The 57,671-nt window shown below is 60.5% G+C and carries 49 protein-coding genes and 2 pseudogenes (1 of these 51 running past the window's edge); 15 read left to right on the top strand and 36 right to left on the bottom strand.

The genetic code is table 11. The annotated features are described in order from the left end of the window. The 3 genes from GHK62_RS26035 to GHK62_RS26025 all read right to left on the bottom strand — a co-directional run. A protein-coding gene (locus GHK62_RS26035; protein WP_153441901.1) for an ABC transporter substrate-binding protein crosses the window boundary here: on the bottom strand, positions 1-513 show its start. 594 nt of this gene lie to the left of the window's left edge; the window shows 513 of its 1,107 coding nt (coding positions 1-513); it begins with the start codon at positions 511-513; the stop codon falls past the left edge of the window. Positions 514-637: 124 nt separating this feature from the next. After that, the gene (locus GHK62_RS26030) at positions 638-1,732 is read right to left on the bottom strand and encodes an isocitrate/isopropylmalate dehydrogenase family protein (protein ID WP_153441900.1); all 1,095 of its coding nucleotides are present in this window, start codon (positions 1,730-1,732) and stop codon (positions 638-640) included. An 87-nt stretch (positions 1,733-1,819) separates the two neighbouring features. Next, the gene (locus tag GHK62_RS26025; protein WP_234887058.1) at positions 1,820-2,770 is read right to left on the bottom strand and encodes a GntR family transcriptional regulator; all 951 of its coding nucleotides are present in this window, start codon (positions 2,768-2,770) and stop codon (positions 1,820-1,822) included. Positions 2,771-2,933: 163 nt separating this feature from the next. On the opposite strand from GHK62_RS26025, the gene acnA reads away from it, so the two are divergent. Next, complete coding sequence (gene acnA, locus GHK62_RS26020) at positions 2,934-5,555, top strand: aconitate hydratase AcnA (protein WP_153441899.1); 2,622 nt, start codon at positions 2,934-2,936, stop codon at positions 5,553-5,555. Positions 5,556-5,805: 250 nt separating this feature from the next. Here the strand turns inward: acnA and GHK62_RS26015 are convergent, their stop codons facing one another. From GHK62_RS26015 to GHK62_RS25980, 8 genes are all read right to left on the bottom strand, one after another. After that, positions 5,806-7,011: an NAD(P)/FAD-dependent oxidoreductase gene (locus GHK62_RS26015; RefSeq protein WP_153441898.1), complete on the bottom strand. Its 1,206-nt coding sequence runs from the start codon at positions 7,009-7,011 to the stop codon at positions 5,806-5,808. After that, positions 7,008-7,826 (bottom strand): NAD-dependent epimerase/dehydratase family protein, encoded by an 819-nt coding sequence (locus GHK62_RS26010; RefSeq protein WP_153441897.1) that lies wholly within the window; start codon positions 7,824-7,826, stop codon positions 7,008-7,010. The genes GHK62_RS26015 and GHK62_RS26010 overlap by 4 nt, the downstream gene beginning before the upstream one ends. A gap of 11 nt (positions 7,827-7,837) precedes the next feature. After that, positions 7,838-9,043 (bottom strand): pyridoxal phosphate-dependent aminotransferase, encoded by a 1,206-nt coding sequence (locus GHK62_RS26005; protein WP_327791097.1) that lies wholly within the window; start codon positions 9,041-9,043, stop codon positions 7,838-7,840. Next, complete coding sequence (locus tag GHK62_RS26000) at positions 9,040-10,659, bottom strand: hydantoinase B/oxoprolinase family protein (RefSeq protein WP_153441896.1); 1,620 nt, start codon at positions 10,657-10,659, stop codon at positions 9,040-9,042. Before GHK62_RS26000 ends, GHK62_RS26005 begins: the two co-directional genes overlap by 4 nt. A 3-nt stretch (positions 10,660-10,662) precedes the next feature. After that, on the bottom strand, positions 10,663-12,741 hold the full coding sequence (locus GHK62_RS25995; protein WP_153441895.1) for a hydantoinase/oxoprolinase family protein: 2,079 nt from the start codon (positions 12,739-12,741) through the stop codon (positions 10,663-10,665). Continuing rightward, positions 12,738-14,414 carry a thiamine pyrophosphate-dependent enzyme gene (locus GHK62_RS25990; protein ID WP_153441894.1) on the bottom strand — a complete coding sequence of 559 codons (1,677 nt, stop codon included), beginning with the start codon at positions 14,412-14,414 and terminating at the stop codon, positions 12,738-12,740. Before GHK62_RS25990 ends, GHK62_RS25995 begins: the two co-directional genes overlap by 4 nt. An 86-nt stretch (positions 14,415-14,500) precedes the next feature. Beyond that, positions 14,501-15,247, bottom strand: coding sequence for an SDR family oxidoreductase (locus GHK62_RS25985; protein WP_153441893.1), 747 nt, complete (start codon positions 15,245-15,247; stop codon positions 14,501-14,503). Next, positions 15,240-15,989 (bottom strand): SDR family NAD(P)-dependent oxidoreductase, encoded by a 750-nt coding sequence (locus tag GHK62_RS25980; protein WP_153441892.1) that lies wholly within the window; start codon positions 15,987-15,989, stop codon positions 15,240-15,242. Before GHK62_RS25980 ends, GHK62_RS25985 begins: the two co-directional genes overlap by 8 nt. 161 nt (positions 15,990-16,150) lie before the next feature. Here GHK62_RS25980 and GHK62_RS25975 point away from each other — a divergent pair, with 161 nt between their 5' ends. Both GHK62_RS25975 and GHK62_RS25970 read left to right on the top strand, forming a co-directional pair. After that, positions 16,151-16,882: a FadR/GntR family transcriptional regulator gene (locus tag GHK62_RS25975; RefSeq protein ID WP_184108875.1), complete on the top strand. Its 732-nt coding sequence runs from the start codon at positions 16,151-16,153 to the stop codon at positions 16,880-16,882. A 515-nt stretch (positions 16,883-17,397) separates the two neighbouring features. Next, entirely contained in the window at positions 17,398-18,084 is a 687-nt protein-coding gene (locus GHK62_RS25970) for a GntR family transcriptional regulator (protein WP_327791098.1), read from the top strand. A gap of 3 nt (positions 18,085-18,087) precedes the next feature. Here GHK62_RS25970 and GHK62_RS25965 read toward each other — a convergent pair whose 3' ends face one another. Further along, positions 18,088-18,879: a shikimate dehydrogenase family protein gene (locus GHK62_RS25965; RefSeq protein WP_153441890.1), complete on the bottom strand. Its 792-nt coding sequence runs from the start codon at positions 18,877-18,879 to the stop codon at positions 18,088-18,090. Positions 18,880-19,020: 141 nt separating this feature from the next. Here GHK62_RS25965 and GHK62_RS25960 point away from each other — a divergent pair, with 141 nt between their 5' ends. Next, positions 19,021-19,218: a tautomerase family protein gene (locus GHK62_RS25960; protein ID WP_153441889.1), complete on the top strand. Its 198-nt coding sequence runs from the start codon at positions 19,021-19,023 to the stop codon at positions 19,216-19,218. Positions 19,219-19,239: 21 nt separating this feature from the next. Beyond that, the gene (locus GHK62_RS25955) at positions 19,240-20,541 is read left to right on the top strand and encodes an NAD(P)/FAD-dependent oxidoreductase (RefSeq protein ID WP_184108877.1); all 1,302 of its coding nucleotides are present in this window, start codon (positions 19,240-19,242) and stop codon (positions 20,539-20,541) included. A 28-nt stretch (positions 20,542-20,569) separates the two neighbouring features. Here GHK62_RS25955 and GHK62_RS25950 read toward each other — a convergent pair whose 3' ends face one another. The 6 genes from GHK62_RS25950 to GHK62_RS25925 all read right to left on the bottom strand — a co-directional run bounded on the left by GHK62_RS25950 (position 20,570) and on the right by GHK62_RS25925 (position 27,908). Continuing rightward, on the bottom strand, positions 20,570-21,409 hold the full coding sequence (locus tag GHK62_RS25950; RefSeq protein ID WP_153441888.1) for a sugar phosphate isomerase/epimerase family protein: 840 nt from the start codon (positions 21,407-21,409) through the stop codon (positions 20,570-20,572). Continuing rightward, the gene (locus tag GHK62_RS25945) at positions 21,406-23,139 is read right to left on the bottom strand and encodes a hydantoinase B/oxoprolinase family protein (RefSeq protein WP_153441887.1); all 1,734 of its coding nucleotides are present in this window, start codon (positions 23,137-23,139) and stop codon (positions 21,406-21,408) included. The genes GHK62_RS25950 and GHK62_RS25945 overlap by 4 nt, the downstream gene beginning before the upstream one ends. A 38-nt stretch (positions 23,140-23,177) precedes the next feature. After that, entirely contained in the window at positions 23,178-25,250 is a 2,073-nt protein-coding gene (locus tag GHK62_RS25940; RefSeq protein ID WP_153441886.1) for a hydantoinase/oxoprolinase family protein, read from the bottom strand. Positions 25,251-25,350: 100 nt separating this feature from the next. Further along, the gene (locus GHK62_RS25935) at positions 25,351-26,124 is read right to left on the bottom strand and encodes an ABC transporter permease (protein ID WP_153441885.1); all 774 of its coding nucleotides are present in this window, start codon (positions 26,122-26,124) and stop codon (positions 25,351-25,353) included. After that, a complete protein-coding gene (locus GHK62_RS25930) occupies positions 26,117-26,905 on the bottom strand; it encodes an ABC transporter ATP-binding protein (protein ID WP_153441884.1) in 789 nt (262 codons plus the stop codon). Before GHK62_RS25930 ends, GHK62_RS25935 begins: the two co-directional genes overlap by 8 nt. Before the next feature lie 7 nt (positions 26,906-26,912). Beyond that, positions 26,913-27,908, bottom strand: a complete 996-nt coding sequence (locus GHK62_RS25925; RefSeq protein WP_167528363.1) for an ABC transporter substrate-binding protein — start codon at positions 27,906-27,908, stop codon at positions 26,913-26,915. A gap of 290 nt (positions 27,909-28,198) precedes the next feature. On the opposite strand from GHK62_RS25925, the gene GHK62_RS25920 reads away from it, so the two are divergent. Continuing rightward, positions 28,199-28,849, top strand: coding sequence for a TetR/AcrR family transcriptional regulator (locus GHK62_RS25920; RefSeq protein ID WP_234887057.1), 651 nt, complete (start codon positions 28,199-28,201; stop codon positions 28,847-28,849). A 134-nt stretch (positions 28,850-28,983) separates the two neighbouring features. Here GHK62_RS25920 and GHK62_RS25915 read toward each other — a convergent pair whose 3' ends face one another. The 7 genes from GHK62_RS25915 to GHK62_RS25885 form a co-directional block, all read right to left on the bottom strand. Then, positions 28,984-30,018, bottom strand: a complete 1,035-nt coding sequence (locus GHK62_RS25915; RefSeq protein ID WP_153441882.1) for a proline racemase family protein — start codon at positions 30,016-30,018, stop codon at positions 28,984-28,986. A 67-nt stretch (positions 30,019-30,085) separates the two neighbouring features. Further along, the gene (betC, locus tag GHK62_RS25910; RefSeq protein WP_153441881.1) at positions 30,086-31,645 is read right to left on the bottom strand and encodes a choline-sulfatase; all 1,560 of its coding nucleotides are present in this window, start codon (positions 31,643-31,645) and stop codon (positions 30,086-30,088) included. A gap of 12 nt (positions 31,646-31,657) precedes the next feature. After that, positions 31,658-32,410 (bottom strand): amino acid ABC transporter ATP-binding protein, encoded by a 753-nt coding sequence (locus GHK62_RS25905; RefSeq protein WP_153441880.1) that lies wholly within the window; start codon positions 32,408-32,410, stop codon positions 31,658-31,660. 90 nt (positions 32,411-32,500) lie between these two features. Continuing rightward, positions 32,501-33,598 carry an amino acid ABC transporter permease gene (locus tag GHK62_RS25900; protein ID WP_234887056.1) on the bottom strand — a complete coding sequence of 366 codons (1,098 nt, stop codon included), beginning with the start codon at positions 33,596-33,598 and terminating at the stop codon, positions 32,501-32,503. Beyond that, on the bottom strand, positions 33,595-34,731 hold the full coding sequence (locus GHK62_RS25895; RefSeq protein ID WP_153441879.1) for an ABC transporter permease subunit: 1,137 nt from the start codon (positions 34,729-34,731) through the stop codon (positions 33,595-33,597). The genes GHK62_RS25900 and GHK62_RS25895 overlap by 4 nt, the downstream gene beginning before the upstream one ends. 84 nt (positions 34,732-34,815) lie before the next feature. Further along, positions 34,816-35,850: an amino acid ABC transporter substrate-binding protein gene (locus GHK62_RS25890; RefSeq protein ID WP_153441878.1), complete on the bottom strand. Its 1,035-nt coding sequence runs from the start codon at positions 35,848-35,850 to the stop codon at positions 34,816-34,818. Between the two features lie 501 nt (positions 35,851-36,351). Then, positions 36,352-37,020 (bottom strand): GntR family transcriptional regulator, encoded by a 669-nt coding sequence (locus tag GHK62_RS25885; RefSeq protein ID WP_153441877.1) that lies wholly within the window; start codon positions 37,018-37,020, stop codon positions 36,352-36,354. Positions 37,021-37,276: 256 nt separating this feature from the next. Here GHK62_RS25885 and GHK62_RS25880 point away from each other — a divergent pair, with 256 nt between their 5' ends. The 4 genes from GHK62_RS25880 (at position 37,277) to GHK62_RS25865 (ending at position 42,598) form a co-directional block, all read left to right on the top strand. Next, the gene (locus GHK62_RS25880) at positions 37,277-38,686 is read left to right on the top strand and encodes a glycerate kinase type-2 family protein (RefSeq protein ID WP_153441876.1); all 1,410 of its coding nucleotides are present in this window, start codon (positions 37,277-37,279) and stop codon (positions 38,684-38,686) included. A 1-nt stretch (position 38,687) separates the two neighbouring features. Continuing rightward, entirely contained in the window at positions 38,688-39,962 is a 1,275-nt protein-coding gene (eno, locus tag GHK62_RS25875; RefSeq protein ID WP_153441875.1) for a phosphopyruvate hydratase, read from the top strand. A 53-nt stretch (positions 39,963-40,015) separates the two neighbouring features. Continuing rightward, entirely contained in the window at positions 40,016-41,137 is a 1,122-nt protein-coding gene (locus tag GHK62_RS25870) for a tyramine oxidase subunit B (protein ID WP_153441874.1), read from the top strand. A gap of 168 nt (positions 41,138-41,305) precedes the next feature. After that, the gene (locus GHK62_RS25865) at positions 41,306-42,598 is read left to right on the top strand and encodes a Glu/Leu/Phe/Val family dehydrogenase (RefSeq protein ID WP_153441873.1); all 1,293 of its coding nucleotides are present in this window, start codon (positions 41,306-41,308) and stop codon (positions 42,596-42,598) included. Positions 42,599-42,643: 45 nt separating this feature from the next. Here GHK62_RS25865 and GHK62_RS25860 read toward each other — a convergent pair whose 3' ends face one another. From GHK62_RS25860 to dapA, 9 genes are all read right to left on the bottom strand, one after another. Further along, positions 42,644-42,847: an aminotransferase class III-fold pyridoxal phosphate-dependent enzyme gene (locus GHK62_RS25860; RefSeq protein WP_153441872.1), complete on the bottom strand. Its 204-nt coding sequence runs from the start codon at positions 42,845-42,847 to the stop codon at positions 42,644-42,646. An 83-nt stretch (positions 42,848-42,930) separates the two neighbouring features. Next, positions 42,931-43,218 (bottom strand): aminotransferase class III-fold pyridoxal phosphate-dependent enzyme, encoded by a 288-nt coding sequence (locus tag GHK62_RS25855; protein ID WP_153441871.1) that lies wholly within the window; start codon positions 43,216-43,218, stop codon positions 42,931-42,933. After that, on the bottom strand, positions 43,215-44,336 hold the full coding sequence (locus GHK62_RS25850; RefSeq protein ID WP_153441870.1) for an Ldh family oxidoreductase: 1,122 nt from the start codon (positions 44,334-44,336) through the stop codon (positions 43,215-43,217). The genes GHK62_RS25855 and GHK62_RS25850 overlap by 4 nt, the downstream gene beginning before the upstream one ends. An 11-nt stretch (positions 44,337-44,347) precedes the next feature. Continuing rightward, entirely contained in the window at positions 44,348-45,103 is a 756-nt protein-coding gene (locus tag GHK62_RS25845) for an SDR family NAD(P)-dependent oxidoreductase (protein WP_153441869.1), read from the bottom strand. 11 nt (positions 45,104-45,114) lie between these two features. Then, a complete protein-coding gene (locus tag GHK62_RS25840) occupies positions 45,115-45,867 on the bottom strand; it encodes an SDR family NAD(P)-dependent oxidoreductase (RefSeq protein ID WP_184108879.1) in 753 nt (250 codons plus the stop codon). Beyond that, positions 45,864-47,354 (bottom strand): aldehyde dehydrogenase family protein, encoded by a 1,491-nt coding sequence (locus tag GHK62_RS25835; protein ID WP_167528362.1) that lies wholly within the window; start codon positions 47,352-47,354, stop codon positions 45,864-45,866. Before GHK62_RS25835 ends, GHK62_RS25840 begins: the two co-directional genes overlap by 4 nt. Before the next feature lie 24 nt (positions 47,355-47,378). After that, positions 47,379-48,626: an NAD(P)/FAD-dependent oxidoreductase gene (locus tag GHK62_RS25830; RefSeq protein WP_153441866.1), complete on the bottom strand. Its 1,248-nt coding sequence runs from the start codon at positions 48,624-48,626 to the stop codon at positions 47,379-47,381. 16 nt (positions 48,627-48,642) lie between these two features. Next, the gene (locus tag GHK62_RS25825; RefSeq protein ID WP_153441865.1) at positions 48,643-49,677 is read right to left on the bottom strand and encodes a proline racemase family protein; all 1,035 of its coding nucleotides are present in this window, start codon (positions 49,675-49,677) and stop codon (positions 48,643-48,645) included. A gap of 69 nt (positions 49,678-49,746) precedes the next feature. Then, the gene (dapA, locus tag GHK62_RS25820) at positions 49,747-50,625 is read right to left on the bottom strand and encodes a 4-hydroxy-tetrahydrodipicolinate synthase (RefSeq protein WP_153441864.1); all 879 of its coding nucleotides are present in this window, start codon (positions 50,623-50,625) and stop codon (positions 49,747-49,749) included. Between the two features lie 209 nt (positions 50,626-50,834). On the opposite strand from dapA, the gene GHK62_RS25815 reads away from it, so the two are divergent. Both GHK62_RS25815 and GHK62_RS25810 read left to right on the top strand, forming a co-directional pair. After that, positions 50,835-51,551: a GntR family transcriptional regulator gene (locus tag GHK62_RS25815; protein ID WP_327791099.1), complete on the top strand. Its 717-nt coding sequence runs from the start codon at positions 50,835-50,837 to the stop codon at positions 51,549-51,551. Continuing rightward, a pseudogene (locus tag GHK62_RS25810) lies at positions 51,548-51,926 on the top strand (NAD(P)-binding domain-containing protein). The gene GHK62_RS25815 and the pseudogene GHK62_RS25810 overlap by 4 nt, the downstream one beginning before the upstream one ends. Here the strand turns inward: GHK62_RS25810 and lhpI are convergent. After that, positions 51,916-53,646 carry a cis-3-hydroxy-L-proline dehydratase gene (gene lhpI / locus GHK62_RS25805; RefSeq protein WP_153441862.1) on the bottom strand — a complete coding sequence of 577 codons (1,731 nt, stop codon included), beginning with the start codon at positions 53,644-53,646 and terminating at the stop codon, positions 51,916-51,918. The pseudogene GHK62_RS25810 and the gene lhpI sit on opposite strands and share 11 nt — an antisense overlap. An 87-nt stretch (positions 53,647-53,733) precedes the next feature. Next, the gene (locus tag GHK62_RS25800) at positions 53,734-54,531 is read right to left on the bottom strand and encodes an SDR family NAD(P)-dependent oxidoreductase (RefSeq protein WP_153441861.1); all 798 of its coding nucleotides are present in this window, start codon (positions 54,529-54,531) and stop codon (positions 53,734-53,736) included. 184 nt (positions 54,532-54,715) lie between these two features. Here GHK62_RS25800 and GHK62_RS25795 point away from each other — a divergent pair, with 184 nt between their 5' ends. The 3 genes and pseudogenes from GHK62_RS25795 to GHK62_RS25785 all read left to right on the top strand — a co-directional run. Next, complete coding sequence (locus GHK62_RS25795) at positions 54,716-55,714, top strand: 4-hydroxyproline epimerase (RefSeq protein WP_153441860.1); 999 nt, start codon at positions 54,716-54,718, stop codon at positions 55,712-55,714. Between the two features lie 217 nt (positions 55,715-55,931). Next, positions 55,932-56,069 (top strand): annotated as a pseudogene (locus GHK62_RS33720) (CtpF protein); the annotation flags it as partial. 346 nt (positions 56,070-56,415) lie between these two features. Continuing rightward, positions 56,416-57,671: type II and III secretion system protein family protein (locus GHK62_RS25785; RefSeq protein ID WP_167528361.1), on the top strand; the 1,256-nt coding region annotated here is incomplete at its 3' end.

Below are 57,671 nucleotides of genomic sequence, written 5' to 3'. Positions count from 1 at the left end.
GGCATAGGTCTTCGGCAGCTTGTCTGCCGACAGGACCTTGGTGTTGTAGATCACGCCGATCGGCTCTACGGTCGTGGCATAGAGCGTGTTCTTGTAGTTGGCCCAGCTCGGCAACTTGCCCGCTTCCGGAGATGCATACTCGCTAGCATAGCCGTCCTGGACCAGCGTCATCTGCAGATCCATGGCCGAACTCCAGACGATATCGGCGGTCGTCTGGCCAGCAGCGGCTTCCGAGATCACCTGATTATAGGTGCCGTTCGTGCCAAGGTCGTTGTAGGCGATCTTGATGCCGTATTTCTTGGTGAACCCGTCCTGCAGTTTCTGCGACTGGGCCGCGTCCGTAGACGTATAGATGGAGACGGTACCCTCCTCCTTGGCTTTGGCGACGAGGTCGGCATAGTCTGACGGATAGCCGGCCGGCACTTCCTGGGCAGAGGCTGGGGCTACAATTGCTGTCATGACCGCCGCGGTGACGGCGAATGTTGCCGAGCGGGCGATGTATTTCATGTTCATAATCCTGATCTCCCAATAGCGCCCGTGCACGAAAGCTCCTCCGGGCAAATGCGCGAGGGCCACTCCTTGCCCTCGCTTCCTCCAACTTTGCAATTTGGATTTGTAAAACCAAAAGTGCAAACACTTAGGCGTTGACAGCCTTCCGGTCGCCGCCGCGGTTCTGGACAGCCTTGGCCACGAGCGAGCCAAACGTGTCGGTGTTGGTGTTGCCGCCGAGATCGCGCGTACGAGTCGCGGGATTGGCGAGAACCTCGTCGACGGCTCGCTCGATTTCCGCGCCGGCGACCTCGAATTGTGGCAAGCCGCGCTGCTCGCCGAGCCAGCTCAGCATCATCGCCGCCGAGAGGATGAGCGATGTCGGGTTGGCGATATTCTTATTCTGGATGTCCGGCGCCGAGCCGTGCTGGGCTTGGGCGCAGACAAGGCCGGTTTCGGCATTGGCATTGATCGAGCCGGCAAGACCCAAGCTGCCCGAGAGCTCGCTGGCGAGGTCGGAAAGGATGTCGGAATAGAAATTGGTGGCGACGATCACGTCGAAGCGCGAGGGGTCGCGCACCAGATGCGCCGCCATGGCGTCGATGATGAATTCGTTGAGTGTGACCTCGGGGAATTCGGCTGCGATCTTGCGCACCTGCTTGAGGAACAGGCCGTCCGTCAGGATGAAATTGTTGGCCTTGTGGACGGCCGTCACCTTCCTGTTGCGCTTCATGGCAAGGAGAAAGGCCTGACGGGCAATACGCTCACAAGCCGAAGCCGTGATCTTCCGGACAGACAGCGCGACATCCGGCGTCGGCATGAATTCGCCCGTACCGGCATACATGTTGCGGTCCGGATAAAAGCCTTCCGTTGCCTCGCGCATGATGACGAGGTCCATCTTCTTGGCGTCGTTCAGGAATGGACGGGAGCGTGCCGGGCGGACATTGGCGTAGAGATCGAGCTTGACGCGGAAGCCGGCCGATACGTTGACGCCGCCCTTGTCACGGGGCGGATAGTCCATGTGCGACTGGGGACCGAGAATGATCCCGTCGAAGGTGCGGGCAAGCTCGATCGTCTCATCCTGGAGAGTGGAACCATGTTTTTCCAGGCTCGTGAAGCCGGTGTCCTCGTAGTGGTATTCGAGGCCCAGACCGAAAGCCGCGTCCGTGGCCTTCATGACCTCCATTGTTGCCGCGGTGATTTCGGGACCGATCCCATCACACGGCGTCACGAATATTTTCATCTGACAAATCTCCCATGAGGCAACGACCGACAGGCCGCGCAACGTCACGGGCGGATTATTGGCTTTTTAAATCTGAAAATGCAATAGCTATTTTTCGAGGAGCTCTTTTTCATGCGCCTGGTGCGACCAGGACCAGGTCACGGGCGACTTCTTGGAGAGCGCACCGCCGAGGTGCCGGCGCATTGCGTAAGAAGCCTCGACGACCTCACCGCGCTCGAGAAGATCAAGAATTTCGAGATGTTCCTGGCACTGACGCACAGTGCGGCTGCGGTCGACACGGGACCGATATTCGAGCAGACGCCGCATCCGGTTCACGCGCACGAGCGAGAGGTGGAAAAACGGATTGTTCGACATCTTGATCAGTTCTTCATGGAAGAGTGCGCCGTTGTGGAGAAGCCGTTCCGCTGGCAGCCGTTCAATATCAGTCTCCAGCATGCGCAACTGAATGCGGCGTTGCTCCTCGATGATCTTCCGATCCAGCCGGAACGCGGGTTCCAGCATCGCGGCCGGCTCGATCAGCATACGGAAGCGGTAGATCTGCTCGAAAGCCTCGGGCGTCTTGGCGACCGGCAGGAAGCGCCAGCCGTAACCCTGCTTGCGCTCGGCCCATCCCTCGCGAGACGCGCGCATCAGGACATCGTTGACCTGCGACTTCGTCAGATCGTAGCGTTCCCTCAGCATCTGCTCGGTGACTTCGGCCGGTATCCGATCGGTGAGCCAGTCTTCTGCAAGACGCTGGTAGTCGTTGGACACTTCGAATGGCTCCGCATCCTCGCGAACGCGTTCGGCGATGCTGTCGGTGATCTCCTTGACGAAGAAGCCCCTGTTTTCCTTCTGCTCGAGGAGACCTTGCGTCGCCAGCATGTCCATCGCTTCGCGCACGGGCGAGCGGGAGACGCCAAAGCGGTCTGCAAGCTGCTGCGTCTTCAGGTGGTCGCCGACCGACAACTCTCCCGAAGTGACGAGCAGGGTGATTTCATTCGCAATGGTTTGTGCCAATTGGCTGGAACGCATCTCGATCAACCCCGTATGAAACATCGATGTCGCCGCAGGTTAATCCATGCCGGCCGCAAAGGGAACAAATCGAGCGAAACAATTTGCATATCTGGGCCCTAGAAAAGCCAAAAAATGGTAGAACCTCCATTGACACCACGTATATTTTGGCTTTTTGCATATTAAAAAATCATTCAACGGAGGAGACATGAGCTTTCTTCAGCTAGCGACACCATACGGAGTCGTCAAAGCACTTGATCTCCCCACAATCTTCGGCGGGGATCTCGCGAGACTGCCCTTCGTCCATCGAATCCTTCTGGAAAACGTTGCCAGGGAAGACGCAGACCGCCTGCCGTCCATGATCACAGTCTTGCGGGGCTGGCTTGTCAGCGGCACGAGCGAGGCCGAGATCGCCTTCCATCCCTCGCGTGTCCTCATGCACGACACGACCTGCGTGCCCGCGCTGGTCGACATTGCTGCCATGCGCGACGCCATCGCGGAAGCCGGCGGTGACCCGGCAAGCCTCACGCCGGTCCTGCCGGTCGACGTCTCCGTCGATCACAGTATCGGCGTCGACATGTATGGACAGCCCCAGTCTCGTGCCTTCAACATGCAGCGCGAGATGGAGCGCAACAGCGAGCGCTACCGCCTGATGAAATGGGCGACGACCGCTCTTCCGGGTGTCACCGTGCATCCACCGGGCACCGGGATCATGCACACGCTCAATCTCGAGCAATTGGCGACCGTCATCCGCCTCGAAGACCGGAACGGCGAGACCTGGGCCACGCCGGACACACTTATCGGAACCGACAGCCACACGCCGATGATAAACGGTATCGGCGTTCTTGGCTGGGGTGTGGGCGGGCTGGAGGCGGAAAGCGTATTCTTTGGTTTCCCCGTCACGATACGCCTTCCGGATGTCGTCGGTGTGCGCCTGACCGGACGGCTCTCGCCCGGCGTGCTGTCAACGGACTTGGCGCTAGACGTTACGCACCTCCTGCGGCGCCACGCGGTCTCGGGAGAGTTCGTCGAATTCTTCGGACCGGGTGTGGCAACGCTCTCAGGCGGAGACCGCGCCGTCATCGCCAACATGGCGCCGGAATATGGAGCATCAACCGGCTATTTTCCGATCGACAGTCAGACGATCGAATACCTGCGTGGAACCGGTCGAGCGTGCGAACATTGCTCACTGGTCGAAAGTGCCGCGCGTGCGATGGGCCTCTGGTTTGATCCGGAAGCCGAGCCCCGCTACACCAGGGTCATCGAACTCGATCTCGGCAATGTGTGCGCCCTTATGGCCGGGCCGCAGCGCCCGCAAGACAAGTTGGCGCTCACAGAGGCCGCCTCTGCCCTGGAGGCGGCAGTTGGCAGGCCGCTCGGGGAAGGATCCAAAGGCATTCCGGACGGCGCAATCGCGATCGCGGCGATCACGAGCTGCACCAACACCTCCGACCAGCGCCTCTTGGCCGCCGCCGGTCTTGCCGCCCGCAAGGCAAACCGGCTCGGTCTGCGCCCGCCTTGGTGGGTCAAGACATCATTGGCGCCGGGCTCGCCATCCGCCGAACTCTTCCTGAAACGGAGCGGTCTGTTGGTGGACTTGGAGGCCATCGGCTTCGGTATCGTGGGCCACGGCTGCACCACCTGCATCGGCAATTCGGGGCCACTCCAGCCGGACATGGCCGAGGCAATCGCCAACGGCACGGTTGCCGCCGCCCTCCTCTCGGGCAATCGCAACTTTCCCGGCCGGATTCATCCAAGTCTGCAATTCGGCTTTCTCGCCTCACCGCCGCATGTGGTCGCCCTCTCGATCATCGGCAAATTCTGTTCCCATCCGATGAACCTTGAAATCGCAAAGGCCTCCGACGACTCCGCCGTCCATCTTTGCGATCTCCTCCCATCGGACGAAGAGATCGACGCGATCCTGCGAGACTTCTCGGATAATGAGGATTTTGGTCGGGCCTTCCACGATGCGGCGCAGAACGAGGCATGGCTCGCCCTTGAGGCGCCGTCGTCTCCAACGTTTCCCTGGGATGAGAGCTCGACCTATATCCGGCGTCCGCCTTTCGCCGGCATCAGCTCCACCAATCGGCTCGGAACCTACTCGGCCCATCCGCTGCTCGTGCTTGGCGATGACATGACCACGGATCACATCTCCCCCGCCGGCCAGATCGTCGCCGAGAGCTATGCCGGGCGTCATCTCGTTGCCGCCGGCGATCAGCCCAACGATCTCAATGTCTATGCGGCCCGACGAGGGAACTGGCAGGCCATGGTTCGCGGTCTCTTCGACAATCGGACTGCCGCCAACCTCCTGCTTGGCGGGGAACCAGCCTCAAGGACCGTGCATGCGCCTTCAATGGAGGAAGGTCCGCTATGGGAGGTCGCCCAACGCTACCGGCAGGAAGGCCGGTCCGTCGTCATCGTGGCCGGAGAGCGATATGGGGCCGGTTCATCACGCGATTGGGCAGCCAAAGGCGTCGCATTGCTGAGCGTGCGCGCCGTCATTGCGAGAAGCTTCGAGCGCATCCATCGCACCAATCTGATCGGCATGGGCATTCTACCGATCGCGATCGAAAGCTTGTTGCCCTCACTTTCGGCACAGGACCTCATTGAAATTGATGCCACGCGCATCCATCCGCGCTGCGATGTGAGGCTAGTTCTACAGCGCGCGTCCGGTGCCCAGGAGATATTGACGGCGCGCGCTGCCGTAGAGACCGAGCAGGAGGCCAAGACAATGCTTGCTGGCGGAATGATCCCTCTTATTCTTAACCCGCTACTCGCCGGCACAAGAGACTTAGCTACGAACGGTAGCAGCGAAGGGCACATTGGATGACGACCTCCGTCGACTTCATTGACGCCCGCAACGGTTCGGCAGCCGCCATGAGTTCGGACAATTCGGCGTCGGAACGCCTGCCGGGCCATTTCATCGGCAACTATGGCCCGCATTGAAGAGTTCTCGAGGCCAACGCCGCGAGAAGTGCTTCGGATCGGTGCAAGAGCAGATGAACTGCTTCATGCGGTTGCCACACATTCATCGAACCATGTCAGACACCGTTGCCGTCGACGGCTACGGCCACCAGGTCCTATATGACTGCCCTTTCGATAAAAGGTCGATTGTTGAGGACTCTCTCGTACCCGACTTCCGTCAAATCGAGGGTTCGATACTCGTTATAAATGATAAGTTCGGACACACCTCGGCCGGTGGCCGGTCCCTGCTGCAAACCGTGGCCCGAAAAGCCATTTGCGAAGAGGAAGTTGCGCACTTCAGGATGGCGGCCGACGATCAGATTTTGGTCGAGGGTGTTGTAATCGTAATGACCTGCCCATTGATTGACGACCTTGATCGCTTCGAATTTCGGCGAGCGTTCGGCGAGTGCCGGCCAGATGATCTCTTCGAATTCTTCATAGCGCGGTTCGAAATCGTCCCAGTCCGACGTTGGGTCCTCGACAGGTGGGCAGCCCGTCAGGAAAAAGCGGCCCTCGGGACGGCAGAACACACCGCTCGGGTCGATCATCAGCGGCAGTCGGCCATCGTTGATGTTGGCCGTGCCTTCCGGTGTGTCGGCGCAATCGAAGACAAACAACGTGCGCTTGCGCGGCTCCACCGGGATATCGAGGCCCGCCATACGCGCCGTCAATGCCGCGCGCGGACCTGAGCAGTTCACGATCGTGCCGGCACCGACGGTCGTACCCGACTTCAGGGCAACGGAGGTCACGCGACTTCCTTGGCGCCCAATGCCCACGACCTCGTCGGCAACATAGTCCACACCGAGCGAACGCGCCTTGTTGCGGAAGCCGTACATCAGGCCGGTATTGTTGAACCAGCCCTCGCCGGACCGGCCGTAGGATGCGAGCTCGATATCGGCGACATTGAGATGCGGAAACGCGTTGGCGAGTTCATCGCGGTTGAGAAGCAAAACGTCGGCGCCACAGGATATTTGCGCCTTATGGTTTTCGCGGAGGGTCTGCACTTGCTGCGGCCTGTTGGCAAGAAAGAGATAGCCGCCAGATTGAAAACCCAGATCCGGGCGATCGTCGCCCACCTGCATCATGTCGGCGAAGTTGCGAATGACCTCGGAACCATACTGGCTGATCCTGACATTGATCGGATTGGAGAATTGCGTCCGGATCGAAGACGACGACAGGGAAGTCGACGCCTTCGCATAGGTCGGGTCCTTCTCGATCACGAGAATCGAGCCGTCGAAATCCGGATTGGCGGAGAGATAATAGGCGACGGCCGAGCCGATGACAGCGCCGCCGACGACCACGACATCGTAGGAATTCTTCATTTGGACGCCTCGTGGTCGGGATGCGGCAGGTCGACGAACCAGCCGCCGAGATGCTGGGTTGCGGGGGCGTGCGGGTCGAGGCGCGGCACGGCGGCCTCGACTTTCTGGCGCGCGAATTCGGTATTGTCCCTGGGATGATAGCCCAGCCTCCCCCAATTGGTATTGTCGACCGGGCAGACCTTGTTGTCGGATAGGCCGAAGGCGATGGTGCAGCCGATATGCGGCGCGGTCAGCGCCGCCTCCACCAGCCGAACGCAATCATCAAACGACAGCCAGGACCACAGCATGCGGCGCTCCGGCGGTTCCGGGAAGGATGAGAAGATGCGCAGGCAGGCGCTTTCCAGGCCGAACTTGTCCCAATAGAACTGCGCCAGCGCTTCGACAAAGCATTTCGAGACGCCGTAAAGGCTGTCCGGGCGCACCGGGGCAGCCTCGTCGATATTGTCCGTTAGCTTGTGATAGCCGATGGCATGGACGGAGGAGGCGTAAACGACTCGCTTGACGCCGTGGCGACGCGCCGCCTCGTAGATATTGTAGCTGCCCTCGATATTGGACGCGAGAATCGTCTTCCACGCCGTTTCGAGCGGCGCCCCACCGAAATGGACGATGGCGTCGACGCCTTTTACGGCATTTTCGACCGCTTTAGCATCCGCGAGATCGAAGACGAAATCTTGTTCATGCGGCGCCAGATCGGAGATCTCGACCCGGTCGGCGACGCGGACCTCGTTGGCTAGATGCGCCAACCCGTTGCGGAGCTGGGTTCCCAGGCGGCCGGCGGCGCCCGTGATTAGAATGCTGTTGAAATCCTTGGCCATTGTCGTGTCCATCACTTCTTGAGCTTGGCAACGGCGCGGCCGATGCGCGTCACTGCCTCGATCAAAACCTCTTCCGATGTTGCCGTGGAAATGCGGAAGAACGGCGAGAGGCCATAGGCTGTGCCCGGCACCGCCGCCACATGACCTTCATCGAGAAGATACTTGGCCACCGCGACGTCGTCGGCAAGTGTTTGGCCGGAGGGGGTGACGGCACCGATCAGCGCAGCACAACCTATATACGCGTAGAACGCACCTTCCGGGGGATCGAGTGTGAGCGCATCGATCCTCGATATGCCCTCGACGACAAGATTTCGGCGGCGTTCGAAGGCGGCGCAGAACGTTGATACCTCGTCCTGCGGCCCTTCGAGCGCAGCTTTGGCAGCGATTTGGGCGGGCGCGCTTACGGATGTGCAGGACTGGCTCTGGACAGTCGCCATCGCCTTGATGAGGTCCTTCGGGCCGGCGGCATAGCCGACGCGCCATCCGGTCATGGCATAAGCTTTTGAAACGCCGTTGACCACCAGTGTGCGTTCGAGCAGTTCCGGGGAGGCCGCGCCGAAGGAGACGAATGTCCGGCCGTCGAAGATGATGTGCTCGTAGATCTCGTCGGACAGGATCAGGACCTGCGGGTGTTTCGCCAGAACCGCGCCGAGCGCTTGGAGCTGTTCCTTGGAATAGACCGCACCCGAGGGATTGCTAGGCATGTTGAGGAAAAGCCAGCGCGTCTTGTCGGTGATCGACGCTTCAAGGACCTCAGGCGTCAGCCGGAAGCCCGCCTCAGCCAGGCATTCCGGCGTCACCGGGACGCCCCCGAACAACTTCGCCATTTCGGGATAGGACACGAAATAGGGTGCGGGAAGGAGAATTTCGTCGCCCTCCTCCACGCTCGCCATCAGCGCGTTGAAGATGATCTGCTTGGCGCCATTGGCGACGGCGATCTGGTCGAGCGCATAATCGAGGCCGTTTTCGCGCTTGAACTTGGCCGCAATCGCCTTGCGCAGATCCGGCGTTCCCAGCGACGCCGTGTAGAGCATACGCTCCCGGCTGGCGGCCTCGAACGCAGCCTTGGTGATATGGGCGGGTGCGGCAAAATCCGGCTCGCCAAGCCCGAGATCGATGACATCGATGCCGGTCGCTGCAAGCTCCTTCGCTGCCTGGGAAACGGCCATGGAGGCCGACGGCTTCACCGCCGACAGTCGGCTAGCAATACAGGTCACGACTTCTTCTCCGTAACATATCCCTTGGACAGATCTTCGGCCCGGGCTTCGGGCGCGCGCTCGGCCGGATCGCCGAAGCCGCCGCCGCCCGGCAGTTCGAGCTTCAGCCTTCGGCCTGCGGGCACGTGCTGCCACCCCTTGGGACGCAGCTTGGTGCCGTCGTCGAGCGTGGCCGAGCCCGGTGCGCCATCCCTACCGCCGGCACGACCCCGTGCCGGCGTGGAGATGCGGTCGAACATGGCCGAGAAATCGAATTCGTGGCCCTCGGCGGGGGCGATTTCGATCACCTGGCCGAGGCCACCGCGATACTTGCCGTCACCGCCGGAATCCGGGCGAAGCTCCTTGCGCCAGATAACGATCGGGCCGGTATGTTCCGTTGCCTCGATCGGCATCGTGTGGACGCCCGAGGGGAACGCGGTCGATGACAGGCCGTCAAGATCGGGTCGCGCGCCCATGCCGCCCGAATTGAACATCAGCACCTCGGCTCGGCGGCCGGGTGCACCGGCGACCGGACGCACGGACATATGCACGTTCCAGAGCGCCGCCGCGCCTTCCGCAAGGATCTGACCGGGAAGCGCCTTGGCCAGGGCGCCGAGGACAAGGTCCGGAACCATGTGGCCGATGACATGGCGCACGGAGACCGGCGCCGGGCGCCCGGCATTGAGGATATTGCTGGGCGAGGACACATTGAATACAGCGAGCGAAGCCGCATTGTTTGGGATGTCAGGCGCGACGACGCATTTCAGTGCATAGCAGGCATAGGCCTTGGTATAGATCAGAGGTACGTTGATACCCCAGCGGCTTACCGCCGCGCTGCCGGCGAAATCGACATTGACGCCGTCATTGGTGATCGTGACCTTTGCAGCGAGCTTGATCGGCTCGTCATAACCATCGGTCAGCATCTCGTTCGACCACGACCCCTTCGGCAATCCTGCGATGCGCTCCATGGTCGCGGCATGGGTGCGTGACAGAATGAAATCGCCCAACGTGTCGAGATTGTCATAGCCGACTTCGTTCAGCATCTCGATCAGGCGGCGATGGCCGACGTCGTTGCAGGCGGCGAGCGAGAAGAAGTCGCCGATGACCTGGTCGGGTTCGCGCACGTTGAGACGGAGGATCTTCAACAGATCCTTGTTCACCACGCCGCGTTCGGCGAATTTCATGATCGGGATCTGGATGCCTTCCTCATAAACCGACTTGCCGTCGGCGCCGAAGCCGCGCCCGCCTACATCTACGACATGGGCGGTGCAGGCAAAGAAGCCGATCAGCTCGTCGCCCTTGAAGGACGGCGAGATCATGGTGATGTCATGCAGATGACCGGTGCCTTTCCAGGGGTCGTTGGTCACATAGGTATCGCCCGGGTACATTTCTTCGCGTGGAATCTCGGCGATGAAATGCAGCACGGCCTCTGCCATGGTGTTGACGTGGCCCGGCGTGCCAGTCACAGCCTGGGCCAGCATTTCGCCCTTGGCATTGTAGACCCCCGCTGACAAGTCGCCGGCTTCGCGCACCGAAGTGGAGAAGGCGGTGCGGAGCAAGGTTAACGCCTGTTCCTCAACGACCGAGATCAGTCGGTTCCACATGACCTGCATGCGGATTTCATTGATGTCGCCCATGGATCAGAGCCCTTTCCGCACGAGCAGGATGGTGCCATCGGCCTGAATGACGGCATCGAATGGCGAAGTGACGACGGTCGAGGTTTCCCGCTCGACGATGACTGCAGGTCCGGAAATCCGGTCGCCGGCATCAAGCGCGTCGCGCGGGACGATCGCTGTTTCCAATTCCTTGCCGGACGCCGGATCGAAGACATTGCGCGTGGGGTGACCGGAGGCGGCACGGCCGCTGGCGTCGAGCGCGAACTTTTCGCCTTCAGGGCGAATGTCGTTCGCCTTGACCGACCAGGTCACGAATTCCACTTCCGGACCTTCGACCGCACGGCCGAAGAACTGCGCGTAGCGCTCCTTGAACGCCTCTTCGATCGAAGCCTTGTCGTCGTTGACGAATGCACTGTCTGGCATCGGGACCGGGATTTCCCAACCTTGGCCGGCATAGCGCATGAACGCCGTTACTTCGCGGGTTATGACACCTTCGGTGCCGGCGCGCACGAAGCCCTCGGCGGTCGCCTTCAGCTGGTCGAGCATCGCGTTGATCGACGCCGCGTCGAATTTCGACAGGCCGACGATTTTGGAGGCAAGCGCCTCGTAGCCGAACGGCGCCTTGAGGAAGCCGATGGCCGAGCCGACACCGGCGCCCTGCGGGATCAGGCAGCGATCGACGCCGAGCTTTTCGCACAGCCGCGCTGCATGCAGCGGGGCAGCGCCGCCGAAGGCAATCATCGTATTGTCGGAAATGTTCTTGCCATGCTCGACGGCGTGCACGCGCGCGGCATTGGCCATGTTCTCGTCGACGACCTCGACGATGCCGAAGGCTGCCGCCTGCGGTCCGAGGCTGAGCCTTTCGCCGACATCGCGCGAGATCGCCGCCTTGGCCTTGTCGACCGAAAGCCTGATCTTGCCGCCGGCGAAATTGTCCGGATCGAGCTTGCCGAGCACGAGATCGGCATCGGTGATGGCGGGGCGTTCGCCGCCACGCTGGTAGCAAGCCGGGCCGGGTTCGGAGGCCGCCGATTCCGGGCCTGCCTGGATCCGTCCCATGGCATCGACCCAGGCGATTGAACCGCCGCCGGCGCCGATCTCGATCATCTCGATGACGGGAATGGAGATCGGCATGCCCGATCCCTTGGAGAAGCGGTAGGTGCGGGCGACCTCGAAGGTGCGCGCGGTCTGTGGCTCGAAGTCCTCGATCAGGCAGACTTTTGCTGTCGTGCCGCCCATGTCATAGGACACGACGCGGTTCAGGTCGAAACGGCGGGCGACGTCGGCCGCGAAGATCGCGCCACCCGCCGGGCCTGACTCGACCAGCCGCACCGGGAACTCCGCCGCGGTCTCGACGGAAATCAGGCCGCCGCCGGAGTGGATCATGAAGACCGGGCATTGCGCGCCCATCTCCTTGAGGCGCACTTGCAGGCGGGAAAGATAGTCCGCCATCTGGGGCCGCACATAGGCATTAGCGCAGACCGTGTTGAAGCGCTCGAACTCCCGCATCTGCGGCGACACTTCCGACGAGATCGAGATCGGGATGGAGAGCTTGCGCGACAGTATTTCCCGCGCCCGCTGCTCATGTGCCGGGTTCATGTAGGAGTGGATGAAGCCGATGGCGATGGCGCCGAAATTGCCGGCGGCGATGGTGTCGGCGATCGCTTCGAGCGTTGCCTCGTCAAGTGGCTGGAGCTCCCGGCCCTGCGCATCCATGCGACCCTTGACGACGAAACGGTCTTCTCGCGGGATCAGCGGCTTCGGCAGCACGAGGCTGAGGTCGTACTGTTCGAAGCGGTTCTCGGTGCGCATTTCAAGCACGTCCCGGAAACCTTCCGTGGTGACCAAGGCCGTCCGCGCGCCGCGCCGCTCGATCAGCGCATTGGTCGCGAGCGTTGTGCCATGGATGATGATGTCGATATCGCCGGTCGCGATGCCGGCATCCCGGACGACGATCTCGATCCCGTCGAGGATGGCCTGCTCGGGCGCCGTATAGTTCGTCAGCACCTTGGTCGAATGGAGCGTGCCCCCGACATCGAGCGCGATATCGGTGAAGGTGCCGCCGATATCGGCGCCGAGGCGGATTTGATGACGCGATGTCATGCGGGTTCCTTTACGGCGAGAGCGGCCTGACGCATCTGGCTGAGCGTGCGCCGCGGTGTGAGTGCTTCTGGCGAAATGTCGAGGTCGAGCAAAGCACCGGTCTTCGAGGCACGCGCGCGGTCGAAGGCCGCGGCGAAGTCGGCCGTCGTCTCGACCCGCTCGGCGTGGAAGCCATAGGCTTTCGCGAGCACCACGAAATCGGGATTGACCATCGTCGTGCCGGAGACGCGCTCCGGATAGTGCCGCTCCTGATGCGCACGAATGGTGCCATAGATCCCGTTGTTGAGGAGCAGGATGATCGGCTGGGCGCCGGCCTGCAGCGCGGTCGCGAGTTCCTGGCAGTTCATCTGAAAATCACCGTCCCCGGCGAAGCAGACGACCGTGCGATCGGGATGCGCCACCTTTGCGGCAATCGCCGCGGGGACACCATAGCCCATGGCGCCAGACTGCGGCGCCAGCAGGCGCGCCTTCGGACCGAACTTGAAGAACTTGTTCGGCCAGACGGTGAAATTGCCCGCGCCATTCGTGAGGATGACGTCGTCAGGCAGGACGTCGTTGAGCAGTGACGTGACCTTGCCCATGTCGACCGGTGACGGCAGATCGCCGAGTTCGAAGCCCTTCAGATAGGAGTCGCGAGCACGCTCGCGCCATTGCGACCAGGGGCCCTTGACTGGGGCCACATCGCCCAATGCCGCGGCAAAGGCGTTCGGTCCGGCCTGGATGCCGAGGGCAGGACGGTAGACTTTGCCGATCTCGAGGTCGGAACCGTGCACATGGATGATGGCCTGCCTCGGGCTAGGCACGTCGAAGAGAGTGTAGCCGTCCGTTGAATTCTCGCCGAACCGATTGTTGATCGCGAGGATGACGTCGGCTTCCCTCAAGATCGTCTTGACGGATTCGACCATGCCGACACCGGCCTCGCCGCAAAAGGTCGGCGAATTGTTGTCATATCGGTCCTGGTAACGAAACACGGCGACCACGGGAATATCGGAGGCCTCGGCGAAGTTCTGCACGCGCGCCATCGCGCCGGGCTTCCAGTTGCAACCGCCATAGAGAATGACGGGGCGCTCGGCACTGCCGAGCGTTTCGCGAAGCCGCGCCATGGCGGCGGCTGATGGCGCCGGCTCCGATATGTCGAGGGGGCCCGAGAGAGGCTCTGCATCAGTCATTGAGGTGAGCATGTCTTCCGGCAGAGCGATAACCACAGGTCCGGGGCGTCCGGTGACGGCCATGGTCCAAGCACGGGACAGGATCTCAGGAATCCGGTCAGCGTCGTCGATCTCGACGGCCCATTTTGCGATGGTGCCGAAAGCCGCGCGATAATCGACTTCCTGAAAGGCTTCGCGGCCCCGCATGTCGCGTCCGACCTGACCTACGAACAGCAGCATCGGAACCGAGTCCTGCATGGCGGTGTGCACGCCGATCGAGGCATTGGTCGCACCCGGTCCGCGCGTGACGAAGCAGATGCCCGGCTGGCCTGTCAGTTTGCCATAGGCCGCCGCCATGAATGCCGCCCCGCCTTCGTTGCGGCACAGAACATAGTCGAGGCGCCCGCGCGTGTCGTGCAGCGCATCGAGGACCGCGAGATAGCTTTCGCCCGGCACACCGAAACTCTTCGTCGCACCGAGCCCGTTCAGGCTATCGACGAGGAGCGTTCCTCCATTCCGTTTCATACTGGTTTCCTGGTCTCTTGAGATGCGTCGGCACGCGGAAGACAAACGCTATCCCAAAGCCGGCCGGAGGTCGGCGGCGTCAGCGATCATTGTTCGAACTTGACCATCTGACCGCCACCCGCAGCCTGATCGGTCGGCAGGACTTCCACCCGGGCGACGTCGACAAAGACCGGCAGTTCAATGGCGTTGGCGATGACGGTGGCGATGTGCTCCGGCTGGATGGGCCTGTAGCCATCGTAGAGAACGGCTTGCGCCTGGTTGCCGGCAATGGCCGTGCGGTAAAGACCCGTCTGGACGCGACCGGGCACGACCTCCGTCACCCGGACCGACGTGCCAAGGAGATCGCAGCGCAGATTGTCGCAGAACAGGCTGAGCCCGGCCTTGGATGCCCCGTAGACGCTCATCGAGGGATACGCCGCCTGGCCGCCGGTCGAGCCGATGAAGATCAGGTGCCCCCGCTTGCGGGCGACCATTCCAGGAAGGACGGCTCGGGTGAGATGCATGGGCGCCTTGAGATTGATGTCGATCATCGCGTCGATCTCGGTGGGATCGATCTCGTGGAATGCGGCACGGGTCGACAGGATGCCGGCATTGTTGACGAGGATGTCGACCTCGATATCTTCCAAGCTGGCGGCCAGGGCCGCGGTGTCGCGCACATCCGCTATCACGATCTTCGCGCCGGAGGACGACGCCAGCTCTTCGAGCGCGGGGGCATTGCGGCCTACCGCGTAGACATCGAGCTCCATCTGCCGGAGCCTGAGCACGGTCGCCCGGCCGATTCCGCTCGTCGCTCCCGTAACCACGGCCGTCCTGTACGCGATGGCGTCAGACATAGATGTAGCCTCCACTGATCACCACGTTCTCGCCGGTGGCATAGGTATTGCGGCTGCTGGCCATCATGACAATCCACTCGGCCATCTCGACCGGTTCGGCCGCGCGGCCGAGCGCGCTTGCCTTGGCAAGCTCGGGCAGGAAGCCGAGCTCCTTGGCGCGGTCGGTGGCAAAGCCGGCCGGCGCCACGGAGTTCACCAAGATGCCGTCGGCGGCGCATTCCTGCGCGAAGGACTTGGTGAGGCTGACGACCGCGGCCTTGGTGGCTGCATAATGGGCGTTCTGCGGATGCGCCTTGAACGCATCGACGGAGGTGACATTGACGATGCGGCCCGTGACTTCAGGCGAGTTCATAAAACTGCGCATGTGGCGAACCGCGGCCACCATCATGTGATAGGTTCCCTTCACATTGATTGCATTCTCCAGGTCCCACTCCTCGTCGGTGATTTCGAGGATTGGCCTACGCGGGTAGATGGCCGCGCTGTTTACCAGCGCATGAACGCGGCCGAGCTTGCTCACGATCTCGTCGAAGCCGCGATGCGCCGTCTCTGCGCACGAAATGTCCGCCACGGATGTCGCGACCTCCGCTCCTTGCGCTCGAAGGGCTTCAGCGGAGCTTGCCAGAAGCTGCTCGTTGCGGTCGATCAGGCCGATCTTGGCTGCGCCGCGCTCGACCATAAGCTTGGCCGTCGTCAACCCGAGACCAGATGCTCCCCCGACAATAACAACGGTTTGGTCCTGCATGTTCACCTCGCAGCTAGGTTGCCTGATTTAATATGTATGTTATCACTTATATGCCAAATTTTCTTTGCGGCAAGTGTTTTGGGAAATGTTGACGGAACTAGTACCGCAAGTGGCAACACGGCATGACATATGATATGTGATGAATTATGTAGGAGAAATCAGTGTCAGTCATTACTCAGCGCGGCAATCTGGCTGAAATCGTCGTTGCCGAGCTTTCAAGCCGCATCGACTCCGGCGTCTATTTGCCCGGTCAAAAGATCCCATCAAGCGCGCAATTGTGCCAGGATTTCGGGGTAAGCCGGACTGTCATCCGTGAAGCGCTGACCTCGCTACGGGTCGCAGGCCGGGTTACGTCTCGTCAAGGCGACGGTGTCTATGTCACCGAGCGCGATTCAAAGACGGTCAATTTCGAGATCAGCCGGATCGAGGACATTCGCTCGGCGATGGAAATCCTCGAACTCCGCCTTGGCGTCGAAATGCAGTCTGTGGCGCTCGCCGCCTCGCGTCGGACGCCGGAAGCGCTGGCCGACATTGCTCGAGCATACGATTATCTCGACAATCTTGAGAGCGACGACGCCGAAGTCGAGGCGCGGGCAGATTTCGAGTTCCATCTGGCAATCGCCCGGGCAACCCGCAATCCGCACTTCCCGCAGTTTCTCCAGGCCGTGTTCAGCGAGATCAGCTTCGACCTCGTGATGAAGCATCGCCAGTCGGCGCGGACCTACCGGACCTACCTGAGAAAGATCAACAAGGAACATGCCGCGATTTTCGCGGCCATCACCCAGGGCGATCCGAGAGCGGCGAAGAATGCATTGGCGGCCCATCTCGAAGAGAGTCTAAATCGATATCGCGCAATGTTGGATGAGCCCCTGATCACAGAAGTCGCTGACTAGGGCACAACCGAGGCATTGTTGGCTGTTGATCTTGCGTAAGTTAATCCGCCCGCATCGCTTCGCTCGATCTTCAACGCATTGCGGGTCGAACTGAGCAAACGTAGCCACAACAATCAAACGTATCCCGGATCGGCCATTCCCCGGGCTTTCCCGGCTCTGCGAGATTAATTATCGTGTTGAGGGCGCCACCTGACTAGCTATCTCGGCCCCGGAAACACCAAGCCGTCAAGAGACGGATTGCCAGAATTTATACCTGTAACCACTCAGGGGTAGCTCTGCCTGAAAAACGATGATCTTGACTGCAAATGCCCGTGCGCGCATGCCAATCCACTGTCGACAATGATTCATACAACACGCTATATAGTACGCGGAGCTTTATGGGGACCATAACGCCGTTCAATGAATACGAGGCTGGTGAGATACCCTGCCTCACGTAACAGTTTTGGAAAACGACTTTGGAAAAAACGCGTAAAGTTGAAAGCGTCAGCGGCGGGAAAGAAACCGGCAGTGCGCGCGTGTACAAGAAGCTCCGCGATGACATTCTTCGGGTGCTCATCGCGCCCGGCACCTCACTCGATGAAGTCAGCCTCAGCCAAAGGTTCAAACTTTCGCGGTCGCCGATCCGGGAGGCGCTGGTGCGGCTCTCCGGCGAGGGCTTGGTGCAGATCCTCCCCAATCGCAGCATCATCGTGGCGCCCATGGAGTTCGACAAAATGCCGGAATTCCTCGACGCGCTGGATTTGATGCAGCGTGTCGTCACGCGCTTCGCGGCACTTCACCGCTCACCGGAAGATCTGATCAAAATTCACGAGGCGGAAAAGGCGTACGAGCGCGAGGCCGGCAATGCGATCAAGTCCGGCGATTCCATCGGCATGATCGAAAAAAACTTCGAATTCCACATGGCGATCGCCGGCGCTTCTCGCAACACCTATTTTGCCGACTCCTATCGGCGCCTGCTGCAGGAAGGACGCCGCCTGCTGTTCTTCCACTTTCAGTACCAGTCACTGGATCCGAACCTGAAGCTGGACGACTTGGCCGCCCCTCACCGTGCGATGATCGATGCGATTGAAAAGCGGGATGCCGATCGCGCCGAGCACGAGGCTCACCTGCATGCCGTCCAGTTCAGGGGCCGCTTCATGGACTTCCTGAACCGGAATCTGACCGCCAAGCTAACGCTCAACTACGCGACAAAGGCGGACTAGGCGCTAGTATCCGAAGTAGGACACCATCAACGCAATTTGCGAATCAAGCATGCCTGCGCCATAGCGGACCTGACAGCCGCGCGCGATTGCCGCCTTCAGAAGCGGTGTTTCGCGCGGTTTCATGATGATGTCCGCGACGAGAATGTCCGGCCGCAATTGGGAAATGTCGACCGGCAGTGGATCGGTCTCGGGATGCAAGCCGCACGGCGTGGCGTTGGCGAGCATGTCGGCACCGTCAAGATCAGCATCGGACGCCGTGACCGAGAGGCTTGGGTAGCGGACTGCCACATCAGCAGCCAGCAGCGCGGCACGACCGGGATCGACATCGCTGATCCGGATGGACTTGCAGCCGCTTCGCGCGAGGGCAAAGGCGATCGCCTTGCCGGCGCCGCCGGCGCCTACCAGCAGCACATCGCGGTCCCTGGCGTCCTGCCCGTTGTTCAGCATGCCATGCAGAAATCCGAGGCCATCCATATTGGTGGCAATCATCCGCCCATCCGGGCCGCGCCGGATGACATTCGCGGCGCCGAGTTCCTCGGCCGCGGCCTCGACCTCGTCTGAGAGCGCATAGGCCTGCTCCTTGTGCGGGACGCTGACGACGAGACCGCCGAGATTGCGCGTCCTTTTGATCGCCTCCCAGCCGGTCGCGAAGTCTTCGGGCGTGAAATGCACGGGCACCATGACGGCGTCGATGCCACGCTCGGCAAAAAGGGGATTGATCACCTCCGGCGTGCGGACATGGCCGATCGGGTGCGCCAGCATGTAAAAGATCTTCGTGGTACCAGAAATCATCATCGATGTGCCTCTCAAGCCTGCCGTGACCGCGTGGACGTTTCCTCAGCCAACTTTTTTGCATACTGTCTATGGAATGTCGACATTAGATATGCAATATCTGTGACGACATCTCAAGAACATTTCCAAACCGAGGAGTTTTTCATGCCTGTTGTACGCGTCGACATGCTTGCGGGCCGCACCTACGAGCAGAAGGCCGAGATCGCGGACGTCTTCACGCGCGAGCTCGCGCGGATCGCCAAATGCACCGAGGACGACGTGCAGATTGTCTTCAACGAATTCGAACGCAGCAGTTGGGCGAAGAACGGCGTCATGGTGGACGCGAAAACCCGGGCGAAGTGAGCAGATTGGGAAGGCATATCAGTGACTGACGTAACTGTAATCGGCGGCGGCATCGTCGGCGTATGTTCGGCCATTGCGCTGCAGGATGAAGGCTATAGGGTCGAGCTGGTTGATCGCGGCCTTGAAACCGAGGCTGCGAGCTACGGCAATTGCGGCCTGCTGGCCGTTGGCGAAGTCGTGCCGATCTCCAAGCCGGGAATCCTGCCCAAAATTCCCAAATGGCTGTCGGATCCGAAAAGCCCTTTGTTCGTGCGGCCCAAGGACATGATCGGCCAGATGCCCTGGCTCCTGCGCTTCCTGTGGTCGGGCCGTCGAAGCAAGGTGCTGGAGATCGCAGCGGGCATGACCCCGCTCCTGTCGCGGGCCGAACAGGACTATCGTGCCCTGCTCGAGGCCGCCGGCCTTTCCGACAAGCTCGTGAACAAGGAAAACATCATGGCCTTCAATTCGAAGGCCGACATCGACAGCGACAGCTTCACCTGGGATCTCAGGACCCAGAAGGGTTTCCGCCACCGCTTCCTCGACAAGAAGGACCTGCAGGCGATCGAGCCGGCGCTTTCGGGACCGATTACCTGCGGCGTGCTGCTCGAGAAATGGCTGCAATTCTCCGATCCCGGAATCGTGCGCAACAAGCTTGCGGAATTCTTCCTGTCACGCGGCGGCACGCTCAGAACCGCCTCAGTATCCGGGCTCGTCGCCACGCGCGGCCATGTTACGGCGATCCGTCTCGAAAGCGGCGAGCAGGTCAGCGTGAAACGAATAGTGCTGGCGGCTGGCGCGTGGAGCGGCAAGCTGGCACGCGACATCGGCGTGCGGGTGCCGCTTGCAGCACTCCAGGGCTATCATCATCAATTGCCCAACCCCAATGTAACCGTCAATCACGCCGTGCTTTACGCCAATGGCGGCTTCGTCCTCACGCCCATGGAAAGTGGGTTGAGAATAGCTGGAACCATCGAGGTCGCAGGGCTAGATCCCAAGCCCAATTTCGAGCGCGCCAATATCATTGCCGAGAAGGCAAAGACTGTTCTTCCCGGGCTCAACATCTCCGGCGGCAAGCAATGGATGGGCCCTCGCCCCTTCATGCCGGACACGATGCCGGTCATCGATAAAGCGCCTAATCACGATAATGTGGTCATGGCATTCGGGCATGGCCAAGTCGGTATGACACTCGGAGCCACGACCGGAAGATTGGTTGCCGATCTCGTAGTAGGTCGAAGACCGACTTTGGACCTCGCTCCATACCGGGCAACACGGTTCTCGTGGAACTTGACCGCTAGCAAATCGGAAGAGGGCAACGATCTTATTCGATACCCTCCCTATTGATCGAGCCGCTGCTGGAGGCGCGAGCCTGCTATTTGCGCGGCGCGACTAGAGGCCCGCAACGCTCGATTGCGATGCGAACCGTCTCCGCCGCATCCCGCTCCCACCAATCGAGTTCGGAGAACAGCTCGAGTTCGAACGGGCCGTCATAGCCGATGTCGTCGAGCCAACCGCGGATACGCGGTAGGTCGATGACGCCATCGCCCACCATGCCGCGATCACGCAGGTTCCGGGTCGGAACGAGCCAATCGCAATAGTGGAAGGTCTGGATGCGCTTCGGCCCTGCCCGGCGCAATTCCTGCTCGAATGCGGGATCCCACCAGCAATGATAGACGTCAGCGACGAGGCTGGTTGCCTCATCTCCCAGTTCATCGATCATGTCATTGCATTCGGTGATGAGGTTCATCGCGCTGCGGTCGCCGCAATACATCGGGTGCAGCGGCTCGAGCCCGAGCTTGACCCCAACCGAGCGCGCATAGGGTGCGAGTTCGACGAGCGCATCCCGAATTCGCTGCCTCTGGGCACCCAAGTCCTTATCGCCGGCGGGCAGGCCGCCGACCACCATGACCACGCAGGGTGCGCCGATCGCCGCAGCCTGATCGAGGATATGCTTGTTGGTGTCGATCGCTGCACGAAGTCTCGTCGGGTCAGACTCGTTCACCCAGGCGCTGGTGCAGAGCGACGCAACCCACATGTCCGCGTCGCGCAGATGGCGGACGGTTGACTCGAGACCGTAATCGTCGAGAAAATTTCTCCAGACGGCAATTCCGTGAACACCCTGTTGGGCATAGCCTTCGATCGCCTGTGGCATCGACCATTTTGGTGTGGTGATCTGGTTGATGGCAAAGCGGGATAGGTCATATCCCCTCATCGTGCTGCTCCCTGTCGGCGCATTGCCGTTTTCGTTTCGTCGATGGAAATGCCATCGTTTGCGAACACCACACCGTGATAAGTTTCCGCATAGGCGGGCGTAATCTTGCCATTGGTAAGATCGTCGCGAATGAGCTCGAGCGGACGCTTCAGGGGATCGCCATAGCCGCCACCGCCTGCCTGTTCGTGGCGGACCACGACATTCTTGCCAATGGTGCGGGTGATCTTGGCGGGCAGGATGATGTTCTCGCCATCCGGATCGAGAATGTTCACGCATTTGGCTGCCGGCTTGCCGCCGAAAAGACCATATGGTGCATGGTCGTGGCGATCGGCGCGGATCTGCAGTACGGCTTCCTCCGCCAGCAGGCGATACTGGCGGATGAGACCAAGGCCACCACGAAATTCGCCAGCGCCGCAGGAATCGGGCCGAAGGCTATATTCGTCCATCATCATCGGATAGCGGACTTCAAGCGTCTCGACGGGCAGGTTGGACATGTTCTGCGAGGGATTGGTGACGCCTTCAACGCCATCCTTGTTCCAGCGACCGCCCCAGGCGCCGTTGATCATGTCGACCAGCACGAAGGGCTCGCGGGTCTCCTTGTCCCAACCACCGAAGGCGAGGACCGTATTGCCGCCCTCACCCGCCGCCATCACCTTCTTCGGCGCGATCTGCGACAGCGCGCCGAGTACGGTATCGACAACGCGGTAGCCGGTGAGCGCACGCGCTGCGACGGCAGCCGGCATTTGCGGATTGAGGATCGAGCCTTCGGGCGCGGTAATGGTGATGCAACGGTAGACGCCGGCATTGTTCGGCACTTCGGCATCAAGCGCGCAACGCACCGAGAGATAGGTCGCCGACTTCACGAACGAGAGCGTCGAATTGATCGCGCCCTTGACCTGCGGCGAGGAACCGGCGAAGTCGACGTTCAGATGATCGCCCTTGACCGTCAGCTTGACGCGGATCGGAATGGCATCGGTCGAGAAGCCATCGCCGTCGATGAAATCCTCGAAGCTGTATTCACCGTCCGGCCAAGAGCGGATCGCCGCGCGCGTCAGTTGCTCGCCATAGTCGATCAGGTCGTCGAAATAGCTGTCGAGCTCGTCGGCGCCGTAGCGCTCGATCAGGCGCAGCAGTTCGCGTTCGCCGAGATTGCAGGTGGCGAACTGCGCTTCGAGGTCGCCGAAGACAAGTTCCGGCAGTCGGACGTTCTTTTCGATGATGCGCATCAGCGTGTCGTTGCGCACGCCCTTGCTGTAGAGCTTCATCGGCGCGATGCGCAGGCCTTCCTGATAGATCTCAGTGGAATCGGCCGCATTGGAGCCGGGTACACGGCCGCCGACATCGCAATGATGGGCGATCACCACCGAGAAGCCGCGCAGGCTGTTGTCGCTATGGAAGATCGGCCGGATCATGAAGATATCAGGCAGATGCATGCCGCCTTCATAGGGATCGTTGAAGATGATGACGTCGCCTTCGGCGAGATCGTCCGCATATTCTTCCATGATCACAGCCATGGCATCCGGCACGGCGCCAAGATGCAGCGCGACGGTTTTCGCCTGCGACAGGATGCGGCCGTGCTTGTCGCAGAGCGTCACCGAATAGTCGAGCACGTCACGGACGATCGGCGAGCGCGCCGTGCGCATGACAGCAAACGCCATGTCATCGACGATTGTGTCCAGCGCGTTCTTGATGACGGCGAATGTGATGGGGTCATTTGTTTTCTGGGCCATGGGAACAGCTCCTTGAATGGGGTCAGGCCGAACGAGTCTCAGGCAAGCGTGGCAACGACGTTGCCGAAGGCATCGAGATCTGCCTTGGCGCCGGGCGGAACGACGATGGTTGTATCGGGGCTCTGGATAATCAGCGGCCCGACGGCCCCGCCGCGGAACGTCGCGCGCTGGTGGATCGGAGTGTCGATCCAACCGTCCTTGCGCGAGAAATAGACTTTTCGCGTGGTGACATCAGCCGGACCGTCCTCAGGCTTGTGAGCCGTGAAAGCGAGGCGGTTTCCGCTGTTGCCGCCGGCATTGAGCCTGATGTTGACAATCTCGACGCTGTCGTCGGAGGCATAGCCGTAGATCGCCTTGTAGGCCTCCCGGAACGATGCACGCAGGCTTGCGCGGTCATTTTCGGTCACCGTGTCGGGAAGCGCGATCGGAATCTCGAAATCCTGGCCCTTGAAGCGCAGGTCCGCTTCGAAGCTGCATTCGATTTGGTCGTCCGTGTAGCCTTCTTCCGCCAGCGAAGCATGGGCGTCAGCGCGCATGTCCTTGAGCAGAGCATTGACCTCGGCGACCGGCAACTGGTCGAGCCTGCCGTGTAGGCTGCGCAGGAAATAGCGTTCGACTTTGGCCGCGAGCATGCCGGTCGCGGTGAAGACGCCGGGCGAGCGCGGGAAGATGACGCGGGAAATGCCGAGCGTGCGGGCGAGATCGCAGGCATGCACGGGGCCGGAACCGCCGAAGGCAAGGATGGCGAAGTCGCGCGGGTCGACGCCACGCTCAACCGTCACCGCCTTGATGGTACGGGCCATGTTGATGTTGACCACTTCGCGGATCCCAAAGGCGGCGTCTTCGATCGAAAGCTTCAGCGGATCGGCTAGATCGCGCTTGATGGCAGCGCGGGCGCCGTCGATGTCGAGCTTCATGCTGCCGCCGGCCAGCGCGGCCGGCAGAAAGCCGAGCACCACATTGGCGTCTGTGACGGTCGGCGAATTGCCGCCGATACCGTAGCAGACCGGTCCTGGATCAGCGCCCGCCGACAGAGGGCCAACATGCAACAGGCCGCCTTCATCGATGCGGGCGATGGAGCCGGCGCCGCTGCCGACCTCCGCCACGTCGACTGTTGGAACGCGCATCAGGTAGCCGCCCGCCTTGATGAAGCGGCTCGGCGTTGAGATGCCGGCGCGGAATTCGTATTCGTTGGCACGCGACAGTTCGCCCTTGTGGATCAGCGAAGCGGAAGCCGTCGTGCCGCCCATGTCGAACACGACGAGATCCTTCTCGCCTGCAGCTTCACCCAGTCGGCCGGCGCCGACCACCCCAGCCGAACGGCCGGAGGAGATGAAGAAAACGGGCTTTTCCTGGGCCATCCGGGCGCTAGAGAGACCACCATTGGAATTGCTGATCAGGAGCGGTGCGGAGACCCCGATCTCGCGAAGGCCGTTTTCGAGGCGCTCGAAGTAAGCGCGCAGCGACGGCAGCACATAGGCGTTCACGGCGGTGGTCGAGGTCCGCTCATATTCACGGATCTCGGGCAGCACCGAGACCGAGGCCGTCACCCACATGTCGGGAAAATGCTCGCGCATGATTTCCAACACCCGGGTCTCGTTCTCGGGATTGCGGTAGGAATTGATGAAGCACACCGCAACGGATTCAACGCCCTCGGCTTCGAAGTAGCGGCCGATCTCGATCACTTCCTGCTCGTTCACCCCCTTGAGGATGCGGCCGTCGGCGGTCGACCGCTCGTCCACTTCCATGCGGTAACGGCGGGCGATCAGCGGTACGGCCTTTTCCCAGCTAAGGTCGAACATGGTGGGCGTCCGGACACGTCCGATTTCCAGCACGTCGCGAAAGCCCTTGGTGGTGATCAGGCCGGTTTTCGCACCGACTTTCTGCAGCAGCGTGTTCGAGCCGACGGTCGTGCCATGCACCACTTCCGCTACCTTGGAAACCGAAACGCCGGCGGTCTCGGTGATCTGGCGGATGCCGGTCAACACCGCTTCCTCGGGCTTGGCCGGCGTGGAAGGCACCTTCGTAAAGAAGGTCTCGCCAGCGTCGCCGAACAGGACTAGGTCGGTAAAAGTCCCGCCAATATCAACGCCAATGCGTGCGTTGTTCATCTTAATGCCTCCTGCGCATCAGCGCTTTTTTGGGTCGAGTTCTCCCGTCGGCCGAGTTGATCTCGCCCGTAGGGTCATTCATGCGTCGCGTGTTTCGTGGTTAGTGAGAGCGGACCGACGTGTGCCAGGGGATCGACAGCCGCTCTATGCCTTCCATGAGGTTGAAGAGCAGCGATCCCATCGCGATCAGAAGGGCCAAACTGACAAAGAGACCGGGGGTGTCGAACTGCCCTTGCGCGGTCAAAATCGCAAATCCGAGGCCCGAGGAGCTGCCGACGAACTCGCCGATGATCGCACCGATCAGGGCCAGCGAGATGGCAACCTTCAAGCCGGCGAAGATGCTCGGAAGGGCGCAGGGGAGCCGGACTTTCGTGAGAATCTGCCAAGCGCTTGCCCGCCCGACACGCGCCAGATTGATCATGTCCGGATCGACCGACCGCAGGCCAAGGACAGTATCGATGACGATGGCGAAAATGGCGAGCATGACCGCGATGGCGATCTTGGGTTCCGGCCCGATGCCCATCCACACAACGAAGAGCGGCGCCAGAGCAACCTTGGGGACCGAGTTCAGCGCGACCAGCGCCGAAAACACAGGGCGCTCGAGCGTCTTCGACGACACGATGACGACTGCCAGCAGGATGCCGAAGACCGCGGCGAGAAAAAACCCGGCAAGCGTCACAACCAGAGTGACCCCGGCGTTATAGAGGAAGAAGGACGGCATTTTCCAGAACTCGACCCAGACCGTCGACGGCGACGGGAGGAGGATCGGGGAAATCTGGAAAAGCCTGACGCAGATTTCCCAAAGCACCACCGCCGAAACCAGCGTTATCAGGCCGGGCAGAAAGCGTGTGGTAATGGATGGCTTGCTACGCATTCTTGAAAATCCCGAGCTTCGTGAACACCTGGCGGATATGGCTGCTGTAATGTCCGAATTTCGGTGTCTCGCGGGCGGACAGCTGCCGTGGACGGGGAAGGTCGATATCCAGGATTTCGACGATCCTTCCGGGGTGGCGGTCGAGGATCACGACACGATCGGACAAGAAGACCGCTTCGCTGATGCTGTGGGTGATGAAAACGATCGTCTTGTGGGTCTCGTGCGAGATGCGCGCGACCTCGACATTGAGATCGTCGCGCGTCATGGCGTCGAGCGCCCCGAACGGCTCATCCATGAGCAGGATGTCGGGATCGGTCAGAAGTGCCCGGCAGATCGACGCCCTCTGCCGCATGCCGCCCGACAGCTCCCAGGGCCGGCGGTTCTCGTAACCACCGAGGCCGAAGCGCGCGAGCTGTGCGCTCGCCCTTGCCCGCATCTCCGCACTGGCCTTGCCTTGGAGCTCGACGGTAAACAGGACGTTTTCCAGGATCGTCCGCCAGTCGAGCAGCATGTCACGCTGGAAGACCATGCCGAGGCCCTCCGGGGGACCGTCGACCATAAGCCCCCGGGTCGTGACGCTTCCGTTGGAAACGTCCTCAAGCCCGGCGATGCATTTCAAAAGCGTGCTCTTGCCGCAGCCGCTCGGACCGAGAATGCTGACGAACTCGCCCTTCCTGATGTCCAGATTGATGTCTTGAAGAACAAGCGACGCATCACTGCCGCCGTAGCGCTTATCGACGCCGGAGACCCTGATATAGCTGTCCTTGACCTGGTCCAACATCTCGACCTCACCCAATGAAGTCGTTGGTGAAAATATCGGAAAGCGTCAATCCGGAGGGGATCGCATTTGCTTTTTCCATCGACGCCAGCGCGGCGTTCCAATCCGCGTCAGCCTGCCAGCCGATCGGTTTTCCCGCCGTCGCCGGGGTCTCGAAGGTTTCGATCGTCAATTCGATCTGCCTGGTCAGAACTTCCTTCGTCAGCTTTATAGTTGGCCGTTGCTGGATCATGGCCTCAGCGCCCTCGCCCGCATTGCCGTCACGCAGATAGGCCCACGCCTTCTGCTGGGAGGCCACGAGGGCCTTCAGAGCATCACCACGTTTTTCGATGGTCTCGTCACTGGCGATGAGGCCGTAGCTCGGGAAATTGACGCCAGCGTCGCTGGCGAGGATGCCGCGCGAAGGACGAACGGCTTCGGCGGGCGGGATGATCGAGGGGCCGGTGGACAGGATCGCATCCGCCCGGCGCGTGGTATAGGTGCTCCAGAGGGCTGCCGGATCGACGAGGAGCAGCTCCACAGTAGAGCGGTCAAGCCCGCCCTGCGCGAGCCAATAGTCGATGAAGGGCGCCCATGGGCTCGCCGCAAAACAGACGATGCTCTTGCCCTTCAGATCGGCAACCGTCTTGTAGTCCGAGTCGCGGTCGACGACTGCCGCGAGATCCGTAGCGCGAGCGAAACCAGCGAAGGAGCGCACGGTCGCACTCTTCATACGCGCCTGGGGGACGAGACCGAGCTGCACCTGGCCAACATCAACCTGGCCCGCATTCACAAGCTGCAGGGTGTTCGCAGAGCCACGGCCGTCCTGCACATCAACGTCCAGGCCGACATCTTTGAACCACCCTTTCACCTGGGCGAGATGCATGGCCGCCTGAACACCCCAAGGCGCAAAATCCATGCGGGCCGACAGCGCCTCGACGCCTTGGGCACGAACCAAGGACGGCATAGCCAGGGCGGCAATACCGCCGGCAAGAAACGCGCGTCGGGACGTTTGGAACTTGGACATCCGGTTGCTCATTCTCAAGACCCCTCTTGTTCTTATAGAACTATTTAGTTTATTAAGGAGAGAGCTAACCCGTTTTCGGCTTGCTGTCAATCGCGCCAAAACCAAAAACCGGAGTATTTTATTATGCCGCAAATTCAATAGGTTAGAACGCGCCGGCAATATCTTTTCGAACGCGAAAACGGTCTGTTTCCGCGGTGCTAGAGTTTGCCGTGAGCATGGAAATGCTAAGCAGAGGCTGCTACGACAAACTTCAATGTTTAAGGCCCAAGGGCGTATTGATGGACCAGAGAATGGAACTTGAAAAAAGCGGCCCGGATAAGAAGAAGCGGTTCCGCGACCCTGAACGGACGAAGCAGTGGATCATCGACTCGGCGATCGACGAGTTCACGGAGCGCGGGTTCGACGGCGCGCGGATAGATGCGATCGCCGAGCAATCCCAGACAAACAAGAGCCTGATCTACAGATACTTCAACAGCAAGGAAGAGCTGTATATCGCCAGCCTTTCGAACACCTATGAGAAGCTGCGCGCGTCCCAGCATGAGATTGACCTCGATGAAAATGACCCGGTTGGGGCAGTCAGGACTCTCGTTCAGTCGACCTTCGACACGTTCGCTAACAATCCCCGCATTGTTCGAATGCTGACCCATGAGAATGTTCAGAATGCCCGTTTTCTGAAACAGGCGCTGGGCATCAAGAACCTCTACACCCCCCTTCTCGCCAAGCTGTCGCGCGTGATCCGCAGTGGCCAGGACAAGGGCATCTTCAGGGCAGATGTCGACCTGAAGCACCTGTACGTGTCCATATCGGCTTTGGGTTACTTCTACTTCTCCAACATCCACACGCTATCGATCGTGCTGGATGAAAAACTGGAGAGTAGCGTTGAAGTCGCCAAACAGCGTGACCAGACAGTCAGCATCATATTGGCATATCTGAAAAGATAGACTTCCGCCTCCTTGCCGGGGCGAGCGGTCGAAATGACGATCGTTTATCTCCGTAAACCGCAGACCTCCAGCTGACGCCGGGCAAAAAAATGGCTCCATGCCCGGAGGCATGGAGCCCAGGCCTTGGGAGCCAATCAGTCCAGAAGATGCACCTGCGGACCCCAGGTGTCGGAAAGGGCAAAGCCCTTGACGAAGGGATCATCGGTGACGAGGCGCAATTCCTGCTTGCCATAGACGAAGCCCTGGCCGGTGATCCGCGGGATGACCGCCTTGCGTCCGCCCACTTCGGTTTCCTCCAGCGCCTGAACATGGAATTCCCCACCGATGATCGAGCGAGAGACCTTAGTCTCTCCGACCACGATCAGACCACGCGCGTGAAGGCTTGCAAGATTGGCCGAGCTGCCGGTACCGCAGGGCGAGCGGTCGACGCGGCCGGGTTTCAGCGTCGTGCAGGTGCGCACTGCGCCATCCGGCTCCTGAGAACGGAACATCACATAGGCGATCTCATCGACACCCGGCAAGGTCGGGTGCCGGACCTTGACCTGCTCCGCCAGCAGGGCCTTCAACTCAATGCCGGCCTCGGCCAGTGCGCGCGCATTCTTCGGCTCAATGGTAAGCCCGACCTGCTCGACATCGACCAGACCGTAATAGACGCCGCCGAAGCAGATGTCGGCCTTGATCCGGCCCCAGCGCGGCGTGTCGATCTCCTGGTCGAGAGCTTCCGCAAAGGCCGGGACATTGTCGATGCTGACGGAAAGGCAACGGCCATTTTCGCAGTGCGCCCGCGCTGTGACCAGTCCTGCCGGCATATCGAGACGCACAATCGTTTCGGGCTCAACCATGGCCACCCGGCCGCTCTCGAGAAGCGCTGTCACGACGCAGATGCAGTTCGAGCCCGACATTGCATGCGCACGGTCGGCCTGGAGCACGATGAAGCCGGCATCCGCGTCGGGACGGGTGGGTTCCAGCAGCAAATTGACGGTCATGGCGACATTCGCGCGCGGCTCGAACGTCACGAAACGGCGGAGGCTGTCGTCGACATTGTTGATGTAGTTCATCTTGTCCAACGCGGTTGCACCGGGAATTTCCGGCGCGCCGGCGACGAGAACATTGCCGATTTCTCCCTCGCAATGAACCTGGAGAATTTCAAGCTTTTGGTCGAATTTCATGGAGGCCTCTCATTTGCGGGCACGCGGCCCGACTATACTATTCTAGTGTCCTTCAGGAGGTGCGTCCTCAATCGCCGTAAGGCAGATAGGATCGTCTCTCCACCTCGGGGAAGCGTTCGCCTGTGCGGACAAATTTGGTGTGCTCGCGGATCGGGTCGGGATAGTGCTCCCAGTCCCGCAGCTTACCTTTCTGCATGGCGCGATTGACGAACTGGCGGACGCGCTGGCTGCGCATCACATCCTGTTTCAGAGCCGCCAGGTTCCAAGTTTTTCGCACCCCGGCCTTTAGCGCCTCCACCGTTTCGCGCCATTCAGTCTCGTCCGCCAGATTGCGCGTCTCACCCGGGTCGGCGGCCAGATCATAAAGCTGCATCGGATAGGCTTCGGAGGCGACGAGTTTATGAGGGCCGCGTCGGAGCATGACGCGTGGCGCGTTGGTGCCTCCGTCGAGATGCTCGGCGTAGACCGTCCGGTCCGGCCTGTCCTCGCTCAGCAGGGGCAAAAGGCTGTCGCCCTCGTGATCGGTGACGAGCGCATCCAGCGAACCGCTGGCGAGGTCGACCAATGTCGGCAGGATATCGATGAGCGAAACCGGCGCGGCGACGCGCTTCAGGCCCTGCCGTCGCGGATCATAGAGCACCAGCGGCACGCGGATCGCCGGATCGAAGAGGTTCTTCTTGAACCACAGGCCGCGCTCACCGATCATGTCACCGTGGTCGGAGGTGAAGATGATCACCGTATTGTCGGCAATGCCGGCATCTTCCAGCGTTTGCCTGAGTTCGCCGAGCTTGCGATCCACATAGCTGATCATGCCGTAATAGCCGCGCCGCGCGCGGCGGTAGATGGCATCAGTCACCTCGAACTTGTCGAGGCTGTAGTGGAAATAGAGCGAACGGCTGTGCGGATCCATTTCCTCTAGCGGGATCGCGGGTGTCCGTGGTGGATCGATCGCTTCGTCCGTGTAGAGATCCCAGTAGTCGCGCGTGGTTACATAAGGGTCGTGCGGCTGGGTGAAGGACACCGTCATGAACAGCGGCCGCCCATCTCCGTAGCGTCGCCAGTCATAGATATGCTGGGTCGCGCGGCGGGCGACCTCGTCGTCATAGTCGATCTGCTGCGAGCGCGCGAGCGGCCCGGCATCGGCGATTGTTTCGACGCTGGATACGCCGAAGGGAACCTCCCCCTTGGCCTTGAGTTCTTCCGCCTCCAGCTCGTCATAGGTCTTCGGAGGAACCCAGCTGAAATCGGCCGGATAGATTTCCGTTGTCAGACGATCTTCATAGCCATGATGCTGGTCGGGCCCGACAAAATGCATCTTGCCCGATATGCACGTATAGTAGCCCGCATCGCGCAGATAGTGCGCAAGCGTCGGCACGGCGGCGGGAAATTCGGAGGCGTTGTCGAAAGCGCCGATCCGCGACGGCAAGCGGCCGGTCATCAAGGCAAACCGGGACGGCGCGCAGAGCGGATAGTTGCAATAGGCATTGTCGAACACCGAACCCTGCCCGGCCAGCCGGTCGATATTGGGCGTCTTGCATACCCGATTGCCATAAATGGACAGGGCAATCGCGGTCATCTGATCGGCCATGACGAGAAGAATATTCGGCTTTTCCGAGACCGGTTGCACGTCCGCGCCCTCTCAGTGCCCAAGTATCTGGCTGAGGAAGAGTTTCGACCGCGCATGCTGCGGGTTGTCGAAGAAGTCTGCCGGCGGCGCATCTTCGACGATCTTTCCCTGGTCCATGAAGATCACCCGATCGGCGACCTTGCGGGCAAAGCCCATTTCGTGGGTCACGCAGACCATGGTCATGCCGCCCTGGGCAAGTTGGATCATGACGTCGAGTACTTCCGAAATCATTTCCGGATCGAGCGCCGAGGTCGGTTCATCGAACAGCATGATTTCCGGCTTCATGCACAGAGCCCGGGCAATCGCCACGCGCTGCTGTTGGCCGCCAGACAGTTCCCCGGGATAGTTCTTCGCTTTCTGCGGGATCTTGACGCGCTCGAGATAGGTCATGGCCTGTTCCTCGGCAGTCTTGCGATCGATTTTGCGGACCAGCATCGGTGCCAGCATGCAATTTTCCAGCACCGTCAGATGCGGGAAGAGATTGAAATGCTGGAACACCATGCCGACTTCGCGACGGATCTCGTTGATATTGTCGATCTCGTCATTGAGTTCGGTGCCGAGCACGCGGATACTGCCCTGCTGATGTTCCTCGAGCTTGTTGAGGCAGCGGATCAGGGTCGACTTGCCCGAACCAGATGGACCGCAGACGACGATCTTTTCACCCGCTTTCACCGTTAGGTTCACTCCGTGAAGAACTTGATGTGCGCCGTAATATTTGCACAGACCGTCGACTTCGATCGCCAGAGCGCTTGTGGTCATTTTCATTACTCCCAAAATCCTGCCGTCGCGCCGAAGAGCGCGGGAATGTCTGTCATGCCGTATCCGAAGCCCGACACATGCTTGCCGCTTCTCGTGCTACCGCGAACCCAATTTCATGGACCGTTCGAGATAACTGCCATACATCGAAAGCGAGTAAGTGAAGACGAAGTAGATCAGAGCGACAAAGCTATAGACCTCGATATGGAACGGCTTCCATCCGCCTGTCGAAAAGGCCGCATTGCCGGACGCCGTGATCTCGAAGAAGCCCAGAATGACGATCAGGGCCGTTTCCATGAACGCGATCACCACCTGGTTGATCGTCGGCGGTAGCGCAAAGCGGAAAGCCTGCGGCAGGATGATGCGCGAGATCGTCTGCCAGTAATTGAGGCCAAGCGCGGTTGCCGCTTCCTCTTGCCCTGCGGGCAAAGACTGGATGCCGCTCCGAATGATTTCCGCCTGGTAGACCGCAAAGAAGACGGCGGCGCCGATAATGACGCGGTACAGCTTGTCGCCAACCAGGAAACCCGGCAGCGTCAAAGGCAGGATGATAGCGGCGGTGAACAGAATGGAGAGAAGCGGCAGCGAACGAATGCCATCTATGCAGAGTGCCGTGACCGTCGAGACCACCGGCAGACTGGAGCGTCGCAACAGCGCAAGAACTATGGCGAGCGGCATGCCGATGACAACGGTGGACGAGAAGACGAAGACTGTCAGCGCGAGCCCGCCCCATTGGGTTTCGAGCACGACGGGCATGCCAAACACGCCGCCTTTCATGAGAAAGTAGAACAGGCCGTAGCCGAGGGCCCATAGCACCGGCAGCCGTTTCGCGGACCAGAAGAATGGAACGCACGACAGAATGACGGTCGCAAGGATGGCGAGGCACGCAAGCGCCGAACGCCACTGCTCCTCATAGGGGTAAAGGCCGAAGAAGATCAGGCGATAGCGGTCGGTGATGACGGCCCAACAGGCGCCGGCAGCCTTGTGGCAGTCCTCGGGCGTGCCGAACCAGACGGCATCGACCAGTCCCCAGTTTACGAGAAACCACAGGGCTGAAAGGATCAACGCCAGGCAAACCAAGGTGAGGATCGTGCGTCCGACCGAGGAGAAGTAGTCGCGCCTTACGCTGTCGAGGAGGCTGCCGTTCAACACCGGCGCCTGAATGTCCGTGGTGGCCGTCATCGTTTCCGCTCTCATTTCTTATGTCCCGGCAGGGCAAGCGCCCGATTGATCGCGTTCATGGTGATGGAGATGGTCATGTTGATCGCCCAGAAGCCGATGATCAGTAGGAAAATCAGCGAGATCGTCTGGCCGGAATGGTTGATCGAATTGGCGACCACGCCGAAATAATCCGGAAACCCGATGGCAATGCCGATCGTGGTGGCTTTCATCAGCCAGATGATCTGGTTGGTCATCGTCGGCAGGATGCGCCGTATCATCAGTGGCAAGCGGATGCGCCAGAAGACGTGCCAGTTGCCAAGGCCGAGCGCATGGGCGGCTTCGATCAATCCGGTTGGGATGGAAAGAAAGCCGGCGCGGACAATTTCGGCGACATAAGATGCACCAAAGAGCGCGATCGCAACGATGGCGGATCCAAGTTCCGGCGTCATCGTGCCGCCGCCGAGAAAGCGCAGGCCTTTTGGCTGGGGCATATCAAACAACGGCGTGTCGGCGAGGCGTCCGGCATAACCGACGATGAAGGCGAGTGCCAGCGAGAGAAAGATCCCGACCAGCGACGAGCCGCGGCCCGTGCGGCGCGCAACGGCAACGGAAATGATTGAGCCGATGATAAAGATCGCGATCGCGGCCAGAAGATACCAAGCCTCGATGTTGAACATCGGAAAGAAGATGCCGCGGTTGGACATGAAGAAACCGCCCGGCACAGCGATCGCTTGGCGTGGCGAGGGGAAATTCACGAAAATCGCATACCAGAAGAAGGCCTGGAGGATCAGCGGAATGTTGCGGAAGATTTGCACATAGACGCCGGCGATGGACTTGACCAGCTTGTGGCTGGAGAGCCGCGCCGTCCCGATAACCGTGCCGAGGAGGACCGCCAGCGAGACCGAGATCGTCCCAAGAAACAGCGTGTTGATGAAGCCGACCAGCAGCGCGCGGGCAAAGCTTGAATCAAGATCATAGTGGATCAAGGAAAAGACGATGGAAGAGCCCGTCGCATAGTTCAGAAAACTCCATCCGACACTCAGGCCCTGGATTTCGAGATTTCGTCGCGTCGTCATCACGGCGATGAGCAGCAAGGTCAGGACGACGGCGAGGAAGACAGCCTGCAAGAGGATATCGCGCTGTTTGCGGTTTCCGAACGAAAAGGTCATGGGTCCATGTCCACCTCGCCTCACGAGGAGGCATAAAATGAAATGAACCTCCGCCGGAACAAGCCCGGCGGAGGACGGCGATCTTTAGTCGAGGACCGGCGCGTAGAAGACGCCACCCTTGTTCCACATCGAATTCAGGGCGCGTGGCAGCTTATAGCGCGACTCGGTTCCGAAGTTGCGGTTGTACATTTCCTCGGAATTGCCGAGCTTCTTGATGACATTGTATGCCCAGTCATCCTTGAGGCCGAGGCGCGTGCCGATGCCGGGCGTGACTCCGAGCAGCTTGCCGACGACGGTGTTCGGCGGGTTAGCCTTCATCTCGTCGATGTTCTTCGAGGTCACGCCATTTTCCTCGGCTATGCGCTGCGCGGCAATGACCCAGTTGGCGATGTCGACCCAGTTATCGTCGCCCTGGCGCATGACGATCGCCTCGCCTTCGAGCGACAGCGCGTCTGACAGGATGTCGTGGTTATCCGGATCGGCCGAGGTCGCGCGCGTTGCCGCAACGATCGGGCCCCATTCGGCATAGGCATCGCAACGGTTGGCGAAATAGGCGGCGGTGGCTTCGGTGTTCTTCTCGAAGGTTACGACCTTGACCTCGTATTTCTTTTCCTTGATGTAGTCGCTGACGAGCTTCTCGGTCGACGTGCCGCCGGCGACGCAAACTGTCCCGCCAGCAAGATCAGCCAAGGATTTGGCGGAAAGGTCTTTATGCGCCATAAAGGTCGTGACGCCAATGAAGTAGGGCATCGAGAACTGCAGGCCGAGTTCGGTATCGCGGCTGAACAGCCAGCCGCTTGCCTTGATGACCAGGTCGATTTCACCCGACTGCAGTGACGGGAAGCGCTGGGCCCAGCTGATCGGGATCAGCTTCAGCTTGTCGTCATTGCCGAAAATGGCGGTTGCGACGGCGCGGCAATAGTCGATGTCGAGGCCGTGCCAGTTGCCCTGTGCGTCAACTTCGGCGAAACCTTCGAAGTTGCCATCGCTGGACGTGCAGTTGAGAGCACCGCGCGCCTGGACTGCCTTGAGCGTATCACCCGGGGCGGCCATCGCAGCGGGCGGCACAGCCGCCGAAAGTGAAAGAAGCGCTATTGCAAGCTTCAAAGCATTTCTCATCGCATTCCATCCTCTGTTGGTTTTGAAGATCACTTCGTCTTTCCCGGGGAGCACAGTTCCGATCTCTTTGGAGCCCCTCACCTCTCTCGCCCGGCCCTTAAAGTCTCTGGTGCAACCAAACGCGAACCCTCGACCCGGTGCCAGCGCATCCGAATAGCCGCCCTCCAATCTGAGCCACAGGGCCAAAGCCCCGGCTGCAAGCTCATTTCGATGTGACTGCTTCTGATTCCCACCATTGGCGCCCTGCGGCGCAGTTCCCGATGTTGGCTGAGCCAATCTATCTTTGTCGTTCTAATGTCGACTTTATTATTAGTCGTTCTAATGTCGACAATGTCAAGTGCTTATTTTTGCCTTCGTGTCGACGCCGTATCGACAGCTATTATGTCGTCTTAGTGTCGACATCGTCAAGGCTAAAAAAGCGCACATCAGTCAAAGTGGACGGCAAAGGTCATTCGCCGCCAGAAGGTCGGCGAGGGATCGTTCTCACCGAGAGGAAGCGATTTAGGCGAGTGGCACCGAAACGGTGAGCTTCTGGCCCTCCCGAAGATTATGGTCTTCGGACAGTTCGCCGGCCAAGGCGGAGTTCCGCGACAGGATCGCCTCGAGGATCGGCCGGTGCTGATCCAGGATTTCCTTGGAATCGGCAATCAGCGCGTCGCTCGAGCGGATATAGACCCTGATCTGGTGCTCGATCTGCCCGTATTGCGCGCGCAGCCGGGAATGACCGGAGGCGTCCACCACCGCCTTGTGGAATCCGAAATCCGCCTCAGCAATCTCATCGGGATTTTCGCGCTCGCATGCGGTTTCAAGCGCATCGAAGGCTTCCCGGACGTCAGCGATCTGGGCGGGCTCAGCATTGGCAGCCGTCAAACTGGCCGCCAGTCGCTCGACCGCGCCACGTAGCGTATAGAGCTCCCAGACATCCTGACGCGACAGCTTGACCACCGTCCACCCCGTATAGGGCACCAGACTGACCAGGCCCTCTTGGGCCAGTTGATGAAGCGCGGTGCGCACGGTAGCGCGCGAAAGCCCCATCTCGTCTGAAATCTGCACCTCGGTCAACCGGGACCCGGCGGGAATCGAACCGTCGATGATCCTGCCCCGCAAAACGCCCAGTGCGCGCACATCCGCCGGCATTTTTTCAATCTTAGGAAGCTTCGTTCGATCCATCATGGGGCCTCTTCGGCTGCGTTTCTACCTGTTTATCGTCTTGAACTGATCGGGAACAAGAAGAGCATGTTAAAAAATATCTCAAAGCGCTATTGTCGACAATAGCCCTTTTGCGTATGTTGAGCTCCGTTGGCGGCCTGAGACGTCGCCGCAAGCGAACTTCACCCAGACTTCAACCGCGGGGGCTGCCTGCCGAGCGGGCGACATGTTGCGCCCTGCTCGTGCCGGACCGCGCATGCAGCAATCGAGTGTCCAGATGAAAAAGATACGTAACGGAGATGAAATCCTGTCCGGAGGCGATCGATCTTCCCGGCAGATCGTGCTGGAGATCGCCGACAGGACGCTCGACCGGCTGGATAGCTATCGACGTATGCGCGACATCATGCGCATGGACGGCAGCGTGCTGCATATTGGCACCCGCTCCTGGGATCTTTCGAAGAAGCGCAACGTCTATCTCTTCGGCGCCGGTAAAGCCTGCAATCACATGGCCATGGCCGTGGATCACGTACTCGGCGAACGGCTGACCAAGGGTATTGCCATCGTCAAGGTGCTCGAGGAGACGGACCGGTTTGACAGGACCGAGGTCTTCATCGGCGGGCACCCGCTGCCGAACGAAGAAGGCCATCGCGCCTCGAAAAAGATCATCGAGATCGTCGACCAGTCCGGCCCGGACGACCTTTTCATCTGTGTCATCAGCGGCGGGAGTTCGGCGCTCATGTCCTGCCCGATCGACGGGATCAGCCTCCAGGACGAGATCGACACGACCGACGTCCTCTTGAAATCAGGCGCCGGCATTTACGAGATCAATGCTGTCAGGCGGCACATTTCCGCGCTCAACGGCGGCATGCTGGCCAAGCGGATCCAGGATGTCGGCGCCGAGCTGATCGGCTTCGGCATCAGCGATGCAGTCGGCAACCCGGCGACCGGCGACATTTCCGTGCCCTATGCTGCATACAAAAGCACGCCCATTGGTCCCGATGCGACCACACTGGACGACGCGCGCGCGACGATCATAAACCGCAACGTCGCCGATCGCCTGCCAAAAACGGTGGTCGATTATCTGATGAATGCTGGCCCCGAGGCGGAAACGCCGAAGGCCTTTCCTGACAACACCTATTTCCTGCTCAACACGCTCCCGGACTCCTGCATCTACGCCAAAGAAATCTGCGCGGAGATGGGTATCCCGGCAATGATTGTTTCGTCCTTCCTCGAATGCGAAGCGCGGGACGCCGGAGCCTTCCTCGCCTCTATGGCGCGTGAGATCCAGACCTATGGCAATCCGATCAAAGCCCCTTGCGTGCTTCTAAGCTCAGGTGAGGTCACGACCCTGATCGAGGACAACAACGTCATTCGCGGCCATGGCGGGCCGGGCCAGGAAATGGCGGTCAGCTTTGCGATAGCTGCCGCCAAGACGTCGGGCGCCTGCCTGCTTTCGGTCGACACCGAGGGCACGGACGGGACGACGCGCGTGGCGGGCGGCATAACGGACTCGACCACCGCCAATGCGGCAGCGGAGAAGGGAATAAACCTCTACCAGTCCTTGCGGGACCACAGCTGCTTCGAAGCGCTCGATGCTGTTTCCTCGGCCATCTTCACCGGCAACACCGGCACCAATCTCTGCGACCTCACCATCATGTACGTCCCCGAACTCAAGCGAGGTGCATGAGATGCAGGACAAGATCGTATCCCTTCGCGCCCAGCAGATCATCGACTGCAAGTGCCGCCCCGCCGTCGAGGTGGAAATCCGCACCGAAAGCGGCGCTATCGGCCTTGGCGCTGCACCGACCGGCACGTCTGTCGGCATGTATGAAGCCTTCGTGCTGCGCGACGGCGACCCGTCGAGCTACAAGGGCCTGAGCGTCCACAAGGCGGTCGACAAAGCCGTCAACATAATCGGCCCCGCCCTTATCGGCATGGATGTGTTCGATCAGCGAGCGATCGACGAGAAGATGATCGCGCTTGACGGCACGCCGGACAAGCGCAATCTCGGCGGCAATACTATCTATTCAGCGTCGATTGCCGCATTCAGGGCGGCCGCCGCTTCCCGCCGCATCCCGCTCTACAATCACATCGCCGGAGGCGACATCAGGACCGTTCCGGTACCCTGCTTCAACGTCATCAACGGGGGCCGCTACGAGAATTTCACGCAGTCCTTCAACGAATTCCTGATCGTTCCGCATGGAACGGACAGCATCGACGAAGCCGTCGAAATGGCGGTGACGATGTTCAACCACCTCGGCTCCGTCCTCACCGCCTATCTCGGCCATAAGCCGCAGGTCGCCGGCTCCTACGGCTATGCAGCACCGTCGGACGATCCGGCGGTGGTCCTCTCCATGATGCGCAGGGCGATCGACGAGTGCGGCTATCGCGGCAGGATCTCATTCGCGCTCGATTGCGCGTCGAGCGAGATGTATGACGCCACAACCAAGACCTACCTTTTGAAGGGCGAGCGCGTCACCTCCAGCGCGCTGATCGCCTATGTGCGCAAGCTCACTGAAACCTTCGACTTCGTCTTTATCGAAGATCTTCTCGACGAGAACGATTGGGAGGGCTACCGGAAGGCCGTGCAGGAACTGCCGCGAACCATCATCCTCGGCGACGACTTGACCGTCACTAGCCTGCCCCTGCTTCGCCGCGCCCATGAGGAACATGCGGTCGACGGCTTCGTCCTGAAACCCAATCAGGTGGGGACCATCACCGAGGCGATGGACGCCTACCGGTTCGCCTCTGAACACGGGATGATCGCCGTGCCATCGGGCCGTTCCGGTGGCGTGGTCGATGATGTCGTGATGGACTTTTCCGTCGGCCTGCAGGTTCCGTTCCAGAAGAACGGTGCCCCGCGATCGGGCGAACGCATCGAAAAACTGAACTTCCTGATGCGCGCCAACGCGCGCAGCCCTGACTGCCGGCTCTACGACATCAAACCCCTTCTGCGCTTCTGAGCTCGGACGACGGCTCATCAACCCCCTTCAACATCCATTCGAAAGGCAAAGTCATGTATCCCCGGATCGATTTTCTCTACCTGTCCGAACCCGATATGATCGCAGCCGGCGTCCTTGATGCCGAGCGTTGCGTCACCATCTGCGAAGAAACGTTCAGCCTGCTCGGCGAAGGCGACTATCTGATGGGTGGCGCAAACCACAACAGCCATGGCCTCAACATCGTCTTCCCGAAGGAAACGAAGTTCCCGAACATGCCGGTTGCCGGTCCAGACCGCCGTTTTGCCGCCATGCCAGGCTATCTCGGCGGGCGCTTCGACGTCTGCGGCAACAAGTGGTACGGCTCCAACCATGCCAATGCGTCGAAGGGCTTGCCGCGTTCGGTACTGACCATGATGCTCAACGACAAGGACACCGGCGCGCCGCTCGCGCTGATGTCCGCCAACTTGCTGAGCGCGGCCCGCACCGGCGGCGTGCCGGGCGTGGCCGCCAAGCATCTCGCCAATGCTGATTCGAAAGTCGTCTCGGTGATCGGCTGCGGCCCGATCAACAAGGCTTGCTTCTCGGCGATCATGACCCAGCTCAAGGCTGTCGAAAAGGTCGTCTGCTTCGACATCTTCCTCGACAAGGCCAACGAGTTCGCGGCCTGGGTCAAGGAGACCTATAATGTCGAAGCCGTGGGCGTCGATGATGCCGAGGCAGGTTTCCGCGGCGCTGATGTCGTCACTGTCGCCGCGTCGCGTTTGAAGCCGCTTTTCTTCAACGACGAATGGATCAAGGAAGGCGCCACCATCCTCGTTTCCGGCCCGTTCAACACCGAGGAAAGCTTCCTCACCAGCGCCAAGATCGTCTACGACCACACCGCGCTGCAGGAAGCCTATGTGGAGGATGCCGTCGCCTCCGGCAACAAGGAAGCCTATTACAGCGGCGTCATCGGCGGTCCTTTCTTCCGGCTGATCGATGCCGGAAAGCTGCCGGCGCTGCATGACTCGACCGGCCTCGGCGACGTGGTCAACGGCAAGAAGCCCGGACGCGAAACGTCCAAGGATCGCGTAATCTTCATCGCCTGCGGCATGGCTGTCTTTGACATCAGCTGGGGCTATGAGTGCTACCAGACGGCACTCAAGAATGGCATCGGCCAGTCGCTGAACCTATGGGACAAGCCCAGCCAGGCCTGAGCGCCCAAAAGCCTGGCGGCCGGCCCGCGCCGCCTGGCCTATAACGTCTCCCGCGCTGCGACCCAAAATAGCCGGCGGCGGTCGATTGTCTACGACTGTCGCGGGCGATTTCGCCTTTTGGGCCAGGCTCCAAGGTCACTGCTTTCCCCAACCATCAGAGGACGTGATATGAATGTTATGGTTCGCGATAGAGCCGGGCTGTCTTACATAAGCGCTGACGCAACGCAGCCTTGGGCAAATTTCCTCGAACAGATCGACCGCGTGACGCCCCATCTCGGCGATCTCGCGCGCTCGTCAGACACGCTTAAGCGACCGAAACGGACAATGATCGTCGACGTACCGATCGTGCGTGACGACGGCACGATCGCACATTACGAAGGCTATCGCGTCCAACACACACTTTCGCGGGGCCCCGGCAAGGGCGGGGTGCGCTTTCACCCTGACGTTAACCTCAACGAGGTGATGGCGCTTGCTGGGTGGATGACAATCAAGAATGCCGCGCTGAATCTGCCGTACGGCGGCGCGAAGGGCGGCGTCCGCATCGATCCACGCCACCATTCCCTCGACGAGTTACAACGCGTAACGCGCCGCTACACATCGGAGATCGGCAACTTCATCGGGCCAAACCGTGACATTCCCGCGCCCGATGTCGGCACCAATGAACAAACAATGGCGTGGATGATGGACACCTATTCCATGAATGTCGGCGGGACCACGACCGACGTGGTCACCGGAAAACCGCTATCACTTGGCGGTTCGCTCGGTCGCCGGGAAGCAACCGGCCGCGGGGTCTTCATCACCGCGCGCGAGACTGCACGCCGCTCCGGAATTCCGATCGAAGGCTCACGCGTCGCAGTTCAAGGCTTCGGCAATGTCGGCGGCACGGCTGCCGCAATGTTTCGGGCGGCCGGCGCGAAGATCATCGCCCTTCAGGATGATTCCGCCACCATTATCGACGAAGCCGGAATCGATATCACCAAGGCGCTGGCCTATACTGAACAACATGGCCGGCTGGCCGGGTACGCCTCAGAGAAAACCGCGGCGGGCGAGGAGTTCTGGCAGATACCAACAGACTTCGTCGTCCCGGCGGCGATGGAAGGCCAGATAGACGCCCGTCGCGCGGCAACGCTTCCGACGCGCATCGTCGTTGAAGGCGCAAATGGTCCGACAACACCCGGAGCCGACGACGTCCTGCGCGACCGCGGTATCATCGTCGTCCCTGATGTCCTAGCCAATGCGGGCGGCGTGACTGTGTCCTATTTCGAATGGGTGCAGGATTTCTCATCATTCTTCTGGACCGAAGACGAGATCAACGCCCGGCTCGAGCAGATCATGATCGGCGCCTTCGATGCGATCTGGACACTCGCCGCTGATCGTGGCGTGTCGCTTCGAACCGCCGCTTTCATCATTGCCTGCCAGAGGGTCCTTGCCGCCCGCCAGCGCAGGGGCCTCTATCCCTGAAATCCACGAAACAGGAGGCGGCCCAACGGCCGTCTTGCGCTTCATCTATGCAAGACTCCCGGTTTCGAGCCACTTTGCGGCATCGTCGAGCGTGCAGGCGAAAGCATCGATCACGGCCAAGACCTGGTCTTCGGTGATGATAAACGGCGGGCAGAAGGAGATGGTGTCGTAGATGCTGCGGATGATCAGCCCATGCTCATGCGCCTGCCGGAAGACATAGGCGCCCAATGCACCTCGCGGGTCAAACATGCGTTGGTCACCTTGTCGGCAACCAGTGCCACCCTAGCCCGATGGTGCGGACGTCGCCGACCAGCGGTGCGATGCCGGGCCATTCAGGCCCGCCTGCAGGCGTGCGCCCAGACCTTCGCATGGTCGACCAATTGCCGCTCCGATGACAGCCAGATTTTCCAGCGCAACGGCGGTCGAAACCGGGTGAAGCTGTGTGCGTAGCTACCGATCCTGCCGTTGTTCGCAGTATGAATATCGTTTATTACGTCCGAGACCACGATCGCCGCGAGCGGCTGATAGGTTGAGGTGATCTGCTTCGACAGGACCATGATGTCAGCCTGGAAGCCATAATACTGGCAGCCGAACATCGGGTTGGACCGGCGGTTCGTCAAACGGCTGTCGGTCCCTTGCCGACATGGATTAGACAAAAGCGCTTGCCGCGCAAGGAACTAAGGTCCCCGCGACAGCCATCGGCCGAACTTCCTCCATTTGCTAGAGCTTCCAGATTCTCGAACTCGGCGGTGCGGATTGGGATGCCATCCTTCAACGCTGCGACACGACGCTGGTACCGTTGCTGCGACGGAAACCGTTCCTGTCCGGCCTCGCGCAGCATTTCCAGCAAATCGGAGACCCGGCTGCTGAACCCGCGGTTGCCCCCGCGCGCGGGATCGATGAAGATCAGGAGCTGGCCGGTCTTCGGCGCGTTCGCGCCGGGATAGCCGGCGAAATCCACTTCCGCCGCGAACTTTCCGCCGGTCAGCGCCGAGGCCAGGACCTCGACCATCAGCGAGATCGCCGCGCCCTTGTGGCCGCCAAATGGCAGGATGCCGCCACCGTCATTGATCGCAACGGGGTCGTCGCTCAGCCGGCCGTCGCGATCCACTCCCGTTCCATATGGCACTTTCCGACCGGAACCGGCAGCAATGGTGAGATCGCCATGGGACATATTGCTTGTGGCAAAGTCGAAAATCAGAGGATCGGAACCGCCGACCGGTGTCGCGAAAGCGATGGGATTTGTTCCGAGGACACGCTTGCGCCCGCCTGGGGGAACGACCACGCACCCACCCGTGACAACGCTAAGCCCAACAAAGCCTAACTGGGCGAAGGGCTCCAGTTCCGGCCAGAGCGCGCTGAAGTGATGCGAGTTGTTGATCGCAGCAACCGCAACGCCGGTCGCCTCGATCATCTGGCCGACCTGCGGCCGGAATGCCTCAAAGGCTGGCTGGGCAAAGCCGTTCCGGGCATCGATGCGCAGGAAGGATGGGCCAACCTCCTGAGCATTCGGTACGGCCCTACCATCCACCCATCCGGTTTCCAGGTTTGTCACATAGCCGGGCATGCGGAAAATGCCATGGCTGTGGCAGCCATCCCGTTCGCAGGCGGCGCAATTGTCGGCCAGAACATCCGCGACCGACTCCGCCGTACCTGCCTTCAGGAATATCCGCTTCAGCAGGGCACGAAGATCCTCGAAGGAAACCGTGACGCTGTCGCCCCCGCGACCATTGCACATGCGCAAGGCCCTCACGACACCGGCTGCGCGCCGGTGATCTCGACCAGCGAGCCGCAGATGAATTGCGCCTCGTCCGAGGCGAGGAAGGCGACGAGTGCGGCGACTTCCTCGGGCTTGCCGATACGTCCGAAGGGAACCAGCTTGTCGAGGTCGGCAATCGTGCGGCCGGACCGCTTGACCCCCGCTTCCAGCATCGGCGTGTGGATTTCGCCGGGGCAGACGGCGTTCACGCGGATCTTGACCGGCGCATAGTCGCGCGCGAGATTCTGGGTAAAGGCGGCAACGGCGGCCTTGGTCGTGTTGTAGGCGATGTGGTTGGGTGCGGGATAGAGACCCCATTGCGAGGCGGTATTAACGATAGCGCCGCCACCGGCTTCGATCATCAGCGGCAGGGCAGCCCGGCACAAATGAAACATCGAATCGAGATTGACGGCAAAGCTGATCGACCAGTCCTCGTCGGAGAGCGACAGCAGGTTGCCGCGCCGGTTGATGCCCGCATTGTTGACCAGCGCGTCGAGGCGACCATGCAGCGCAAAGCTATCCGAAATCAGCGAAGCGCATTCGCCTTTCTCCGCGATGTTTGCCGTAATCGTTTCGGCCTGCCAGCCAGCGGCGCGGATATCTGCCGTCACCGCCTTGGCAGCCTCTGCATTGCCGTCCGTTACAACAACCAACGCGCCTTCAGAGGCGAGGCGCTTGGCAATCGCCGAGCCTATTCCGCCGCCAGCGCCGGTGACCACCGCGACTTTGCCTTCGAAACGTTGCATTCGATCTCTCCCTAACGGATGTAGCTGCCACCATTGACGTCGAGTGTCGCGCCGTTCAGCGATGCCTGCGAGGCGCGAAGGGCGAAGGCTACCAATTCAGCGACCGCTTCCGGTTCCGCCATTTCGCCGATTGGAATTTCTCCAACCGCCGCCTGCTTACCGTTCTTGGCAACGAACTCCTCAGCCATGCGGGTACGCACCCATCCGGGCGCAATCGCGGTCACGCCGTCGGCGCCGAAGCTGCGGGCGATCGATTTGGTCAGATTGACGAGCGCCGCCTTCGTCGCGCCATAGGGCATTGCGTCAGCCGCATAGCCGCGCTGGCCCGCCCGGCTCGCCATGTTGATGATGCGTCCACCACCATTCGCCTTGAAATGCCGGATTGCTTCTTTCGCGAGATCGGCGGCGGCAAAGAAATTGACCTGGAAATCCCTTTGCCAAACTGAGCGCCATTGATCGAGATCGGCGTCGATCGCAATGCGGCTCAAGATTCCGGCATTGTTGACCAGCCCATGGATGCGACCCGCCGCTTCGAGCGAGCGCTGCCAGAGCGCGGAAGCGCCATCCGCCGCCGACAGATCGGCAGACACGATGATGCCTCTTCCGTCGATTTCGGCATTCAGCCTTTCCGCGCCGGCTCGGTCGCGGCCGTAATGAATGATCGGCCGGGCGCCGTCCTCTGCCAAAGCCTTGACAATAGCGCGGCCAATCTCGCCCGATGCACCGGTCACCAGGATGGTCTGGCCGGAAAGCGCCTTGCTCACCGGCGTGCCTCCGGCTTGATGTACCAACCCCAGGGATCATCGGTGGCAAATCGGGTGATCTGCTTGGTTTCGAGATAGTTTTCAAAGCCCCAGCGGCCAAGTTCGCGGCCGATTCCGGACTGCTTGTAGCCGCCCCACGGCGCTTCGGTGAAAGTCGGCTGCGAGCAGTTGATCCAGACAATGCCGGCGCGGAAGGCGGCTGCGACACGCTCAGTGCGCGCATCGTCCTTGGACATTACGGCTGCGGCAAGCCCGAAGCGGCTGTCATTGGCGAGATGGATTGCCTCTTCTTCCGTAGCAAACGGGCGGATGCAAACCACCGGTCCGAAGATTTCCTCGACCCACGCCTCGCTGTCGAGCGGCACGTCAGTCAGGATAGTGGGTTCCAGGTAATAACCCTTGTCGAAACCATCAGGGCGCTTGCCGCCGCAAGCAATGGTCGCGCCAGTTGCCTTTGCTTTCTCTATATCGCGCACGACGTTCGAATATTGTCGCGCAGAAACGAGCGGTCCGAGCAGGATCCCGTCATCGAGGCCATTGCCGATGGTGATCTTCCTGGTTTCCTCGATCAGGCGGGCAAGCAGCCTCTCATAGATGCCCTGCTCCACCAGAACGCGGGAGGTCGCCGAGCAGACTTGTCCCTGGTTCCAGAAGATGCCGAACATGATCCACTCGACGGCCTGTTCGATATCGGCATCGTCGAAAACGACGAAAGGCGACTTGCCGCCAAGCTCGAGGCTGATGCGCTTTACGTCTCGCGCTGCCTGCGCCATCATCTTCGAGCCGACGGGGCCGGAGCCGGTGAAGGCGAGCTTGTCAACAAGGGGGTGGTCGACGACGGCCTGTCCGGCGATCGAACCCGCCCCTGTCACGACGTTCAGCACGCCGGCCGGCAATCCAACATCATCGGCGATGGCGGCCAGTTCAAGGGCGGTCAGCGAGGTGAGTTCAGCCGGCTTCAGCACGACCGTGCAACCTGCCGCAAGCGCCGGCGCCACCTTCCACGATGCCATAAGCAAGGGATAGTTCCAGGGGACAATCGCTCCGACGACGCCCATTGGCTCCTTGACCGCCTTGGAGGTGAAGCGGGCATCGCCGAGCAGGACCGGCTCGACGGATTTCGTGTCGAATTCCTCAGCCAGCCCGGCATAGAAATCGAAGCAACCGGCAGCGTCGGCGATGTCCCAGTCCGCCTCCGGGAAAGGCTTGCCATTGTCGAGCACTTCAAGCCGGGCGATATCGGCCTGCCGGGCGCGAATGCCGGCCGCGATGGCGCGCAGATATTTGGCGCGCTCGGCGCCGGTGAGCTTCGGCCAACCATCCTTGTCGAAGGCGCGTCGCGCTGCCTTCACGGCGAGATCGACATCCTCCTCGGTTGCGAGCGCGATTTGCTGGATCACCTCTTCTGTCGCTGGATTGATGACATCGGCCGTGCCGCCCTTTGCGGGGGCAACCCATTTTCCATCGATATAGAGTTTGTCCTGCATCAGATACTCCATTGGCAACCCGGCTCAGAACCGGTCGACACGATAGGGGGTAAGATCGACGGGCGGGGTGACCCCGGAAATCAGGTCCCCCATCAGCCGCGCATTGGTCGCGGCATAGGTGAGCCCGAGATGGCCATGGCCGGTCGCATAATAGAGATCGCGATGCCTGGCAGAGGCGCTCATGACAGGCACCGTGTCTGGGAAGGCCGGACGGTGGCCCATCCATTCACTCGTCTGACGCACTTTCAAATCGGGCAGAGCTTCGAGCGCGCGCTTGACGGTGATCTTGGCGCGGCGATAGTCCGGTGCGGCGTCGATGCCCGCCATTTCCACCGTGCCGCCGACGCGGATGCCGCCTGCCGTCGGTGTCACCATGAAGGCCTTGGCCGGCCAGATGATCGAATGGCGCATGGAAATACCGGGATCCATGATCTGGGTGTGATAGCCGCGTTCGGTTTCGAGCGGGATCGGCTCGCCGAGATCCCCGGCCATGCGGGCGGTAAAGACGCCGGCCGCAAGCACGGTCTTGTCGGCATTGATGGCGCGGCCGTCCTTCAGGCGGACAGCCTTCACCCCGCCCTCGCCAACGTCGAAGCCGCCGACGTCGCCGCGAATGATCGTACCGCCGAGGGCCTGGAAGCGTTCGGCGAGAGCGATGACGAGCCTGTAAGGGTCTGCAACCGACCGGTTGTCGGGAAAGAGCACCGCTTTGCCGATCTTCGTCGTCAGTGCCGGCTCAAGGTCGCGGATGGCGTTGCCGCCGAGGATTTCGTGGCGGAAGCCGAAGCGCTCCAGGATCTCGATATGATCGCGATCGGCCTTGAACTCGGCCTCGTCGGCATAGAGGCTGAGGCAGCCTTCGGCGCTCAGCATGTGAGTCAGACCGGTCTCTTTCAGGAGCGCATCGAGGTCCTCATGCACGCGATGGCAGAGGACCGCGCCTGCTGCTTCGAGTTCGCGAAGCTTCGAGGGACGGCTTGCTGCCAGAAAACGCAGGAACCAGGGGATAAGCCGCGGCATATAGGACGGCCGGACACGCACCGGGCCTTCCGGGTCGAGAAGCCATTTGGGCATCTGTTTCCAGATCGCCGGTCGGGAAGCGGGCATGAACTCGGTCACGGCAATGCTTGCCATATTGCCAAAGCTTGCTCCGGTGCCCGGACCATCCCGCTCGATCAACTGGACGGAATGCCCGCGGCGCTGCAGGTCATAAGCCAGCGTGGTGCCGATAACGCCGGCGCCGACAATTGCGATCGTGGATGAAGTGCTCATGTTGCAGTCCGCCGGATCAAACAGTTGCCATCCAGGTGTCGGCCACCGTGAAGCCATTCGGATACGGATCGGTCGGATCCATGCCCATCTGGTGAAAGCCGGTGATCCATGCCTGGCCAGATATCGCGGGAATGACGGCGTCGTATCGACCGACCTTGGCCAAACCGTCGATGGTGCACAAAAAGCGGCTGCCGGTGATGGATTCATGCACCAGTGTTTCCCCGGGCGCGATCAGACCTCTGGCATGAAGCAGGGCCAAGCGGGCCGACGAACCCGTGCCGCAGGGCGAGCGATCACAGCGGCCGGGAGAAACGACGACGCAATTCTTTGACACCAGTTGGCCGTTCTCGCGGCGCAGCGGGCCCATGAATTCCGTGTTGGTGATGCCCGGAATGGCAGGGTTTTCGGGATGTTCGACCGCAAGCTGCTCCACCGCGGCGGCTTTCAGCCGCTGCCCGAGTTCGCACAGTTCCCGCGCTTCGGACGGATCGATCGAAAAGCCGAGTGTTGCAGCGTCGACCATCACATAGGTCATGCCGCCATAGACGATGTCGACCCCGACCGTACCCAGGCCGTCAACCTCGATCTTGCTGTCGACGTGGTAGCAAAAGGCAGGCTGGTTCACCAGACGGACGCTCGTCACCTTGCCGTCTCGGCATTCGCAGCGCACACGGATGAGGCCTGCCGGCGCCTCAAGTACCAGCTCGGTGACCGGCTCCTGCATGGGAAGGATCCCCGTTTCCAGAAGCACGGTCGCGACGCACATCGTGTTCGACCCGGACATGGCGGGATATTCGGTGGTTTCGAGGATCACATAGCCCATATCCGCATCTGGATGGTTGGACGGCAGTACGATATTGGCATTGTGCCAGACGGCACCGCGCGGCTCGAACAGCACCATCTTGCGGATCTCGTCCATGTGATTTTCAAAATGAAGTTTCTTGTCGAACATCGTCTTGCCCGGCACCTGTCCGACGCCGCCGACAATGACCTTTCCGCTCTCGCCCTCCGCATGGCATTCGACGACGGAGAGCACCTTTTTGAACCGCATGACCCCGATCCCTGAACCCCAGAAACAATACGGGGGCCCGGGATCCCGGGCCCCAACGACTCCAAAACCTTACCAGTTGAGGATCGGCTGCATCGCGGCCTTGAACTCGGCCTTCTCGGCATCGGTCAGGGGGCCGAGCGGCGCGCGGCACTCGCCGACGGGCAAGCCCTGCAGGTCGCAGCCATACTTGATCTTCTGGACGAATTTTCCGGATTCGAGGATGTTCATCGCACGATAGAGGGTCTTCATCATCTCGCGCGCCTTGGCGATATCACCTGACTTGTAGGTGCGGTCGAGATCGCAGCAGGCTTTGGCCATGCAGTTCGACGGTCCGCAAATCCAGCTTTCCGCACCCCAGAACATGAAGTCGAGCGCAATATCGTCGGAACCGCTGACCAATTGGATCTTGCCCTCGTAGCGGCTGGCGATATCGATCGCCCGCTGCAACACGCCCGAGCTTTCCTTGATGCCGATGACACGCGGATTGTCGGCAAAGTGCTCCATCAGTTCGAAGCTTATGTCCGAGCCGTCCTTCGCCGGGTAGCTGTAGAGCACGAGGTTGACGTCGACCGCGGCAAGCACGGTTTCATAGTGCTTGATCAGCTCTTCCTGGGTCGGGCGGGTGTAGAAGGGTGGCGCGAGCAGAACCGTGTCATAGCCGATCTTCTTGGCGAGCTCGGTCTGCTCGATAACCTCGCGCGTGGCCGGCGCATTCGTGCCGGCGATCAGGATTTCGCCCGGCTTGGCGAAGTCCTTGACGAACTGCAGGACGTCGCGGCGCTCCTCGGTGGTCTGGCTGAAATATTCACCCGTCGAACCGTTCGGCACCCAACCGGTCACTCCTGCCTCACGCAGATGGGCCAGAAGCTTTTCAAACGACTTGAAGTCGATCTTGTTGTTTTTGTCGAAAGGGGTGACCAAGGCAGGCATGACGCCGGTGAGTTTCATCGCGAGGCTCCAATTGACAAGAATTATGACTGTTTCGATCCGAGGGTCTTTGGCAGGGCATTTTCGCCGTCCGGCGGCACCTGCATTCGTCCTCCGTCTGCCGATGTTATGTCGTCTTAATGTCGACAAAGTCAAGATGAAAAAATCCTTGTCGACACGGTGTCCATTGGAATCTATGGTCAAGGCACATCGGCAGCGAGGGATTTGAAGTGGAAGAACAGGAACCTAGGCGCATCCGTGGCACCGGCTGGAAAAGCGTCTACGATACGCTGCGAGCCGAGATCCTGGGGCTGAGATTGCAGCCCGGCCAGCTTCTCGATGAGACGACGCTTGCCGAGCGTTTCGACATGTCGCGCTCGCCCGTCCGGGAGGCGCTGATCCGCCTGGCGGGCGAAGATCTGGTGGTCACCCTTTCCAACCGCAGCACTATCGTCGCGCCGATTGAAGTCGGGACATTCCCGAAATATGTCGAAGCCCTGGACATCGCTCAGCGCATGAACACGCGCCTTGCGGCGACACTGCGCACCGACGCCGATCTCAAGATCATTGCCAAGCGCCAGAAGGAATTCGAGGCGGCGGTCAAGACCGGCGTTCACCTCTCGATGTCCGAAGCCAACAAGCGCTTCCACATGGCCATCGCGGATGCAGGAAAAAATCCCTTTCTTGCCTCGTTCTATGAACGGCTTCTGGGACAAGGCCAGCGCATGCTGCACCTGCATTTCGAATATCTCGAGAGGACGCATGAAGGCTATCTCCTCACCGACGAGCACAATCTGATGCTGGAAGCGATCCGCAACCGCGATGTGGAGCGAGCAGACGAACTCGCCCACGCCCATACCCGTCAATTCCAGGACAACTTCATCAATTTCATGCGCGAAAACTACACCACCGAAGCTCCTCTCGTGCCATTGAGCGCCGCAGAATGAGCGATGTCATCACCGGTCCGATTGGCTTTCTCGGGACGGGAACGATCAGCAAGGCGATCATCACGGGTCTGCTTGCCGACCCGGCATTCACCAACCCGATCGTTGTCGCGCCCCGCAACGCCGAAATCGCAGCGAATCTCGCGGCCACCTATCCGCAGGTCACGATTGCCGAAGACAATCAGGCTGTCGCAGACAGCACCGACGTGGTCTTTCTGGCCGTGCGGCCGCAAATCGCAGCGGAGGTCACAGGATGTCGCGGGAATACGCCACCAAGGGAGGCCTGAACGAACAGGTCTGGACGGATTTCGACCAGAACGGCGGAACGCGCGCTCTGGTCGACGCACCGATCGGGTGCTGTTGCGTATCACGAAATAGAGCCTGCCGTCAGCCATCCGGGAAGCGCGGTCTCGGCAAAGCCGCTGCAGGCAGCGTCGACGCAGCGTTGTAGGCTTCCGAAATGGAACTCCCTGCCCACGGCGGCGGGACCGTAATGCGCATATTTGCCGGAATTCGTCATGATATATCTGACGCGGGGGGCAATGACAGGCTCAGAGATCAGGCACCAGCAGGTATCGTTGAGGAACCGGCCGCCGAACCTCGAGATCACGTCGATAAAGCCCTCCTTCTTGGCTTTCTCGAAAACGTCCCTTCCGCAGGTCACGATCATGTCGACCTTATCCGACTTCATCCTGCCAGTACAAAGTGCCGCGAGCCGTTCGCATTCCGTCAGCGAGAAATGCGGGTTGCCCAGCGATACGAGATCGACATCCGCGGAGCCGGCATTGTTGAGCTCGCGCCACGTCTCGATCAACGCCTCGATCGTAATCGTGTGGCGGCCCACTCCAGGCGAGCCGCCCGTCGCCTCTTCGACGGTCCTTGCCTCCGGTGTTGCGCCAACAATGTGGAACATCGCCACAGCCGACGTCGTGGCAAAAGCCGCGCCGAAAGCCTTGAGATCATCGAGGGAGATCGGTAGCCCCTCCAGTCCGGTAAGGACGGGAATGTCGTTCGTTGCGATCTTGCCCACGTGATATCCCAATGCCGGCCAGAAGGAATCGTCGAGCACATCAGGACGCGGAACAATTATCCGGAGCGTGGCAAGACGCTTCTCGGGAAGGTAACAATCGGCATTCGGAGCGCGCCCGGTTATGGCCACAAGAATATCGAGATAGTCCGGATATTTCATCGTGCGCGCGCCCAGCACCGCGTTCGCAAACACCACGGCATTTGATTCCGCCCAGGCGATCCGCTGGCCGAATGCAGGCGCTCTATCGAGTAGATAGGGCGCACATGTATAGGTCGGCTCGACGCCCATGGCCCTATAGATATCGGCCAGCTCGTCGGACGGCCTGCCAAGACCCGGATCGACGCCGAGGCCTTGCCACAGGCGCCGATCGACGCAAAGCGAATTCATGGTCGAGCGTATGCGAACGCGGCCACCCAGTTCGAACAGTCTCCTGGCAAATTGAAGAACGCCCGACCCGTGGTAAAAACATCCGTCGATATGCGCCATATCGACATCGATAAGGCTGTGGGCCCCTTCGATCTGCGCGGTTCTAATGATGATGCGCATGGCGACCCGTGCCGCCTCGCCGAATTCACCGTCGAGAAACCGCTGGTCAGTCTCGGTCAGTTCGAAACCCTCGAGATCGAGGGTGACAGAATCGCCGTCATCGGCCATGGCGGGAGCGGCTGCGTGGAGATCTACCTGGCCATCGTGGACGACCGCATGCCGAGCCTCGGCAAGTGAGGCAAAGTCCTCCGCGGACAGACGGACGACCGGAATGCTCTTCCGGAACAGCTCCTTGGCAATAAGCACGCCCAAGGTCAAGATCGTCTCCTTGTGCTGCAAGACGAGCGCGCTCGGAGCATGACCGTTCATGATAAGTTCGAAGATGGCCAGGCTTCCTGCGCAGGAACCCCGCCCGCTGGGGATTGCCAGGATCTTCCCGCAAACGCTTTGTCCATGCAGTGGATGGTGCGTGTCGATCACGACTCCGGTCATGGGATGCACGCCTCCCATGAAGCTGAGGCCGACGTGGGAAAACAGAAGCTCACCCGCTCCGATGCCGGCGACAAGACATTCTCCATTCATCGCTCACTCCCCCGATGATTGCTGCTAGCGTCTCTGATTGACGTGTTCTCGACACCAATGTACCCCGTTCGGGGCTACGTTATTCGTCTACGCCGGCTGGGCAGCTGCGTTAGTGTAAACCGAGTAGACCAGCCAACCGCAGTCCACTGGCAATGTCACACCTGTGATGGCAGCGGCTGCAGGCGAACAAAGGAAGAAGATGGCTTCTCCAATTTCGCTCGGCTCGACAAACCTTCCGAGAGCCGACTTGGAGATAACCTTCGATGGATCGCGTTCTCCCTTATCGATCCTGTCCTTCATCGCCGGAGTAAGGGTGTATCCCGGGGCCACGGCATTTACCCTTACCCCCTGCGGGCCCAATTCGGCTGCCATCACTTCCGTTAGAGTTTTCAGGGCCGCCTTGCTCATCGCATATGCGGGTTGCGGCAGCGCATGAAACGTCGTCAATGAGCACATGTTGATAATCGCACCATGGCCTGACTCAGCCATTTTTTTCCCAAAGGCTTTGCCGGTCAAAACGCTTCCACGCAGATTAACATCGAGAATTCTGTCGAAATCCTCGATACGCATCGATGTCAACCGCGTGGCGTTTTGAAGTATGCCGCCCGAATTGATCAGAGCTGCAACTCCGCCTTCTAGAGAAAACACCTGCTCTGAAAATGATTGGACTGCCGCCTCGTTTGTAACATCGAGATAAACAGACTGCACATCGAAGCCCTGAACGCTTAGCTCGCCAGCTATCTCTCGGCCGCGGTCAGCATCGATATCGGCGATAATGACTTTCCACCCCGAGGAGGCAAACTTTCGCGCCGTCGCCTCACCGATGCCACTTGCTCCACCCGTCACTACCGCCCGTGGCGTCTGGCTGCCGGCGCTTGCGCTCATATCACCGCTTCCTTCTCGGTAAGGCTCAGAAGCGTCGATCTAATGTCGACAAAGAACTTCTGTCAACCGGCTCATGTGAGAACGGCTGCTCTATCTTTCTGTCGACATTTGCCCGACATTCTGCAACATAGCGCTACCTGCCCTTCATGGGCGCTGTGTTCAACACTCAACGGAAGTGATTGGTATGACCCGTTACATGTTCGACTGCATCGAGGGCCATACGGCCGGCATGCCCGTTCGCCTGATTGTCTCTGGGCAGCCAGATCTCGTGGGCGAGACACAGAATGAGAGGCGGCTGGATTTTATCACAAGGTACGATTGGATCCGCAGTGGCCTGATGTGTGAACCGAGGGGCCATGAGATGATGTCGGGGGCAATGCTGGTTCCCTCGACACGGGAAGACTGCGATATAGGCGTACTCTACCTTGAAACGTCGGGATGTATACCGATGTGTGGTCATGCCACGATAGGACTGGTGACATTCATCATCGAAAAGGCGTTACTCGAACCGATTACGCCAGGAGTTGTGCGGCTAGACACCCCAGCCGGGGTTGTAGAGGCAAAATACGAAAGGATCGGCGATAAGGTCACAGGGGTTCGGTTCAGCAACGTACCCTCGTTTGTTCTTGCCCAAGGCGTAGAATTGGACCACCCCGACCTCGGCCCCATCGTTTTCGACATAGCTTACGGTGGCAATTTCTATCCCATTGTCGAGAGCCAGAAAAACTTCAGGGACTGCGCCGACTATTCGCCTGAAGAGTTGCGGCGAATGGCACAGGTTCTCGTGAAAATGCTGCCCGGCGTCATTGACGTTGTCCACCCGGATAACCCCAGTATTCGAGGCGCACATCATACAATGTGGTGCGGCGCACCCACGAACGGGGGCGATGCACGTGCTGTCGTGATCGCCACTCCGAAGATCATCGATCGCTCACCCTGCGGTACAGGCACATCGGCGCGTGTAGCCCTCAGAGCGGCTCGAGGAGAGCAGGAAATCGGCGATGTCTTCACCCATGAGAGCTTGATAGGATCAACGTTCAAGGGCCGGATCGAGCGGCACGTAACACTGGCGGCAGGCATGCCTGCAATCATTCCAAGCGTAGAAGGGAACGCCTATATAACAGGGGCATCCACTCAGTTGATTGATGACCAGGAGCCATATGTTGAGGGGTTCCTGAGCTGACCTCAGGTCACCTGTTGATCTAAGCGTCAGCGACTTTTTGAGGCCAACATCCTTGGCAGCCGTCAATTGACCCACTTGCAGCAAAATGCCGCATAGTAATCCTTCCAAGCTCGTTTCGCGCTTTTCTGGTTCTGACTTTGAAGAGATGGTCAATATCGTCACGCGCCACTTTGTGCGCCGAAAGATAAGATCTCTGTCTCGCAGTACCAATGATGATGAGGTTGGGCTGATGGCGGCGCTGGAAGCCTTGGCGGTGGAGTGCGTCACCGGAACCAAGGTCATCGTCATCGGCCGCTCCAACGATCTCGGTCTCTATAAGAAGCTCTTGGACGCCGGCGTGAGCGATTACCTGGTAACGAAGCAGAGTCCCCGCCCGGTTAAGCAACCTGGATTAACTGAGGTCAACCGCAAGTAGTTCCCCTATGGCATTCGTCCAGTCTGGTGATTGTGCCGACGGGCTGTTCATGGCTAGGAGCGTGGCGGGCCGGATCGGCAAGGCGTGAGACAGCGACATCATGAAAAACAGTTATAGATGGTGGGGGGTGAAATGCGCAGCCAAACCTTGTCGGTAGAGCCGAAATGGGCGACCGTGCGCCTCGCGTAAGAGGGGCCGAGTCGGGTTGATGGGAAAGAATTGAGGTGCGGCTTTGCCGCCGGGCGGTGGAGAACGAGCGGAGACTAAAGCGGGAATGCTAAGCAGAATGAGCAAGGGGTTGGCGCGAGCCGGAACCCTTCCGGCGTTGAGTGTGGTGGTAGTCGCCTGCACTTTATCGAGCCCCGATCTCATCGGTACGGCGCACGCCCAGGAAGAATTCGTGAGCCTTACGGGCACCGTGGAGCACGTGACGTTAGCGCCGAACAACACCGTAACGATCAGGACTGGCAAGTCCTTCGGTGATCTGGTCATCGGCAGCGCCGAACTTATCGATGTCGTACCGCTCTCCGACCGGTCGCTGTTCATCCGCGGCAAGCAGATCGGCGCCACCAACATCTCGGTCTATGACGACGACAAAAACCTTCTCGGCGTCATAGACATTCGCGTCACCAGCGATTTCAGCGAAGCCGCCGCCGCCATTCGTTCCGCCGCACCTTCAGCGCGGATTCGGGTGTTCAACTCCAACGACCGCATTCGCCTCACCGGCACCGTGCGCGACGCCGTCGAATTACAGCGCGTGCTGGAGATCGCTCAGTCCTATTCCGATCAGCCGGTGCTGAACCAGTTGCGTGTCAGCGATTCCCAGCAGGTCATGCTGGAAGTGCGGGTGATCGAGGCCTCGCGCCAGACCGGCCGCGACCTCGGCATCGGCTGGTCCGGCCAGGGCCGGAACGGCATCGGCAAGGCCACGACCAGCCAAGGCATCAGCGTAGATGAAGACGGCAATCTCGTCCGCACCTTGGAAGATGCCGCGGGCGCGGCGACGGGCATGCAGCCCTTCGGGCAGTTGATCGCCAAGGTGCTGGAAATTGCCGGCGGCCAGATCGACGTCGTCATCAACGCGCTGGAGCAGAAGGGGCTGGTGCGCCGCCTGGCACAGCCGAACCTGATCGCCATGAGCGGCGAGACCGCGAGCTTCCACGCCGGCGGCGAGGTGCCGATCCAGACGACGGTTGCCAACGGCGCCACGGTCGCGACCGAAACCGATTACCGGCCCTTCGGCGTCAGGCTCACTTTCACGCCGGTGGTGCTCGACAGTGGGCTCATCAGTCTCAAGATCGAGCCGGAAGTCTCCGAGCTCGACACCTCGATCAACGTCAACGGCAATCCCGGCTTCATCTCGCGCGCGGCGAAGACAACGGTGGCGCTGCGCGACGGCCAGAGCTTCGCCATGGCCGGGTTGCTGCAGTCGATCAATGCCAAGGACGTTCAACAATTGCCGTGGGTGTCGCAGGTTCCGGTGATCGGCGCGCTGTTCCGCTCGACGAGCTTCCTGAAGCGGGAGTCCGATCTCGTCATCAT

This window comes from Sinorhizobium terangae, from assembly GCF_009601505.1.
In the GTDB taxonomy this organism is placed as follows: Bacteria; Pseudomonadota; Alphaproteobacteria; order Rhizobiales; family Rhizobiaceae; genus Sinorhizobium; species Sinorhizobium terangae.
Note: the sequence above shows the minus strand (reverse complement) of the source record. Positions and strands in the feature narration are given on the sequence as shown.

Excerpts from the sequence above, each read along its gene's own strand:
- GHK62_RS26025 (WP_234887058.1), bottom strand. The coding sequence starts at position 2,770 with ATGTTTCATACGGGGTTGATCGAGATGCGTTCCAGCCAATTGGCACAA.
- GHK62_RS25825 (WP_153441865.1), bottom strand. The coding sequence starts at position 49,677 with ATGCGGTTCAAAAAGGTGCTCTCCGTCGTCGAATGCCATGCGGAGGGC.
- GHK62_RS25895 (WP_153441879.1), bottom strand. The coding sequence starts at position 34,731 with ATGACCTTTTCGTTCGGAAACCGCAAACAGCGCGATATCCTCTTGCAG.
- GHK62_RS25795 (WP_153441860.1), top strand. The coding sequence starts at position 54,716 with ATGACCCGTTACATGTTCGACTGCATCGAGGGCCATACGGCCGGCATG.
- GHK62_RS26010 (WP_153441897.1), bottom strand. The coding sequence starts at position 7,826 with ATGGCCAAGGATTTCAACAGCATTCTAATCACGGGCGCCGCCGGCCGC.
- GHK62_RS25950 (WP_153441888.1), bottom strand. The coding sequence starts at position 21,409 with ATGAGGGGATATGACCTATCCCGCTTTGCCATCAACCAGATCACCACA.
- GHK62_RS25835 (WP_167528362.1), bottom strand. The coding sequence starts at position 47,354 with ATGCAGGACAAACTCTATATCGATGGAAAATGGGTTGCCCCCGCAAAG.
- GHK62_RS25960 (WP_153441889.1), top strand. The coding sequence starts at position 19,021 with ATGCCTGTTGTACGCGTCGACATGCTTGCGGGCCGCACCTACGAGCAG.
- GHK62_RS25980 (WP_153441892.1), bottom strand. The coding sequence starts at position 15,989 with ATGCAGGACCAAACCGTTGTTATTGTCGGGGGAGCATCTGGTCTCGGG.
- GHK62_RS25860 (WP_153441872.1), bottom strand. The coding sequence starts at position 42,847 with ATGTTTGACCCGCGAGGTGCATTGGGCGCCTATGTCTTCCGGCAGGCG.
- GHK62_RS25900 (WP_234887056.1), bottom strand. The coding sequence starts at position 33,598 with ATGAGAGCGGAAACGATGACGGCCACCACGGACATTCAGGCGCCGGTG.
- GHK62_RS26030 (WP_153441900.1), bottom strand. The coding sequence starts at position 1,732 with ATGAAAATATTCGTGACGCCGTGTGATGGGATCGGTCCCGAAATCACC.
- GHK62_RS25995 (WP_153441895.1), bottom strand. The coding sequence starts at position 12,741 with ATGACATCGCGTCATCAAATCCGCCTCGGCGCCGATATCGGCGGCACC.
- GHK62_RS25880 (WP_153441876.1), top strand. The coding sequence starts at position 37,277 with ATGAAAAAGATACGTAACGGAGATGAAATCCTGTCCGGAGGCGATCGA.
- GHK62_RS25870 (WP_153441874.1), top strand. The coding sequence starts at position 40,016 with ATGTATCCCCGGATCGATTTTCTCTACCTGTCCGAACCCGATATGATC.
- GHK62_RS25830 (WP_153441866.1), bottom strand. The coding sequence starts at position 48,626 with ATGAGCACTTCATCCACGATCGCAATTGTCGGCGCCGGCGTTATCGGC.
- acnA (WP_153441899.1), top strand. The coding sequence starts at position 2,934 with ATGAGCTTTCTTCAGCTAGCGACACCATACGGAGTCGTCAAAGCACTT.
- GHK62_RS25890 (WP_153441878.1), bottom strand. The coding sequence starts at position 35,850 with ATGAGAAATGCTTTGAAGCTTGCAATAGCGCTTCTTTCACTTTCGGCG.
- GHK62_RS25865 (WP_153441873.1), top strand. The coding sequence starts at position 41,306 with ATGAATGTTATGGTTCGCGATAGAGCCGGGCTGTCTTACATAAGCGCT.
- GHK62_RS25885 (WP_153441877.1), bottom strand. The coding sequence starts at position 37,020 with ATGGATCGAACGAAGCTTCCTAAGATTGAAAAAATGCCGGCGGATGTG.
- lhpI (WP_153441862.1), bottom strand. The coding sequence starts at position 53,646 with ATGAATGGAGAATGTCTTGTCGCCGGCATCGGAGCGGGTGAGCTTCTG.
- GHK62_RS25940 (WP_153441886.1), bottom strand. The coding sequence starts at position 25,250 with ATGAACAACGCACGCATTGGCGTTGATATTGGCGGGACTTTTACCGAC.
- GHK62_RS25845 (WP_153441869.1), bottom strand. The coding sequence starts at position 45,103 with ATGCAACGTTTCGAAGGCAAAGTCGCGGTGGTCACCGGCGCTGGCGGC.
- GHK62_RS25985 (WP_153441893.1), bottom strand. The coding sequence starts at position 15,247 with ATGTCTGACGCCATCGCGTACAGGACGGCCGTGGTTACGGGAGCGACG.
- GHK62_RS26000 (WP_153441896.1), bottom strand. The coding sequence starts at position 10,659 with ATGGGCGACATCAATGAAATCCGCATGCAGGTCATGTGGAACCGACTG.
- GHK62_RS25800 (WP_153441861.1), bottom strand. The coding sequence starts at position 54,531 with ATGAGCGCAAGCGCCGGCAGCCAGACGCCACGGGCGGTAGTGACGGGT.
- GHK62_RS26015 (WP_153441898.1), bottom strand. The coding sequence starts at position 7,011 with ATGAAGAATTCCTACGATGTCGTGGTCGTCGGCGGCGCTGTCATCGGC.
- GHK62_RS25930 (WP_153441884.1), bottom strand. The coding sequence starts at position 26,905 with ATGTTGGACCAGGTCAAGGACAGCTATATCAGGGTCTCCGGCGTCGAT.
- GHK62_RS25905 (WP_153441880.1), bottom strand. The coding sequence starts at position 32,410 with ATGAAAATGACCACAAGCGCTCTGGCGATCGAAGTCGACGGTCTGTGC.
- GHK62_RS25990 (WP_153441894.1), bottom strand. The coding sequence starts at position 14,414 with ATGAAACGGAATGGAGGAACGCTCCTCGTCGATAGCCTGAACGGGCTC.
- GHK62_RS25965 (WP_153441890.1), bottom strand. The coding sequence starts at position 18,879 with ATGATGATTTCTGGTACCACGAAGATCTTTTACATGCTGGCGCACCCG.
- GHK62_RS25945 (WP_153441887.1), bottom strand. The coding sequence starts at position 23,139 with ATGGCCCAGAAAACAAATGACCCCATCACATTCGCCGTCATCAAGAAC.
- GHK62_RS25915 (WP_153441882.1), bottom strand. The coding sequence starts at position 30,018 with ATGAAATTCGACCAAAAGCTTGAAATTCTCCAGGTTCATTGCGAGGGA.
- GHK62_RS25850 (WP_153441870.1), bottom strand. The coding sequence starts at position 44,336 with ATGTGCAATGGTCGCGGGGGCGACAGCGTCACGGTTTCCTTCGAGGAT.
- eno (WP_153441875.1), top strand. The coding sequence starts at position 38,688 with ATGCAGGACAAGATCGTATCCCTTCGCGCCCAGCAGATCATCGACTGC.
- dapA (WP_153441864.1), bottom strand. The coding sequence starts at position 50,625 with ATGAAACTCACCGGCGTCATGCCTGCCTTGGTCACCCCTTTCGACAAA.
- GHK62_RS25935 (WP_153441885.1), bottom strand. The coding sequence starts at position 26,124 with ATGCGTAGCAAGCCATCCATTACCACACGCTTTCTGCCCGGCCTGATA.
- GHK62_RS25920 (WP_234887057.1), top strand. The coding sequence starts at position 28,199 with ATGGAACTTGAAAAAAGCGGCCCGGATAAGAAGAAGCGGTTCCGCGAC.
- GHK62_RS25925 (WP_167528363.1), bottom strand. The coding sequence starts at position 27,908 with ATGTCCAAGTTCCAAACGTCCCGACGCGCGTTTCTTGCCGGCGGTATT.